At 63.1% G+C, this 56,909-nt stretch carries 52 protein-coding genes and 2 tRNA genes (1 of these 54 running past the window's edge); 21 read left to right on the top strand and 33 right to left on the bottom strand.

Annotated features, from left to right (window positions below; all coding sequences use genetic code 11):
- The 8 genes from bamA to pyrH form a co-directional block, all read right to left on the bottom strand.
- A protein-coding gene (gene bamA / locus P1U48_RS10215; RefSeq protein ID WP_301068876.1) for an outer membrane protein assembly factor BamA crosses the window boundary here: on the bottom strand, positions 1-2,002 show its 5' portion. 269 nt of this gene lie to the left of the window's left edge; the window shows 2,002 of its 2,271 coding nt (coding positions 1-2,002); its start codon is at positions 2,000-2,002; the stop codon falls past the left edge of the window.
- A 237-nt stretch (positions 2,003-2,239) separates the two neighbouring features.
- Positions 2,240-2,374: a hypothetical protein gene (locus P1U48_RS10210; RefSeq protein WP_301068875.1), complete on the bottom strand. Its 135-nt coding sequence runs from the start codon at positions 2,372-2,374 to the stop codon at positions 2,240-2,242.
- Positions 2,375-2,508: 134 nt separating this feature from the next.
- Entirely contained in the window at positions 2,509-3,852 is a 1,344-nt protein-coding gene (gene rseP, locus P1U48_RS10205; protein ID WP_301068874.1) for an RIP metalloprotease RseP, read from the bottom strand.
- Positions 3,853-3,868: 16 nt separating this feature from the next.
- The gene (gene dxr / locus P1U48_RS10200; RefSeq protein WP_301068873.1) at positions 3,869-5,044 is read right to left on the bottom strand and encodes a 1-deoxy-D-xylulose-5-phosphate reductoisomerase; all 1,176 of its coding nucleotides are present in this window, start codon (positions 5,042-5,044) and stop codon (positions 3,869-3,871) included.
- A gap of 6 nt (positions 5,045-5,050) precedes the next feature.
- On the bottom strand, positions 5,051-5,863 hold the full coding sequence (locus P1U48_RS10195; protein WP_301068872.1) for a phosphatidate cytidylyltransferase: 813 nt from the start codon (positions 5,861-5,863) through the stop codon (positions 5,051-5,053).
- A 1-nt stretch (position 5,864) separates the two neighbouring features.
- Complete coding sequence (gene uppS / locus P1U48_RS10190; protein WP_301068871.1) at positions 5,865-6,590, bottom strand: polyprenyl diphosphate synthase; 726 nt, start codon at positions 6,588-6,590, stop codon at positions 5,865-5,867.
- A gap of 23 nt (positions 6,591-6,613) precedes the next feature.
- On the bottom strand, positions 6,614-7,180 hold the full coding sequence (gene frr, locus P1U48_RS10185) for a ribosome recycling factor (RefSeq protein WP_301068870.1): 567 nt from the start codon (positions 7,178-7,180) through the stop codon (positions 6,614-6,616).
- 85 nt (positions 7,181-7,265) lie between these two features.
- Positions 7,266-8,003 carry a UMP kinase gene (pyrH, locus tag P1U48_RS10180; RefSeq protein ID WP_301068869.1) on the bottom strand — a complete coding sequence of 246 codons (738 nt, stop codon included), beginning with the start codon at positions 8,001-8,003 and terminating at the stop codon, positions 7,266-7,268.
- 116 nt (positions 8,004-8,119) lie between these two features.
- Between pyrH and miaA the strand changes: the two genes are divergently transcribed.
- The 5 genes from miaA to P1U48_RS10155 all read left to right on the top strand — a co-directional run bounded on the left by miaA (position 8,120) and on the right by P1U48_RS10155 (position 15,724).
- Entirely contained in the window at positions 8,120-8,998 is an 879-nt protein-coding gene (gene miaA, locus P1U48_RS10175; protein ID WP_301068939.1) for a tRNA (adenosine(37)-N6)-dimethylallyltransferase MiaA, read from the top strand.
- Positions 8,999-9,258: 260 nt separating this feature from the next.
- Positions 9,259-10,902, top strand: coding sequence for an ABC transporter substrate-binding protein (locus P1U48_RS10170; protein ID WP_301068868.1), 1,644 nt, complete (start codon positions 9,259-9,261; stop codon positions 10,900-10,902).
- A 109-nt stretch (positions 10,903-11,011) separates the two neighbouring features.
- Positions 11,012-12,064, top strand: a complete 1,053-nt coding sequence (locus P1U48_RS10165) for an ABC transporter permease (RefSeq protein ID WP_301068867.1) — start codon at positions 11,012-11,014, stop codon at positions 12,062-12,064.
- Between the two features lie 12 nt (positions 12,065-12,076).
- On the top strand, positions 12,077-13,522 hold the full coding sequence (locus tag P1U48_RS10160) for an ABC transporter permease (protein ID WP_301068866.1): 1,446 nt from the start codon (positions 12,077-12,079) through the stop codon (positions 13,520-13,522).
- A gap of 117 nt (positions 13,523-13,639) precedes the next feature.
- Positions 13,640-15,724, top strand: a complete 2,085-nt coding sequence (locus P1U48_RS10155; RefSeq protein ID WP_301068865.1) for an ABC transporter ATP-binding protein — start codon at positions 13,640-13,642, stop codon at positions 15,722-15,724.
- A gap of 52 nt (positions 15,725-15,776) precedes the next feature.
- Here P1U48_RS10155 and P1U48_RS10150 read toward each other — a convergent pair whose 3' ends face one another.
- Positions 15,777-16,382, bottom strand: coding sequence for a lytic transglycosylase domain-containing protein (locus P1U48_RS10150; RefSeq protein WP_301068864.1), 606 nt, complete (start codon positions 16,380-16,382; stop codon positions 15,777-15,779).
- 243 nt (positions 16,383-16,625) lie between these two features.
- On the opposite strand from P1U48_RS10150, the gene ssb reads away from it, so the two are divergent.
- Positions 16,626-17,156, top strand: coding sequence for a single-stranded DNA-binding protein (ssb, locus tag P1U48_RS10145; protein ID WP_301068863.1), 531 nt, complete (start codon positions 16,626-16,628; stop codon positions 17,154-17,156).
- 109 nt (positions 17,157-17,265) lie between these two features.
- On the opposite strand, the gene P1U48_RS10140 is transcribed toward ssb, so the two are convergent.
- Positions 17,266-18,807, bottom strand: a complete 1,542-nt coding sequence (locus P1U48_RS10140; RefSeq protein WP_301068862.1) for a helicase HerA-like domain-containing protein — start codon at positions 18,805-18,807, stop codon at positions 17,266-17,268.
- 532 nt (positions 18,808-19,339) lie between these two features.
- Between P1U48_RS10140 and P1U48_RS10135 the strand changes: the two genes are divergently transcribed.
- Positions 19,340-19,939 carry an invasion associated locus B family protein gene (locus P1U48_RS10135; RefSeq protein ID WP_301068861.1) on the top strand — a complete coding sequence of 200 codons (600 nt, stop codon included), beginning with the start codon at positions 19,340-19,342 and terminating at the stop codon, positions 19,937-19,939.
- Between the two features lie 107 nt (positions 19,940-20,046).
- Here P1U48_RS10135 and P1U48_RS10130 read toward each other — a convergent pair whose 3' ends face one another.
- From P1U48_RS10130 to P1U48_RS10115, 4 genes are read right to left on the bottom strand one after another with little or no spacing between them, the layout of a single operon-like run.
- A complete protein-coding gene (locus P1U48_RS10130; protein WP_301068860.1) occupies positions 20,047-21,255 on the bottom strand; it encodes a beta-ketoacyl-[acyl-carrier-protein] synthase family protein in 1,209 nt (402 codons plus the stop codon).
- The gene (locus P1U48_RS10125; RefSeq protein ID WP_301068859.1) at positions 21,252-21,512 is read right to left on the bottom strand and encodes an acyl carrier protein; all 261 of its coding nucleotides are present in this window, start codon (positions 21,510-21,512) and stop codon (positions 21,252-21,254) included. The genes P1U48_RS10130 and P1U48_RS10125 overlap by 4 nt, the downstream gene beginning before the upstream one ends.
- A gap of 34 nt (positions 21,513-21,546) precedes the next feature.
- Positions 21,547-22,638 (bottom strand): UDP-3-O-(3-hydroxymyristoyl)glucosamine N-acyltransferase, encoded by a 1,092-nt coding sequence (lpxD, locus tag P1U48_RS10120; protein ID WP_301068858.1) that lies wholly within the window; start codon positions 22,636-22,638, stop codon positions 21,547-21,549.
- A 31-nt stretch (positions 22,639-22,669) separates the two neighbouring features.
- Positions 22,670-24,277, bottom strand: a complete 1,608-nt coding sequence (locus P1U48_RS10115) for a L,D-transpeptidase family protein (protein WP_301068857.1) — start codon at positions 24,275-24,277, stop codon at positions 22,670-22,672.
- A 313-nt stretch (positions 24,278-24,590) separates the two neighbouring features.
- On the opposite strand from P1U48_RS10115, the gene P1U48_RS10110 reads away from it, so the two are divergent.
- Positions 24,591-25,160 (top strand): DUF882 domain-containing protein, encoded by a 570-nt coding sequence (locus P1U48_RS10110; protein ID WP_301068856.1) that lies wholly within the window; start codon positions 24,591-24,593, stop codon positions 25,158-25,160.
- Positions 25,161-25,507: 347 nt separating this feature from the next.
- Here the strand turns inward: P1U48_RS10110 and P1U48_RS10105 are convergent.
- Positions 25,508-25,584: transfer RNA gene (locus tag P1U48_RS10105), tRNA-Arg, on the bottom strand.
- A 318-nt stretch (positions 25,585-25,902) separates the two neighbouring features.
- Between P1U48_RS10105 and P1U48_RS10100 the strand changes: the two genes are divergently transcribed.
- Positions 25,903-26,205, top strand: coding sequence for a PaaI family thioesterase (locus P1U48_RS10100; RefSeq protein WP_301068855.1), 303 nt, complete (start codon positions 25,903-25,905; stop codon positions 26,203-26,205).
- The gene (locus P1U48_RS10095; RefSeq protein WP_301068854.1) at positions 26,202-26,759 is read left to right on the top strand and encodes a TetR/AcrR family transcriptional regulator; all 558 of its coding nucleotides are present in this window, start codon (positions 26,202-26,204) and stop codon (positions 26,757-26,759) included. Before P1U48_RS10100 ends, P1U48_RS10095 begins: the two co-directional genes overlap by 4 nt.
- 3 nt (positions 26,760-26,762) lie before the next feature.
- Here P1U48_RS10095 and P1U48_RS10090 read toward each other — a convergent pair whose 3' ends face one another.
- From P1U48_RS10090 to P1U48_RS10045, 10 genes are all read right to left on the bottom strand, one after another.
- Complete coding sequence (locus P1U48_RS10090) at positions 26,763-27,980, bottom strand: cysteine desulfurase (RefSeq protein ID WP_301068853.1); 1,218 nt, start codon at positions 27,978-27,980, stop codon at positions 26,763-26,765.
- Complete coding sequence (locus tag P1U48_RS10085) at positions 27,980-28,579, bottom strand: Yip1 family protein (RefSeq protein WP_301068852.1); 600 nt, start codon at positions 28,577-28,579, stop codon at positions 27,980-27,982. The genes P1U48_RS10090 and P1U48_RS10085 overlap by 1 nt, the downstream gene beginning before the upstream one ends.
- Positions 28,576-29,064: a YIP1 family protein gene (locus P1U48_RS10080; RefSeq protein ID WP_301068851.1), complete on the bottom strand. Its 489-nt coding sequence runs from the start codon at positions 29,062-29,064 to the stop codon at positions 28,576-28,578. Before P1U48_RS10080 ends, P1U48_RS10085 begins: the two co-directional genes overlap by 4 nt.
- Complete coding sequence (locus tag P1U48_RS10075; RefSeq protein WP_301068850.1) at positions 29,064-30,353, bottom strand: SufD family Fe-S cluster assembly protein; 1,290 nt, start codon at positions 30,351-30,353, stop codon at positions 29,064-29,066. Before P1U48_RS10075 ends, P1U48_RS10080 begins: the two co-directional genes overlap by 1 nt.
- Positions 30,353-31,105 (bottom strand): Fe-S cluster assembly ATPase SufC, encoded by a 753-nt coding sequence (gene sufC / locus P1U48_RS10070; protein WP_301068849.1) that lies wholly within the window; start codon positions 31,103-31,105, stop codon positions 30,353-30,355. Before sufC ends, P1U48_RS10075 begins: the two co-directional genes overlap by 1 nt.
- A gap of 38 nt (positions 31,106-31,143) precedes the next feature.
- Complete coding sequence (locus P1U48_RS10065; RefSeq protein ID WP_301068848.1) at positions 31,144-31,752, bottom strand: hypothetical protein; 609 nt, start codon at positions 31,750-31,752, stop codon at positions 31,144-31,146.
- A gap of 2 nt (positions 31,753-31,754) precedes the next feature.
- Entirely contained in the window at positions 31,755-32,069 is a 315-nt protein-coding gene (locus P1U48_RS10060; protein ID WP_301068847.1) for a heavy metal-binding domain-containing protein, read from the bottom strand.
- A 47-nt stretch (positions 32,070-32,116) separates the two neighbouring features.
- Positions 32,117-33,652: a Fe-S cluster assembly protein SufB gene (gene sufB, locus P1U48_RS10055; RefSeq protein ID WP_301068846.1), complete on the bottom strand. Its 1,536-nt coding sequence runs from the start codon at positions 33,650-33,652 to the stop codon at positions 32,117-32,119.
- Positions 33,653-33,668: 16 nt separating this feature from the next.
- Positions 33,669-34,715, bottom strand: coding sequence for an aminotransferase class V-fold PLP-dependent enzyme (locus P1U48_RS10050; RefSeq protein ID WP_301068845.1), 1,047 nt, complete (start codon positions 34,713-34,715; stop codon positions 33,669-33,671).
- A 94-nt stretch (positions 34,716-34,809) separates the two neighbouring features.
- Positions 34,810-35,289: an Rrf2 family transcriptional regulator gene (locus tag P1U48_RS10045; RefSeq protein WP_301068844.1), complete on the bottom strand. Its 480-nt coding sequence runs from the start codon at positions 35,287-35,289 to the stop codon at positions 34,810-34,812.
- Positions 35,290-35,473: 184 nt separating this feature from the next.
- Between P1U48_RS10045 and P1U48_RS10040 the strand changes: the two genes are divergently transcribed.
- From P1U48_RS10040 to P1U48_RS10025, 4 genes are all read left to right on the top strand, one after another.
- The gene (locus P1U48_RS10040; RefSeq protein ID WP_301068843.1) at positions 35,474-36,127 is read left to right on the top strand and encodes an alpha/beta hydrolase; all 654 of its coding nucleotides are present in this window, start codon (positions 35,474-35,476) and stop codon (positions 36,125-36,127) included.
- A gap of 4 nt (positions 36,128-36,131) precedes the next feature.
- Entirely contained in the window at positions 36,132-36,365 is a 234-nt protein-coding gene (locus P1U48_RS10035; protein ID WP_301068842.1) for a hypothetical protein, read from the top strand.
- Complete coding sequence (locus tag P1U48_RS10030) at positions 36,362-36,934, top strand: HD domain-containing protein (RefSeq protein ID WP_301068841.1); 573 nt, start codon at positions 36,362-36,364, stop codon at positions 36,932-36,934. The genes P1U48_RS10035 and P1U48_RS10030 overlap by 4 nt, the downstream gene beginning before the upstream one ends.
- A 61-nt stretch (positions 36,935-36,995) precedes the next feature.
- Complete coding sequence (locus P1U48_RS10025; protein WP_301068840.1) at positions 36,996-38,663, top strand: hypothetical protein; 1,668 nt, start codon at positions 36,996-36,998, stop codon at positions 38,661-38,663.
- Positions 38,664-38,671: 8 nt separating this feature from the next.
- Here the strand turns inward: P1U48_RS10025 and mfd are convergent, their stop codons facing one another.
- Together mfd and P1U48_RS10015 are read right to left on the bottom strand one after the other, a co-directional pair.
- Complete coding sequence (gene mfd / locus P1U48_RS10020; protein WP_301068839.1) at positions 38,672-42,124, bottom strand: transcription-repair coupling factor; 3,453 nt, start codon at positions 42,122-42,124, stop codon at positions 38,672-38,674.
- Between the two features lie 4 nt (positions 42,125-42,128).
- The gene (locus P1U48_RS10015; RefSeq protein ID WP_301068838.1) at positions 42,129-42,653 is read right to left on the bottom strand and encodes a component of SufBCD complex; all 525 of its coding nucleotides are present in this window, start codon (positions 42,651-42,653) and stop codon (positions 42,129-42,131) included.
- Between the two features lie 168 nt (positions 42,654-42,821).
- Between P1U48_RS10015 and hemB the strand changes: the two genes are divergently transcribed.
- The 3 genes from hemB to gyrA all read left to right on the top strand — a co-directional run bounded on the left by hemB (position 42,822) and on the right by gyrA (position 47,601).
- The gene (gene hemB, locus P1U48_RS10010) at positions 42,822-43,826 is read left to right on the top strand and encodes a porphobilinogen synthase (protein ID WP_301068837.1); all 1,005 of its coding nucleotides are present in this window, start codon (positions 42,822-42,824) and stop codon (positions 43,824-43,826) included.
- A gap of 140 nt (positions 43,827-43,966) precedes the next feature.
- On the top strand, positions 43,967-44,527 hold the full coding sequence (locus P1U48_RS10005; protein ID WP_301068836.1) for a YSC84-related protein: 561 nt from the start codon (positions 43,967-43,969) through the stop codon (positions 44,525-44,527).
- A 326-nt stretch (positions 44,528-44,853) separates the two neighbouring features.
- Positions 44,854-47,601 carry a DNA gyrase subunit A gene (gyrA, locus tag P1U48_RS10000; RefSeq protein ID WP_301068835.1) on the top strand — a complete coding sequence of 916 codons (2,748 nt, stop codon included), beginning with the start codon at positions 44,854-44,856 and terminating at the stop codon, positions 47,599-47,601.
- An 87-nt stretch (positions 47,602-47,688) separates the two neighbouring features.
- Here the strand turns inward: gyrA and P1U48_RS09995 are convergent, their stop codons facing one another.
- From P1U48_RS09995 to P1U48_RS09985, 3 genes are read right to left on the bottom strand one after another with little or no spacing between them, the layout of a single operon-like run.
- The gene (locus tag P1U48_RS09995; RefSeq protein ID WP_301068834.1) at positions 47,689-49,170 is read right to left on the bottom strand and encodes a carboxypeptidase M32; all 1,482 of its coding nucleotides are present in this window, start codon (positions 49,168-49,170) and stop codon (positions 47,689-47,691) included.
- Between the two features lies 1 nt (position 49,171).
- On the bottom strand, positions 49,172-50,308 hold the full coding sequence (gene ctaA / locus P1U48_RS09990; protein ID WP_301068833.1) for a heme A synthase: 1,137 nt from the start codon (positions 50,306-50,308) through the stop codon (positions 49,172-49,174).
- Positions 50,309-50,359: 51 nt separating this feature from the next.
- Positions 50,360-51,094 (bottom strand): RNA methyltransferase, encoded by a 735-nt coding sequence (locus tag P1U48_RS09985; protein ID WP_301068832.1) that lies wholly within the window; start codon positions 51,092-51,094, stop codon positions 50,360-50,362.
- A gap of 230 nt (positions 51,095-51,324) precedes the next feature.
- Between P1U48_RS09985 and P1U48_RS09980 the strand changes: the two genes are divergently transcribed.
- Positions 51,325-51,957, top strand: a complete 633-nt coding sequence (locus P1U48_RS09980; protein WP_301068831.1) for a thiamine phosphate synthase — start codon at positions 51,325-51,327, stop codon at positions 51,955-51,957.
- Here P1U48_RS09980 and P1U48_RS09975 read toward each other — a convergent pair.
- From P1U48_RS09975 to P1U48_RS09965, 3 genes are all read right to left on the bottom strand, one after another.
- A complete protein-coding gene (locus P1U48_RS09975; protein WP_301068938.1) occupies positions 51,950-52,771 on the bottom strand; it encodes a 1-acyl-sn-glycerol-3-phosphate acyltransferase in 822 nt (273 codons plus the stop codon). The two genes, P1U48_RS09980 and P1U48_RS09975, sit on opposite strands and share 8 nt — an antisense overlap.
- A gap of 11 nt (positions 52,772-52,782) precedes the next feature.
- Positions 52,783-53,604, bottom strand: a complete 822-nt coding sequence (locus P1U48_RS09970; RefSeq protein WP_301068830.1) for a GNAT family N-acyltransferase — start codon at positions 53,602-53,604, stop codon at positions 52,783-52,785.
- Between the two features lie 102 nt (positions 53,605-53,706).
- Positions 53,707-53,889, bottom strand: coding sequence for a DUF3553 domain-containing protein (locus P1U48_RS09965; RefSeq protein ID WP_301068829.1), 183 nt, complete (start codon positions 53,887-53,889; stop codon positions 53,707-53,709).
- A gap of 38 nt (positions 53,890-53,927) precedes the next feature.
- Between P1U48_RS09965 and P1U48_RS09960 the strand changes: the two genes are divergently transcribed.
- From P1U48_RS09960 to P1U48_RS09950, 3 genes are all read left to right on the top strand, one after another.
- Positions 53,928-54,530: a histidine phosphotransferase family protein gene (locus P1U48_RS09960; protein ID WP_301068828.1), complete on the top strand. Its 603-nt coding sequence runs from the start codon at positions 53,928-53,930 to the stop codon at positions 54,528-54,530.
- A gap of 80 nt (positions 54,531-54,610) precedes the next feature.
- The gene (locus P1U48_RS09955; protein ID WP_301068827.1) at positions 54,611-56,653 is read left to right on the top strand and encodes an ASKHA domain-containing protein; all 2,043 of its coding nucleotides are present in this window, start codon (positions 54,611-54,613) and stop codon (positions 56,651-56,653) included.
- A gap of 36 nt (positions 56,654-56,689) precedes the next feature.
- A tRNA-Gly gene (locus P1U48_RS09950) sits at positions 56,690-56,763 on the top strand.
- Positions 56,764-56,909 lie beyond the last annotated feature (146 nt).

Below are 56,909 nucleotides of genomic sequence, written 5' to 3'. Positions count from 1 at the left end.
CCGCCTCGAACTGCGCCACCGCAAAGAACTTGCCGCCAAGCGCGTCATTGATCGTGCCGCCGTTGGTGGCGGTGTCGATTTCACGCGGGCCAACGCCATCGGGCTGAAAGCCGCGCATCACCGTGCTGCCGATCAGATAGCGGTCGGTGACCCGTGTGCCATAGCCGCCATAGGTGGTGAGGGCGCCGCCTTGCAGCGTTGCACGCAGGGTGATCTCTTCGTGAAAGACCTTGGTCTGCGCAATGGCCTTGGCCGAGGTCTGCACATAGCGCGCGTCGCCACCGGCCCCGGCGAAATCCTGGCCAAAGCTCAGCAGCACACCGGCATTCGGGTTCAACCCGGTGCTGCGGCTGTCAAAGGTAAAGAGATAGCCGAGGCTCGAAGTGATCTCGCCGCCGCGCGCGCCCTCTGCGGCAATGATGCCACCGGTCGTCCCGAGGCCGCGGATTTCGACCCATTTCAGGTTATAGCTGGTCTTGAGGTTTATGCTTTCGCTCAGCGGAAATGTCAGCCCCAGACCAAAGCTGGCGGTGGCGGTGTCATAAGCGGCGTATTCATTGTCGGTCTCGACATAGCCCAATCCGAAATCAAAGGCGACGTCACGGCCCAGAAACGCCGGTTCGGTGAAGTTCAGCGAATATATCCGATTCGATTCCGCACCCGAGAATGACAGAGCCACGCGCTGTCCCCGGCCAAGAAAGTTGTCTTCCTTGAAATTCGCCGCCAGGCCAAAGCCGATGGAGGTGGAATAGGTGCCGCCAAAGGACAGCGAGCCGGTGGGTTTTTCTTCGACATTCACGTCGACCACCACCTGCGATGACGAGGTGCCTTCGCGGGCGTTGACTTCGGCATTGGCGAAATAACCGAGCGCCCGGATACGTGCGGCGCTTTCGCGGATTTCGCGCGGGTTGAACGGATCGCCTTCGGCCACCTTGAACTGGCGCCGCACCACGCTGTCGAGCGTGGTGGTGTTGCCCTCGACGTCGATGCGTTCGACAAACACCCGCGGTCCGCGGGTCAGAACGAATTCGATATCCAGAGTCAGATCACGTTCGTTGCGGGTGATCCGTGGCTCGACACGCAGGAAATCAATGCCCTTGCGGATCGCCAGACGTTCCATCCGGGCGATCGAGTTTTCCACCAGGACCGGCGAATAGACCAGTCCCGGGCGGATCTTCAGCGCATCCTGAAATTCTGGCGCATTGGCATCGGGGATTTCCGAACTGGTGGTGATCTTGCCAAATTTGAACTGCTGGCCTTCGACGATGTTGAAGGTCAGGAAATAGCCGTCACGTTCGCGCGCCAGCTCGGCCTTGACGGCGTTGACGCGGAAATCGACATAGCCGCGCGACAGATAAAAATCGCGCAGGGTTTGCCGGTCGGCGGCCACCCGTTCTTCGGAATAGGTGTCCTTCAGGATCAGCAGCCGGAACGCCCCGGCCTGTTTGGAATCGATGACCCGACGCAGACGGTAATCGGAAAACACCTTGTTGCCGACAAAGCTGACGCGCTCAAGCTCGGTAATCTTGCCCTCGAAAATCTCGAAAACCAGGTTCACCCGGTTGCCGCCCAGCCGGATGATCCGCGGGGTCACCCGTGCCGCCACCCGGCCTGCTTCGGCATAGGCCTCGGCAATCGCCTGGGCATCCGCCTCGACCTGATTGGGGCGCAGCACATAGCGCGACTTTGACCCGATCGCGGCCGAGAGAACCTCGTCCTTGATCCGGCGGTTGCCCTCGAAATTGACCCGGTTGACCGTCGGGAATTCGATCACGCTGATCACCAGCGTGCTGCCACGCGGGGTCAGATCGACCTTTTCGAACAGGCCAGAGTTGACGATCCGCTGGTAGGCGGCGTTCAGATCGGCCGCGGTGACGGTCTTGCCTCTGGGAATCGATGCATATTTGACAATCGTGCCGGTCTCGATCCGTTCATTGCCCGAAACCGACACCTGCGAGAAGCGGTAGCTTTGCGCCTCGGCCCGGTCCAGCAGGCCGGACATCAGCAGCGAAAGACAAAAAACGACAAGAGTTACAAGCGCTTGCATCCGCAATGGCGTCATCACGCCTGCCTTGCTTACGGCACGTTGGTTCGGCAGCATTCTTTTATCCCAGTCAGACTTCCCTGAGGATCGTCGTATCGGGTCTAATGCATGTTGTCAAAACAGCAAAACGCGCAATCGACCAGCGGTTGCGCGTTCTCGGTGTAAGGGGGGCGCCGGTTTGGCGGCGCGGGTGGCTCAGCCCAGCAGGCTAGACAGAAAGGCCCCAAAGGTCAGGGCCAGGCCGATTGCAATCACATAGAGCAAACGATCCCAGTTCAGGGTGAACAGCAGCGACAGGCTGTTATAGCCGCTTTGGATGGCGTGGGCCATGGCGGACCTCCTTGCGTGGTCGATGGACGGATTTTCTCACCCTTCAATTCTGGCAAAGGAATGAGGCAAGAATCCGAACCGAATTATGGCAAGAAAGTGGCAAGCGCCGCGATATGGCACTGGCCGGCCAGAAATCAGGGGCAGAACAGATCGTTGCTGAGCGCAAACAGCATCACCGACAGGATCAGGGTCAGCCCCGCCGCCATCAGAATCCGCAACGCCTTGTCCGAGGGCGGACGACCAGTCACTGCCTCGAAGGCGTAGAAAACCAGATGCCCGCCGTCGAGGACCGGGATCGGAAACAGGTTCAGCATGCCAACCGCCGTGGACAGCGCCGCGACAAACCAGACAAAGCTTTCGACGCCCTGGCTTGCCATTGCACCGGAGGTCTGGGCGATGCCAATCGGGCCGGTCATGTTGCAGGTGCTGATCGCCCCGGTGATCATATGCCACAGGCCCGAGAACGAGCTGGTGACGATCCGCCCGGTCTGGGTGACGCCATTCCAGAGCGCCGTAATCGGCCCGACGGTCACGGTCGCGGGTTCAAACGCCAACCCGCCGACGATGCCGACCCGCCATTCGGTGCGAAAGCCGCCCTCTGGCTTGGGTTCGTCCACCCGGCGCGGGGCCAGCACGAAATCCAGGATTTCGTCAATTCCGGGCCGGAACACCACAAGTTTGATCGCCCGTCCCTGCCCGTCTTCGACATGGGCTTTCAGCTGATCGAAGGTGACAATCGCCTCACCCTCGACCTCGGTGATCACATCGCCAGATTTCAAACCGGCATCATAGGCCGCCGATTGCGGGGCCAGCTGGGTGATCAGCGGCGGGTAAAGGTTCGGGCCGGCCACTTCCATCGTCGCGCCATCGCGGACGACCTTGTAGGTCAGCGCAGCGGTCCCGGGAACGGCACGGGCAAAGGCATCCATCGCAACGCCATCGTCGAAATCGGGCACCGCGACGCCGTTTACCGCCAGCACCTGATCGCCCTCGCGCAGTTCCAGCGCGCCACCGGGCAGCGCCCGCATGTCGCCGACCGTCAAAGGCTCGGCAACCTCGCCGCGGGCCATGAACAGCACCGCAAAAACCGCAATCGACAGGATGAAATTGAACACCGGCCCTGCCGCAACGGTGGCGGTGCGGGCCCAAAGCGGCGCGCCCTGCATGGTGTGACGACGCTCTGCCGCGCTCATCTGGCGCACCACATCGCTGTCCGGGCTGGAGGCCGCATCGGCATCGCCCAAAAACCGCACATAGCCGCCGAAAGGCAGCAGCGCCAATTGCCAGCGGGTGCCGCGCTTGTCGACCCGCGACCAGAGCTTGGGACCAAAGCCCAGCGAAAACACCTCGGCATGGATACCCGACCAGCGCCCGACGATGTAATGGCCATATTCATGAATGGCGACAATGATCGACAGGGCGACGACAAAGGCCAGTAGAGTCATCAGCACGCTGCCGAATTCGGGCAAAAACGCCATTCGGAAAATCCTTTTCCTATCGTTTGTTCAGATTGCCGATATAGTCCGCCGCCCAGGTGCGGGCCAGACCATCAGCCATCACGATGTTATCAAGCGTGAATTCGGCATCAATAAGACCCGGCTCCGCCTCGGCCCGTTCAAGACTCGCGGCGACCGCATCGGCCATTTCGGTGAATTTCATCGCCCCCGCGATAAAGCCATCCAGCGCCTGTTCCTTGGCGGCGTTGAACACCGCCCCCGCCAATCCGCCGCGCGCCATCACCTGCCGGGCCAGGCCAAGGGCCGGAAACCGCTCCGGATCCGGGCGCTGAAAACTCAGCCCGCCGATTTCGGCCAGATCCAGCCGCGCCACCGGCAGCTCCCGGCGCGTTGGCCAATGCAGCGCATAACCGATCGCATGGCGCATATCCGGAGCCCCCAGATGCGCGATCAGGGCACCGTCGGTATGGCCGACCAGCGCATGCACCAGCGATTCGGGATGGATCAGCACCTCGATCCGATCCGGCGCGATGCCAAAGAACTCCTTGGCTTCAATAACTTCCAGTGCCTTGTTGAACATCGAGGCGCTGTCGATGGTGATCCGCTGCCCCATGTCCCAGGTCGGATGGGTGGCAGCCTGCGCCGGGGTGGCACTGGCCAGCTGCGCCAGCGGCCAATCGCGAAAGGCGCCGCCCGAGGCGGTCAGAATCAGCCGCTCGACCTGCGCCGGATCCTCACCGGTCAGGCATTGAAAGGCGGCCGAATGTTCGCTGTCCACCGGCAGGATGCGCGCGCCACTTGCGGCGGCCCGGGCCATCACCAACGGCCCGGCGGTAACCAGGGTTTCCTTATTGGCCAGCGCCAGGGTCGCGCCCTGATCCAACGCCGCGAGGCCCGGTGGCAGACCCGCCGCGCCGACAATCGCCGACATCACCCAATCCGCAGGCCGCGCCGCCGCCTCGCAGAGGGCCACGGCCCCGGCGGCGACCTCAATGCCGCTGCCTTGCAGCGCGACGCGCAGATCGGCCAGGCAGTCGTCATGGGCGGTCACCGCCAGTTGCGCGTTCAACCGGCGCGCGTCCTTGGCCAGCTGCGCGATATTGCGCCCGCCGGTCAGGGCGACGACCTCATACTCATCAGGCGCCCGCGCGATCAGGTCGATCGTGCTCTGCCCCACCGAACCGGTGGCCCCAAGGATGCTGATCCGCCGCATTGCCGCCTACACCAGCCCTGGCGGAAACCCGGCGAAGGGTCCGACCAGCAACAGAAACAGCGACCCGCCGAGCATGCCGTCAAATCGATCCATCAGCCCGCCATGCCCCGGAATCAGCGCCGAGCTGTCCTTGACCCCGGCCCGGCGCTTCACCGCGCTTTCGGCAATATCGCCCAGTTGCGAGGCCATCGAAACCGCAATGCTGACCCCGGCCAGCCCCAGCCCGCTGCCGGTCACCATGCCAAAGATCACCCCGACAATCGCCGCCGCAATCCAGCCCGCCGCGGTGCCCGACCAGGTCTTTTTCGGGCTGATACGCGGCCAGAACTTTGGCCCGCCGATCATCCGCCCGGCGAAATAGCCCGCGACATCGGTGACCACCACAACCGTGACCAGCCACAGCATCCAGGTAAAACCGAAGTCGCCGCGCAGCCGCGCCATGCCAAAGGCGGCGAACAGGATCACCGCGGTAAAGATGAGGAAAACCACCTGCCGCGACGGCAGCAACCGGATCGCCAGCAGCGACGGCACCAGCAACATCGGCAGCGCCAGATAGATCGGCAGGTAGAACGCCAGCAGACTGGCCAGCGCCGCGATCACGGCCATTTGTGGGGCGAGGTTGCCGCGATCCGGCACCGACATCCGGGTCAGTTCCCAGGTCATGCCGCCGGCAATCAACGCCATGGCGATGCGAAACCAGTGGCCGCCGGTCCAGATCAGCACCGCGCCGAGCCCCAGCATCACCACCCCGGAAATCACCCGTGGCGCCAGGTCCGACCAATTGCGGGACACGCCCGGCCTGTCGCCCGAATCCGCCATCTCAGGCCTTGACCCCGCCGAAGCGGCGGTCGCGCCCGGCATAGCTGGCCACCAGATCGGCAAAGATTTCATGGGTGAAATCCGGCCAGAGCGTGTCGATGAATTCATATTCGGCATAGGCCGATTGCCAGAGCAGGAAGTTTGAAATCCGCGCCTCGCCGCTGGTGCGGATCACCAGATCGGGGTCCGGCAGCACCCGCGTGTCGAGGTAGCGCGGCAGGGTTTCGACATCTATGGCCTCTGGATCCAGGCGCCCCTCGGCCACATCACGGGCCAGCCGCTTGGTGGCACGAGCGACCTCGTCACGGCCACCGTAATTGATCGCGATGGTCAGGTTGGTGCCGTCGCATTCGGCTGTCATCTCTTCCAGCTCGTCCATCAGGTTCTGCAGCTTGATGTCCAGCCCCGGCCGGTCGCCGATAAAGCGCACCCGGACATTGTGGTCGCGCAGATCCTTGGCCTCTTTGCGGATATAGCTGCGGAACAGGCTCATCAGCCCGGCCACCTCTTTCTGGGTGCGCTTCCAGTTCTCGGTCGAGAAGGCAAAGATCGTCAGATACTCGACCCCCAGATCGGGGCAGGCCTGCACCACTTCGCGCACCCGCCGGGCCCCGGCATGGTGACCGAACAGCCGCGGACGACCGCGGGATTCCGCCCAGCGTCCATTGCCATCCATGATGATCGCCACATGACGCGGACCACCGAATTGCCTGCCGTCATCGGGCATGACGCCCTCCTCTGTCCGGCGAGTCAAACCTGCATGATCTCGGCTTGCTTGGTTTCCAGCGCCTTGTCCATCAGCCCGATGAACCGATCGGTGATATCCTGCACCTCGGCTTCCCAGATCTTGGCGTCATCCTCGGACATACCGGCCGCCTTGGCCTTTTTGATCTGGTCCATCCCGTCGCGACGCACATTGCGCACGGCGACCCGGCCGTGTTCGGCATATTGCGCCGCCACCCGGGTCAATTCGCGACGCCGTTCCTCGTTCAGCTCGGGGATCGGCAGCATGATGATGGTGCCATTCAGCTGCGGATTGATCCCCAGCCCGCTTTCGCGGATTGCCTTTTCCACCGCCTGGACCATGGATTTGTCCCAGACGTTGATCGTCACCATCCGCGATTCCGGCACGTTCACCGTTCCGACCTGATTAATCGGTGTCGGCTGGCCATAGGCCTGCACCATGATCGGGTCGAGCATCGAGGACGAGGCCCGTCCGGTGCGCAGGGACGCGAATTCACCGCGCAGCGCCGTCAGCGCGCCGTCCATCCGGCGTTCCAGATCATCCGTGTCGATTTCGATTTCTTCGTCAGCCATAAATTTTATCCGCCATTCTTGGCCCCTGCCCGGGCCTGAAACTTAAATATCCGCTCAGTCCGGCGCTGTATAGTCTCGCCAGGCCTCAGCCATGCACCCTGGTATAGGTGCCCTTGCCCGCCAGAATGGTGCGAAAGCCGCCCGGCTCATCCAGCGAGAACACGATGATCGGCATGTTGTTGTCGCGCGCCAGGGCAATCGCGCTGGCATCCATCACCTTGAGGTATTTGGTCAGCACATCGTCATAAGAGATGTCGTCATAGCGCACCGCATCGGCGTGATGCTTGGGGTCCTTGTCATAGACACCGTCCACCTGTTTGCCCATGAAGATCGCCTCGCAAGCCATTTCACTGGCACGCAAAGTTGCCGCCGTGTCGGTGGTGAAATAGGGATTGCCAGTGCCCGCCGCAAAGATCACCACGCGCTTTTTCTCAAGATGGCGCACCGCGCGGCGACGGATATAGGGCTCACAGACCTGATCCATCGGAATTGCGCTGACGACCCTCGTGTGCACGCCAAGCTGTTCCAGCGAGGATTGCATCGCCAGCGCGTTCATCACTGTGCCCAGCATTCCCATGTAATCGGCGGTTGTCCGCTCCATCCCCTGGGCCGAGCCGGACAGACCGCGAAAGATATTGCCGCCGCCGATAACCATACAGACCTCGACCCCGAGATCGGCGACCGATTTCACCTCGCGGGCGATGCGTTCGACCGTCGGTGGATGCAGACCGTATTGCTGGTCGCCCATCAGCGCCTCACCCGAAATTTTCAACAGCACGCGACGAAAGGTTGTCTGCGAGAGATCAGTGATTTCGGCGGCCATGTTGCACTCCGTCGCGGCAGGGGTCTAGGATCGCGCGCAACCTGTCGGAAAACGCCGTCCGGTTCAATGCTCCATCGCCCCCGATCTTGCCCGTTTTATCCGTATCAGGTGTCTGGCTGTTGAAAATACCCCACGATCTTGATCCCGACCGCCCGGTATTGATCGCCGGGCCAACCGCATCGGGCAAATCCGCGCTGGCGCTGGCGATCGCCGAACAGCGCGGCGGGGTGATCGTGAATGCCGATGCCTTTCAGGTGTTTGCCAATTGGCGGCTGCTGACCGCCCGGCCCGACCCGGCCGAGGCAGCCCGCGCCGAACACCGCCTTTATGGTCATGTGCCCGGGACCCAGGGCTATTCGGTCGGCCATTGGCTGCGCGAGGTTGCACCGCTGCTGACCGGGCCACGGGTCATCATTGTCGGCGGCACCGGCCTCTATTTCACCGCCCTGACCGAAGGGCTGGCCGATATTCCGGAAACCCCGGCGGCGATCCGGGCCGAGGCTGACCGGCTCCGCAGGACCGAGGGGCTGGCCGCGATGTTGGCGGGTCTGGACGACGAAACCCTGGCCCGAATCGACCAGCAGAACCCGATGCGGGTGCAGCGCGCCTGGGAGGTGCAGCAAAGCACCGGGCGCGGCATTGCCGCCTGGCAGGCCGACACCCCGCCGCCGCTGCTGCCGCTGGCCGACGCGCAACCGCTGCTGATCGAGGCGCCCCGCGACTGGCTAAACGCCCGTATCACCCGCCGCTTTGATGCGATGCTGGCGGCAGGCGCGCTGGAGGAGGCCCGGGCCAACCTGCCCGGCTGGGATCCGACCCACCCTTCGGCCCGCGCCATCGGCGCGCGGGAATTGGTGGCGCATCTGCAGGGCGAATTGACACTGGACGCGGCCCGCGCGGCGGCCAGCATCGCCACCCGACAATATGCCAAGCGACAGCGCAGCTGGTTTCGTGCGAGAATGTCGAAGTGGCGACGGATTCCGACCTCGGATTGAAAGAAAACCGTCGCCAGAAAATGTCTGCAAGAACAGCTTTCAACACGCCGGGATTGAAAAAATGTCGCTTTTGACTGTGGGCAATGTCGTTTTCGCGCTCTACCCTGCTGATCGGAAACGTTGACGCACCGCAACAAACCATGCGGAGATGGCGTGAAGGGGCTGAGGCCGCGACCCGGATCGCAGGCCTCGACCCGATGACAACGAATAATGGTCCGCAACCGGTCCAATACAAATTTGTGTATCACAGGGAGAATAAGATGACCCAAATGAACAACAAGGATCGGATTCATCCGGCGGCGCAGATGTATGCCAAGGAATTCAAGTCCGGCCAGCTCAGCCGCCGCGAATTCATCACCCGCGCCTCGGCGCTCGGCGTCGCAACCCCGGCTATCTATGCGCTCGGCGGGCTGGATCGCCCGGCCGAGGCGGCCAGCCACATGCAGCCGCAAATGGGAGGCACCCTGCGCGTGCAGATGGAATGCAAGGCGCTGAAAGACCCGCGCAATTACGATTGGTCGCAGATGGCCAACTTCAGCCGCGGCTGGCTGGAATACCTGGTGCAATACAATTCCGACGGCACCTTTGAAGGCCGCCTGCTGGAAAGCTGGGAGGTCAACGAGGACGCCACCGAATACCTGCTCAAGGTGCGCCCGGGCGTGACCTGGAACAACGGCGACCCGTTCACCGCCGCTGACGTGGTGTTCAACTTCAACCGCTGGTGCGAAAGCGGCGTCGAGGGCAATTCGATGGCCTCGCGGATGACCACCCTGATCGACGAAGCCACCGGCAAGGTCCGTGACGGTGCGGTCACGGTGGTCGACGACACGACGGTCAAGCTGACCTGTGCGGCCCCCGACATCACCCTGATCCCCGGCATGGCGGATTACCCCGCCCATGTCATGCATCCGTCCTATAATGGCGAGGATCCGGCGGACAACCCGATCGGCACCGGCCCGTTCCTGCCCGAGGAAAACAGCCCCGGCGTGAAACAGGTTCTGGTCAAGAACACCAAACATGACTGGTGGGGCGGCGAGGCCTATCTCGACCGGATCGAACTCATCGACTTCGGCACCGACATGGCGGCCTGGGTTGCGGCGGCGGATGCGGATGAGGTCGACATGACCTATCAATCCACCGGCGAATTCGTCGAAGTGCTGGACAGCATCGGCTGGACCAAATCCGAAGCGGTGACGGCGGCAACGGTCTGCGTCCGCTTCAACCAGCTGCAAGAGCCCTTTACCGACGTCAGGGTTCGCAAGGCGCTGCAACTGGCGGTGGACAACGCCGTGGTTCTCGAACTGGGCTATTCCAGCCTTGGCCTCGAGGCGGAAAACTTCCACGTCTGCCCGATCCACCCGGAATACGCCAAGATCGACACCCCGGCGACCGACCCGGCGGCGGCGATGGCGCTGCTGACCGAAGCCGGTCACGCCGAGACCGAATTCAAGCTGGTCTCGATCGACGACGAATGGCAATCGGCCACCTGTGACGCAGTGGCCGCCCAGTGCCGCGATGCCGGCATCCAGGTGAAGCGGGAAATCCTGCCTGGCTCGACCTATTGGAACGACTGGCTGGTCTATCCCTGGTCGGCGACCGAGTGGAACATGCGCCCGCTGGGTGTGCAGGTTCTGGCCCTAGCCTATCGCTCCGGCGCCTCCTGGAATGAAAGCGCCTTTGCCAACGAGGAATTCGACGCCAAGCTCGCCACCGCGATGTCGATTGCCGATGCCGGCAAACGCTCGAAAGTGATGGCCGAGATCGAGCAGATCATGCTCGACGAAGGCGTGGTGATCCAGCCCTACTGGCGCTCGCTGTTCCGTCACTACAAGGCCAATGTGCACGGCACCGAGATGCATCCGACCTTTGAGATGCACCACTACAAGTGGTGGATCGAAGCCTGATCCAAACGCGCCGGGGCCGTGTCAACACGGCCCCGCTGCATTTTCAACGGCGGTCAGACAATCAGAGCCGAAACGGCCGATGATCGCCGGAACCTGACAGGGACGCGATATGCTCTTCTTCCTCCTGAAGCGGACCGGGACGATGCTTCTGACGGCGCTGTGCCTCAGTTTTATCGTGTTCGTGCTGACCAACCTGGAACCGAACCTCGAAAAGGTTGCCAAATACGAAGGCAACGCCCGGATGTCGGATCAGGAGGTTTCCAACTGGCTGAAAAACAACGGCTTTAATCAACCCTCGCTGATCCGTTATGGCGAATGGCTGGGGGTCTGGCCAGGCTGGACCCGCACCGACGAGGCCGGACAGGTGGTGGCCGGGCGTTGTATCCCCAAAGGCTCCCGAGATGTGGCGGCGGCAGCCCGTTTCTGCGGCATCCTGCAGGGCGAATGGGGCAGCAGCCGGGTGTTCCGCGAAGATGTCTCGACGATCATCGCCATCCGCCTCGGGCTGACCGGCAAGATGATGTTCTGGGTGATGCTGCTGATGGTGCCCTCGGCGCTGGTGATCGGGGTGCTGGCCGGGATGCGTGAAGGCTCGCGGCTCGACCGGTCGCTCTCGACCTTCTCGATCGCCTCGACGGCAACGCCGGAATATGTCTCCGGGGTGATCCTGATCGCGATCTTTGCCTCATCGGCGGTGGGGCTGAAATGGTTCAAGGGCACCGCCACCTCGGCGATGGACCATGCCACTTTCGAGAATTTCTTTCTGCCGGTGCTGACCATCGCACTCTACGGCATCGGTTATGTCGCCCGGATGACCCGCGCCAGCATGGCCGAGGTGATGACCGCGCAATATGTCCGCACCGCGCGGCTCAAAGGCGTGACCTTTCCCAATATCGTGATGAAACACGCGCTGAGGAATGCGCTGATCGCCCCGTTCACGGTGATCATGCTGCAATTCCCCTGGCTGCTGAACGGCGTGGTGATCGTCGAAACCCTGTTCAACTACAAGGGCTTCGGCTGGAGCCTGGTGCAGGCGGCGGGCAATAACGACATCGACCTGCTGCTGGGGATTTCGGTGGTCTCGGTGATCGTGGTGCTGGTGACGCAGCTGATATCCGACATCGGCTATGTCTACCTCAACCCACGCATTCGGATCACATAAGGAGGCCCGCTGATGGAACCGCTCACCTGGACCGGCGCGCTTGGCCCCGTTCTCAACCCGATCTTCCTGGCCACTGCGGCGGTGCTGATCCTGTCGGCCCTGGCGTCGATGGTGATGTCGCTGTTGCCGACCGGCCATGTGCCGCAGGGCAATGGCACCATGGTCGCGCGCTCGGGCACCGCCGAATGGACCCGCCGGGTCATGCTCTGGGCGCTCTGGGCGCTGATCGCCCTGCTGGTGATCTACCTCGCCACCGGTCTGCTGCCGGGCATCGACAACAAGGGCATCATCGGCGCGGTGTCGGCGCGGTTCCTGCCGGTCTGGATCGCCCTGATCGTCACCTATGCGGTCTCGATCGCCTACAAGCGCAAGCTTGGCCTTTACGGCAAGCTGTTTGACAACCCGATCGGCATGATCGGCTTTGGCCTGGTGATGTTCTGGGTCTTCACCGCCCTGTCGGTGGGCATCTTTGATTGGATCGTCACCCATGACCCGCTCACCGCCGTCTCGGGAATGAAGAACAAGTTTCCCGGCACCGCGCTGCGTGGCGCCGAGCCTGAGGATTATCCCTATTACCTGCTCGGCGGTGACACCCTGGCCCGTGACGTGTTTTCGCGGATGGTGGCGGGCAGTTTCGTGGTGGTGCGGATCGCGCCGCTGGCGACGCTGTTTGCCTTTATGGTCGGGATCACCCTGGGCCTGCCGGCCGGCTATGTCGGCGGCCGCCTCGACATCTTTCTGTCGTTCCTGGCCAACCTGATCCTCGCCTTCCCGGTGATCCTGCTGTTCTACCTGCTGGTCACTCCGGAAATCGTGCAGACCGGCATCCCCTCTTATCTGGCGCTGGTGCTGTTCCTGTTCCCGCTGGTGTTCCTGACGGTGCTGATCAATTCGCGCTATTTCACCACCCCGAACAAGCGCAGCCTGATCCTGGCGCTGGTGTTGCTGCCGCTGGGCTGGCTCTATGTCTCGCTGGTTTCAGACCAGGAGACCCCGGTCAGTTTCCTGCCTGCCGCGCTTGACCTCTTCAACATCCCCGGCGGCATTCTGGTGGTCTTTGTCTCCGTGGTCTTCGTCAATGCGCCGACGGTGTTCCGCATCGTGCGCGGGCTGGTAATGGACATCAAGACCCGCGACTACGTCGCCGCCGCCCAGACCCGGGGCGAGGGCACGTGGTATATCATGCTGTGGGAAATCCTGCCGAATGCCCGCGGACCGCTGATCGTCGATTTCTGCCTGCGCATCGGCTACACCACCATCCTGCTCGGCACCCTCGGCTTCTTCGGCCTCGGTCTGCCGCCGGACAGCCCCGACTGGGGGACCACGATCAACGCCGGGCGCAAATTGTTGTCGATCTACCCGCATGCGGCGATGGTGCCCGCGCTGGCGCTGCTGTCGCTGGTCCTCGGCCTCAACCTGATGGCCGATGGGCTGCGCGAAGAAAGTTTGAAAGATTGACCGGCGCTCTGCAAATCCGCCCCGGCTTCATCTTGCCAGAAATATTCCGGGGGAGTCGCGGCGCCGCCGCGGCGGGGGCAGCGCCCCCAACATCCCGGATCACAGGAGTCTCCGCGAATGGCTGACAAACCCGCCTATGACGGCCCGATCCTGGAAATCGACAAGCTGTCGATCTCCTTCTTCACCCGGTTGCGCGAAATCCCGGCGGTGATGGATTTCTCGGTCACCGTGAACCCCGGCGAAGCGGTCGGGCTGGTTGGCGAATCCGGCTGTGGTAAATCCACCGTGGCGCTGGGAATCATGCAGGATCTGGGCAAGAACGGCCAAATCACCGGCGGAACGATCAAGTTCAAGGGCCGCGACCTGAGCGAGATGTCCGCCGACGAGCTGCGCCATATCCGTGGCAATGAAATCGCGATGATCTATCAGGAACCGATGGCCTCGCTGAACCCGGCGATGAAGATCGGCAAGCAGCTGATGGAAGTGCCGATGATTCACGAGGGCGTCGATGAGGCCGAGGCCCGCGCCCGCGCCTTGCAGGTGGTCACCGACGTCAAGCTCCCCGATCCCAGGCGCATCCTCGATGCCTATCCGCACCAGCTTTCCGGCGGTCAGCAGCAGCGGATTGTCATCGCCATGGCCTTGATGTCGAAACCGTCATTGCTGATCCTGGATGAGCCGACCACCGCGCTCGACGTCACCGTCGAGGCGTCGATTGTCGAACTGGTCAAGGAGCTGGGTGAGAAATACGGCACCTCGATGCTGTTCATCAGCCACAACCTCGGGCTGGTGCTGGACACCTGCGACCGGCTCTGCGTGATGTATTCCGGCGAGGCGGTGGAGCGCGGCTCGATCGAGGATGTGTTCGAACAGATGCGCCACCCCTATACCCAGGCGCTGTTCCGCTCGATCCCGCTGCCCGGCGCCGACAAAACCGCGCGCCCGCTGGTTGCCATTCCCGGCAATTTCCCGCTGCCACATGAGCGCCCCAAGGGCTGCAATTTCGGCCCGCGCTGCGATTATTTCGAGGCCGGTCGCTGCGATTCCGGCCATATCAGCATGGCGCCGATTCCGGGCGATGACGAACATACCTCGCGCTGCGTGAAGTTTCAGGAAATCGACTGGGACGCGCCGCTGGTTGCGGCGGTGACCAATGAAAAATCCAGCCCCGGCAAGGTGGTGCTGCGGGTCGAGAATCTAAAGAAATATTACGAGGTCTCTGCCTCCACCCTGTTCAGTTCCAAGGGTCACAAGGTGGTCAAGGCCAACGAGACCCTGACCTTCGAGGCGCGGGAAAGTGAAACCCTGGCCATCGTCGGCGAATCCGGCTGCGGCAAATCCACCTTTGCCAAGGTGCTGATGGGTTTGGAAACCGCGACCGAGGGCAAGATTCTCCTCGACGGTCGCGAGATCCAGGACGTGCCGATCGAATCCCGCGACACCCAGACCGTCGCCGACATTCAGATGGTGTTCCAGAACCCCTTTGACACGCTGAACCCGTCGATGACCGTGGGCCGTCAGATCATCCGGGCGCTGGAAATCTTCAACTACGGGTCCAGCGACGGCGAACGCCGCGACCGGATGCTGACCCTGCTGGATCTGGTGAAGCTGCCCCGCGCCTTTGCCGACCGGATGCCACGGCAGCTGTCCGGCGGGCAAAAACAGCGGGTCGGCATTGCCCGGGCCTTTGCTGGCGGCGCGCGGATCGTGGTGGCGGATGAGCCGGTCTCGGCTCTGGATGTGTCGGTGCAGGCGGCAGTGACCGATCTGTTGATGGATATCCAGCGCGAGGAAAAGACCACGCTGCTGTTCATCAGCCATGACCTGTCGATCGTGCGCTATCTCTCTGACCGGGTGATGGTGATGTATCTCGGCCATGTGGTCGAGCTCGGCACCACCGACGAGGTGTTCTCACCGCCCTACCACCCCTATACAGAGGCGCTGCTGTCGGCGGTGCCGATTGCCGACACCTCGGTTGAAAAGGAACGGATCGTGCTGGAGGGCGACATCCCCTCGGCGATGAACCCGCCGCCGGGCTGCCCGTTTCAGACTCGGTGCCGCTGGAAATCGAAGGTTCCCGGAAATCTTTGCGACACTGAGGTGCCGCCGATGCGCGATTTCGCCGGCCACCAGATCAAATGCCACCTGGCAGACGACGACCTTGCGCAGATGACACCGGTGATCAAGATCGCGGCGGAGTAATCGGGAACGGCGCGGAACCGGCTGGAAAGCCTGGCGAACTCGGATCGGGGCCTTACTGGCCCCAGATCACCCGCACATAATTCCTGGTTTCTTCATAGGGCGGCACATCGCCATATTTGCGCACCGCATCCGGCCCGGCGTTATAGGCGGCCAGCGCCAGCCGCCAGGAGCCGAAAGCCTTGAACTGGCGCGCCAGATAGCGGGCGCCGCCTTCGAGGTTCTGTTCGGGATCATGCGGATCGACCCCCAGATGCTCGGCCGTTGCCGGCATCAGCTGGGCCAGCCCGATGGCGCCCTTGTGTGATTTCGCAGTGGCACGCCAGCCGCTTTCCTGCTGCACCAGCTTCAGGAACAGATCCTCGGGCACGCCATGCTTGCGCGCCGCGTCCTTGGCCAGGCTCAGATAGGGGCCGGTATACTTGCCCCGAAACGGTGCGCCTTCGTCCCATTTTGACGGGGTCACCACCGAGGGCGGTTTCAGGCGGACCGAGTTGTTGTATTGCGACGCGGCGCGGTTATCGAGGATCTTGGTCTGCGAGCGGAACAGCTTGACCCGCGATTTGGTTGAAAACACGTCAGCCGCAGCCGGGCTGCACAAAGCCAGCCCGAGCGTTATGGAGACCGCCGCTCTGTTCAGAGATTTCCGCAAACAGATCATCCCACCCTTGCTGCACATCGTGGCGACATATTAGCGGGAAAGCGCGCCAGCGACACCCCATATTGCCTGATGAGCCGCTTATTGCCGCTGGCTGTCGCTCGCCAGCCAGGGTCGCCTGCCGCCGCCCCTGACGTGGACACCGATGCCCATCCGATTTTTCCTTGTTTCTCGCAAATCTTTACCTTTCCTTTGCGGTCTGTTGTAACCGTCAGAACCAAACGGAACGGAATCAAAGGGGGCCGCATGGCTGGATCGGTTAACAAAGTCATCCTGGTCGGAAATCTCGGGCGCGATCCCGAGGTGCGGTCGTTTCAGAATGGCGGCAAGGTCTGCAACCTGCGCATCGCCACCTCGGAGAACTGGAAAGATCGCAACACCGGCGAACGGCGCGAACGCACCGAATGGCATTCGGTGGCGATCTTTTCCGAACCGCTGGCCAAGATTGCCGAACAATATCTGCGCAAAGGTTCCAAGGTCTATATCGAGGGCCAGCTGGAAACCCGCAAGTGGCAGGATCAATCCGGCCAGGACCGCTACTCCACCGAGGTGGTGCTGCGCCCCTATCGCGGTGAGCTGACCCTGCTCGACAGTCGCGGCGGTGAAGGCGGCAGTGGCGGTGGTCGGTATGGCGGCGGCTCGAGCGACTCTGGCGGTTACGAAGATCGCGGTGGGCCCTCGGGCGGCTATGATGATCGCGGTGGTGGCCAAGGTGGCGGCGGTCAGGGTGGCGGCGGCGGTGCGTCGCGCGACCTCGACGACGAGATTCCGTTCTGATCGACCCGCAGGGGTGGACGACGCAAACGGCCCGCCAATCTGGCGGGCCGTTCTGCTTTCAGACAGTTTTGGGCTTTCAAACCGTCAGGCTTTCAGCCTTCTGACCGGCTCAGCGTGACTTGAACAACCCGCCCAGAATGCCGCGCACGATGCGCCGCCCGGTGGTGCCCTTCAACTCCTTGATCACTGCGGTGCTGATCGCCGAGCCAAAGCTGTCGTCCTTGCGGGTCTTGCGTGAGGTCGAGCGGCTGACGCGGCTGCCGGAATAGCGCCGCCCGGCCTGAAACTCCCGCTCTGCCGTCGACATTTCCTCTTCGCGCGCCTCTGCCGCCGCGGCGGCCTTTGCGGCGGCATCGGCCCGGGCTTTCAGCGTCTCATAGGCCGAGACCCGGTCGACCAATGTGTCGTATTTCCCGGCCACCGGCGAGGCCAGGCTCACCGCCTTGCGCACCGCAGCATCCACCGGCCCCAGCTTTGACGAAGGCGGGCGGATCAGCGTGCGTTCGACCACGCCGGGCGCGCCCTTATCCTCAAGGAATGAGGTCACCGCCTCGCCTACGCCGACCTCGCGGATCGCGTCTTCGGTCGAAAAGCGCGGGTTGTCGCGGTAGGTCTGCGCTGCCATCCGCAATTCCTTGCGGTCCCTGGCGGTGAAGGCGCGCAGTGCGTGCTGCACCCGGTTGCCCAGCTGGCCCAGCACATCCTCGGGCACATCCGCCGGGTTCTGGGTGCAGAAATAGACCCCGACCCCCTTGGAACGGATCAGCCGCGCCACCTGTTCGACCTTGTCGACCAAGGCCTTGGGCGCGTCGTCGAACAGCAGGTGCGCCTCGTCGAAAAAGAACACCAGCCTCGGCTTGTCGGGGTCGCCCACCTCGGGCAATTCCTCGAACAGTTCCGACAGCAGCCACAGCAGGAAGGTGGCATAGAGCCGGGGCGAGCCCATCAGCTTGTCCGCCGCCAGGATCGAGATCACCCCGCGCCCGTCAGTGTCGGTGCGCATCAGGTCCGACAGATCCAAGGCCGGTTCACCGAACAGATTGATGCCGCCCTGATTTTCCAGCACCAGCAACGCCCGCTGGATCGCCCCGATCGAGGCCACCGAGATATTGCCGTAGCGCAGGCTCAGCTGTTCGCGGTTTTGACCGGTCCACAGCAGCAGCGCCTGCAAATCCTTGAGATCGAGCAGCGGCAGCCCCTCTTCGTCGGCAACCCGAAAGGCGATGTTGATCACCCCTTCCTGGGCATCGCTGAGATCCATCAGCCGCGACAGCAGCAATGGCCCCATTTCACTGACCGTGGTGCGGATCGGGTGGCCCTGTTCGCCGAACAGATCCCAGAAGATCACCGGAAAGGCGGCATAGGCATAATCGTCAAAACCAATGGTGCCGGCGCGTTTGTGAAACGCCTCGTGCAGCTTGAACTCGGCGCTCCCCGCCTGCGCCAGGCCGGACAGGTCGCCCTTGACGTCAGACAGGATCACCGGGACCCCGGCGGCAGACAATTCTTCGGCCATGATCTGAAGCGTCACCGTCTTGCCGGTGCCAGTGGCACCCGCGATCAGACCGTGCCGGTTGGCATATTTCAGCCGCATCTGCTGCTTGACGGCGTAGTCTTCGCCGCCGCCACCGATGAAAATCATTCCGTCCAAGCGCTCTGCCCCCTATTGGCGAACCTCTGTCATAGCCCGTCGCGGCGCGGCGGAACATAGAAACTTAATCATTACATGCCAGAGTGAATTGGTCCGGGGCCTCATGTCCTTTTTGGCCCCGGACTGACTTCCTCCCTGTTAAACTGGCCGTGCTTTCGGGCGCGGTCTTTTTTCGCCGGATTCACCGCAGAGATCCTTGTAAACGCGCTGTAAACCCCCTCGATCTTGCCTGTTGACGCGATCAACCAAACCGCATAGCGTCTGGGTCAATGACTAAGCCGGCCAGTTCGGCAGGGAGAAATGGAAAAGGGGCCGCCTGGCCCCTTTTTCTATTTTCAACCCCGCTCCATTCCCAGCGATTGTCAAAGCCACCGCTCCGGCCCTGCCCGCAACGGCAGCGCCGGTTTCACACGCGCAGGTTATCGCGCGTGTCTATTTGCCCGCGCATCGGGGCCTGACAAGCGGCACCGGGCATGTTAATCCGCCAGTTGACGTCCGTGGCGCTGGCCACTTTGAACCTGACAGGATTTCCATGACCCGTATTCTGACACTCCTCCTCGCTCTGACCCTGGCAGCCCCCGCCGTGGCCCAGGACACAGCCACCAAACCCGCCGAAACCACCGACGCAACCAAACCCGATTCCGGTCTGGCGATGGGCACCCCGGCCGACAGCGACGTCGGCCAGCCCTACACCAAAGAGACCAGCGGCGATTGGGAATTGCAATGCGTCAAGGCCGAAGAAGGCGAAGACCCCTGCCAGCTCTACCAGCTGGTCATGGATGAAGACGGCAATCCCGTCGCTGAATTCAGCCTGTTCCGCCTGCCGCCGGGCGGCCAGGCGGTGGCCGGGGCGACCATCGTGGTGCCGCTGGAAACCGCATTGATCGAAGACCTGCTGCTGGGTGTTGATGGCTCCAAGGGCAAGCGCTATCGCTTTTCCTTCTGCTCGACCATCGGCTGTTTCGCCCGGATCGGCCTGACCGAGAGCGATATCGCCTCGCTCAAGCGCGGCAAGACGGCTTCGCTGACCATCGTGCCCTTTGCGGCGCCGGACGTGAAGGTCAAGCTGAACATGTCGCTGATCGGCTTTACCGACGGCTATGACAAGACGACGGTCGCCCCGGGCCAGTAACCGCGCTCTGCGCGATGACCCGGATGAAACGCAGACGGCCGCCCGGTTTGGGCGGCCGTTTCTGTTTGCACATCGGAACAAGCTGGAAACTCGAACCTGGCCCGCGCTCAGGCCCGCCGCAGCGCGATCACCGCGTTCAGACCACCAAAGGAAAAGGCGTTGGACATCGCGACCTCGACCTGCGCCTCGCGCGCCACATTGGGAACCACGTCCAGCGGGCAATCCGGGTCGGGTTGGTCATAGCCGACGGTCGGGGCCACCACCCCATCCTTCAGCGCCATGATACAGGCCAGCAGTTCAACCGCTCCGGTGCCGCCGATCAGATGCCCATGCATCGACTTGGTCGAAGAGACCATCAGCTTGTCGGCATGAGAGCCAAAGGCATCGGCAATCGCGGCGCATTCGGTCTTGTCATTGACGGCGGTGCCGGTGCCATGGGCGTTGATATAGCCGACATCCTCGGGGTTGATCCGTGCATCGCGCAGGGTGCCGGTCATCGCCCGGACCGCGCCCTGCTGTGACGGCATCACGATATCGCTGGCATCGGATGACATCGCAAAGCCGATCACCTCGGCCAGAATCTCGGCACCGCGCTGTTTGGCGTGTTCCATCTCTTCAAAGACAAAGACCCCGGCGCCCTCGCCCTGGACCATGCCGTTGCGGTTGGCGCTGAACGGGCGGCAGCCGTCCCTGGACATCACCCGCAGCCCTTCCCAGGACTTGACCCCGCCATAGCAGAGCATGCTTTCCGACCCGCCCGTCAGCATCACCGGGGCCATCCCGGAACGCACCATCTGAAACGCTTGGGACATCGCATGATTGGAACTGGCGCAGGCGGTCGAGACGGTAAAGCTCGGCCCCTGAAGGCTATGGGCGATGCTGACGTGGCTGGCGGCGGCACTTGGCATCAACTTGGGGATGACAAAGGGATGCACCCGGTTCTTATCCTGGTGATAGACCTCGTAATAGCTGTCGTCCCAGGTCGTGGCGCCGCCGCCCGCCGTGCCCAGAATTACGCCCGATTTTTCCGCCAACTCGCCATCGAACACCAGGCCGGACTGGGCCACCGCCTCTCTCGCGGCATGGATGGTGAACATGGTAAACCGATCGAACAGCGCGGTATCCTTGCGGCTGAAGTCATCCTCGGCGGGATAATTGGGAACCTGCCCACCGATCCGGATCGACAGCTTTTCGACATCGCGAAACACCAGATCGCGAATGCCGCACCGACCTTCGCGCATCGCCTCAAAGGTCTCGGGCACCGTCAGGCCGAGAGCGTTGACCGTACCGGCTCCGGTAATAACGACCCGTTTCACGCGTTTTGGTCCGCCACCAGCTTTTCAATCCCGGCGATGATCGAACCGACGTTGGAAATGTCGAAATCGCTGTCCGCCGGATCGTTGGCATTGAACGGCACTTGGATGTCGAATTCCTCTTCGATCGAAAAGATGCTTTCCACCAGCCCCAAGGAATCGATCCCGAGATCATCCAGAGTATTCGTCATCAAGACCGCGTCCGGGCTTCGAACAGCCTGCTTGGCAATGATCGCAATCACCGTGCTCTTGACGTCCATGCTCGCTCTTTCTCTGCTGTGTTCAACGCTGGGTCTAGTGGTTCGCGGGATTCTTAAAAACCAAATTCTTAATCTCTGCAAGCTGTTGCGCCAACCGGGGCAGACGCCGCAGCGCCTTGTAGCTTTCGAGATGGGCCGCCATCCGTACCGCCGGATAGCCCATCATCACGCGGCCCGCCGGCACATTCGACAGGATACCGGTGCCGCCCGCCGCCACCACATTGTCGCCGACACTGACATTGTCACTGACCCCGGCTTGCCCCCCCAGCACCACATGGGTCCCGATCACCGCCGATCCGGCAATCCCGACCATCGCCGCGAAGAAGCAATGCTCGCCGATCACCACATTATGGGCGATGTGGCAGAGGTTGTCGATCTTGGTGCCGCTGCCGATCCGGGTCGGGCGCACGCTGCCCGCATCGACGCAAGTGTTGGCGCCGAGTTCGACATCGTCACCGATCACCACGCTGCCCAGGGAATGAATGCGCTGCCAGGCCTGCACCCGCGGCGCGGCGACCTCGCCAAGGCTGGCGCGGGCCTGTTCGGCATTCGAGGCGGTTTCGGTGACGTAAGAGGCGCCGTCAAAACCGATTGTCACGCCGGGTTGGGCGATAAAGCCGCTGCCGATCCGCACATTGCGACCGATCCGCACCTGAGCGTGCAGCAGCGCCCTGGCGCCAATTTCGACATCCGGTCCGATGTAACAACCGGGGCCGATCACCGCGCCGTCGCCGATCACCGTGGCCGCCCCGATCACCGCAAAGGCACCGATCTGCACATCGCGCCCCAGCCGGGCGGATCCGGCAATTGCAGCGCTCGGATGTCGGCCCGGGCCATAGCCCTGACCGGGATCGAGCATGCGGGTCACCCCGGCCATCGCCAACCGCCCGCGCGGCGCGATGATCGCGGCGGCCAGCCCCAGCGCCTGCCAGTCCATCCCCGCAGCGATCAGCGCCGCCTGGGCATTGGAGTGCAGCAACCCGGCGGCAAATTCCGGTTTCAGTGCCAGCGCCAGGTCTTGTGGCCCGGCCAGCGCGGGCTCTGCCGCGCGGCTGATCCGCAGCGCGGTATCACCAACAGCTTCGGCCCCCAGGGCGGCGGCGATCTCGGCGATTGAATGGCTCATGCCAGCCAGCACCCCATATCGGCGGCGGAGGTCAGCCCTGAACCGAGTTCAGCGAAACCCCGGCCCGCGCCAGAGCCTCCCAGATCGCCGCGTCGCGACCATAGACATCGCGGCGGAAATTGATCCGTCCCTTGGCCTGGGTCACGGCGGTGCGATAGATCAGATGCACCTGGATCGGCTGTTCCAGCGGCACCAGAGTTTCACGCCTGGTGCGCAGGATCGACTGAAAGAACGGCTCCGGGTCCGCCTCCTGCACCGCCAGCAGCGCATAGGCAAAGTCGAACGGATCGGCCAACCGGATACAGCCATGGCTGAAGGCGCGGCTTTCCCGGGCGAACAGGCTCTTGCTCGGGGTGTCGTGCAGGTAGATGTTGTATTTGTTCGGGAACATGAACTTGACCAGCCCCAGCGCATTGCTGTTCGAGGGCGGCTGTTTCAGATCGAAGGGAAAGTTCTTTTCGGAGTAATTCGAAAAGTCGACCGAGCCACGATCGACAACCTGACCGCGCGAATTGATCACCCTGAGATGGCTGTTGGAAAACGGATTGCGCTTCAACGCCGGCAGATATTCCTTGGTGGCGATCGAGCGCGGCACGTTCCAGGTCGGGTTGATGATCATATGTTCCATGACATCGGAGAATTCCGGGCTGCGGCGGCCATTGGTGTTCTGGCCGATCACCGAACGGGTCTGGAACGTCACCTGGTCGAAATCGACGATCCGGGCGTGGAAATCGGCCAGGTTGACCAGCACATGCCGATCCCCGCGCGGCCGGTTCAACCAGCGTTCCCGCTCCATCGCGACGATCACCGACTTCAGCCGATCCTCCATCGGAACGTTGATTTCGTCCATCGTCCCGGCGCCAGCGACGCCGTCCTGTTCCAGCCCGTGGTCGGCCTGGAATTCCATCACCGCCGCCTGCATTGCGCCGTCATAGGTCATCCGCGGATTGGCGGCGAGATAGCCCATCGCGATCAACCGGTTCCGCAGCGCCACAACCGCGCGCCCTTCAGCCCCCGGTTTCAGCGATTTTGCCGGAACCGCCGGGCCCCAGCCGCCATGCGCCAGCTGCCCTTGCAGATCGAGCTTGGTTTTCAGCAGCCGTGTGTATTCCCCGGTTGCCGGCACCAGCGCGCGAACAAAGGCACGCGGATCCGGCGAGGTGATGCCGTCGAGGTAGAACGAGGCATCGCGCAGCGGCACCACGCGATGAATATCCTTGACCACCTCTGACGGGGTCAGGATGCCGGTTTGCAGATCACGGCCGAATTCCAGGAACAGCCGGGTCAGCGCCACATCCAGCTTGCCCATGTCGCGGGGCGTCTTTGCCGCCGCCATCCGGGCGCGCAGATCGGCGCTGTCGAATTTGCTGGTCGGCAGATTGTGCAGCCCGGCCAGCGAAAACGCCTCGAACAGGGCGCTGCGCCGGGCCCGTCCGGCGTCATCGGCGCCGGTCCAGATCGGCGCGAAATCGCGCTGGCGGTAATAGCGTGCCACGGCGCCGGATCCGGCAATGCTTTCGGCGACCGCCTGTTTGAAGGCGGTGACCTGGGCCTGGGCGGGAGCGCCGAGGCTGAGCATGGCGGTGGCGCAGAGCGCGGCAACGGTAAAGCGGAGGGTGTGGAGCGGGCGCGCGGGCATGAATTCCCCTGTTCAATCTCGATAAAAGGCTGCAGCGCCTTATTGCCGCAGGCCCCCGAACAGGCCAAGACCTGCCGAGAGGCGCGGAAAAACTTTCCGCTAGCTGATGTATATCAACGACTCTGCCGCCCCAAATGGGGGAATTCCAGACCCAATCAGCAAAAAGTCGCCGAGATCACAGGTTGGTGACAATGCAGGGGAACTTAGCCTTGGTCATGCCCGGCAAATATGCCATCTTTTAGTGACTTGTGGGGATGACAAGGCAGAGCCGTGTAACATCGCGGCAACAGGTAAGCTACGGGACAGGCATCTTATGACTGAAATCATGACGACGGGCATGTCGCGGCGGGCACTATTAGGCGCCTTCGCAGCGACGGCACTTGTGGCAGCCCCCACATATTCCAAAGCGGCGGGTTTCCTGCGCGGCGGCGGCGACATTCGACGGATCAAGATGTATTCGGTTCGAACCGGTGAAAAGATCGACATGATCTACTGGGTCGAGGGCAAATATATCGCAGAGGCGCTCAACGAAGTCACCTATTTCATGCGCGACTGGCGCACCAACACCACCAAGACCATCGACACCAGAACCATCGACATCATGGCGGCGTCGCACAACCTGATGGATGTGACCGAACCCTATATGTTGATATCCGGCTATCGCTCACCCGAAACCAACGCGATGCTGCGCCGCAGATCCTCGGGCGTGGCCAAGAATTCGCGGCATCTGCGCGGCGAGGCCGCCGATCTGCGCCTGCAAAGCCGATCCGTGCCGCAGATAGCCCATGCCGCCGCCGCCTGCCATGCCGGCGGTGTCGGTCGCTACTCGCGCTCGGATTTCGTGCATATGGATTGCGGCCCGGTGCGCAGCTGGGGCAGCTGAGGCAGGCCCTTGTGGCCGCTCCAGCTCCGGTAGCCGACCCAAGTCGCATGGCCGGATAAGAAGACGTTCCCAGGTCTGACGGCCCGGTGAGTCAGCAAAACTCCGATCGCTCAATGAAACGCTTTGGAGGACATTCGAACGTCGAATGTTCTCGCGGTTTCTTCGACTCCGCTGCCGCCCACTCCTCTGATCCTGACATCGACATATCGACCACTTTTCTTGTGAAAAGTGTCTGGCACGGCCGGGCAGACAATGTTCGAACATTGCAGGCTCTCGTCGTTTCTTTGAAACGCCTGCCGCTCTCCACCATTTGGGAAACAAGGGCGACATTCCTTGCGGAAAGTCGATGGTGCACCCGATAGGATTCGAACCTATGGCCTCTGCCTTCGGAGGGCAGCGCTCTATCCAGCTGAGCTACGGGTGCATTTCGGCGTGATATAGCGATCCCCCCCCGGCCCCGCAATCGGAAAAGTGACGCTTGCCCTGCCCGCTCGGCAGGCAAGCGGTGGCCAAGCGCCCCCTGGCCGCTTGACCGCCGCACAGCGACATCACAGAATCAGACCAAACGGTCCAGTTCTGCGAAGGCGAATACACGCCTACAATGCCCCGCGACCCTGGCACATGTGAACGGCAAGCCCGGCGCACAGAGAGTCAGCACGGGGGGGCAATCGCTGGCCCGGGCTCGAAGGGCTGGCCGCGGGCAGTAGGTCAGGTCGAGATTTTGTTGCCATCGCCGGACGACATGCGTCAGCATCACGGCTATGTTCATGATGGCTGCATCGGCGCGCCAGTGCATACGGCCTGTGCTTGGGCAGGATCGGCGAATGGAGGGCAAGACGTCGTGACTTCGAATTTCACCGTGCATTCTCTGCGCCTGGCTATGGGCGACGGGCTGCGCGCCAAGGCACAGACCATTCGGTCCGGCAAGACCATGACGAAGGTCTCGACCGAGATCTGGCTGGAATCCGACCGCGCCGCGCCCAGGCCCTGCACCACCGCCCTTGCCTCGATCGCCATACGACCAGAACCACGGCCAAGAATTTGACGACAGAGCGCCCCAAAACCTCCAATCGCCTGGTCAAGGCGGCGCTGGAATTGTTCCAGATGCGCGGCTATCACGCCGTCGGCGTCGCCGAGATACTGGAGCGGTCGGGTTGCCCCAAGGGCTCGCTCTATCATCATTTCCCCGGCGGCAAGGCAGCGCTGGCAGTCGCAGCCATCGACTGGCTGGCCGCCGATATCGTCCGTCATTTCGACGAGTCCGCGGACAAATCGAGCCCGGCCGCGACCATGGTGGGGGTGCTGTTTCGCCAGAGCGCCGATTGGGTCACCGGCACGGGCTATGCCTCGGGCGCCCTGTTCTCGGTGATGGCGCAAGAAGTGGTGCCACAGGAGGCAGAGCTGACGGCCAGGCTGGGTCAGGCCTATGTCGATGTGACACGGGCCTGCGCCCGGGCGCTGGCGGCGGGCGGCGGCGATCCGGACATGGCCGGGCCGGTTCTGGCGCTGCTTGACGGGGCGGTGGCGCAAGCGCGGGCGCAGATGTCACCGGTGCCGTTCCAGGCCGCAGAAGCGGCGGCTATACGATTGGTCGGCTGAGCCCTACCCGAGCAGATCCTGCGCCAGCTCCAGCGCGTCGACCAGCACATCGACCTCTTCGCGGGTGTTGTAGAGCCCGAAACTGGCCCGGCAGGTCGCGGTCACCCGCAGATGCTCCATCAAGGGTTGCGCGCAATGGTGCCCGGCCCGCACCGCCACCCCGCGTTTGTCGAGGATGGTCGAAACATCATGTGCATGCGCCGCGCCGTTCAGGGTGAACGAGAATATTGCGGCCTTTCCAAGGGCATGGCCCTGAATATTCAACCAATTCAGCCCGGACAGACGACTCGTCGCATAGGCCGCCAGATCCCGCTCATGCGCGGCAATCTGATCCATGCCGAGACCGGTCATGTAATCCAGCGCAACGCCGAGACCGATCATCTGCACGATCCCCGGCGTGCCGGCCTCGAATTTCATCGGCGGGTCATTATAGCTAACCGCGTCCTTGCTGACCTCGCGGATCATGTCGCCGCCGCCCATGAACGGGCGCATCTCGGCCAGACGTTCGCGGCGGGCATAGATCGCCCCTGAGCCGGACGGACCATAGAGCTTGTGACCCGTGATCGCGTAGAAATCACAGCCGATGTCCTTGACGTCCACCGCCATGTGAACCGCGCCCTGCGAACCGTCAACCAGCACCGGCACGCCACGCGCCTGGGCGGCGGCACAAATTGATTTCACATCAACAACTGTTCCCAAGACATTGGAAAGATGGGTGATCGCCACAAGCTTGGTGCGCGGCCCGATGGCGTCGATCAGCTTTTGCGGATCAAGACTGCCGTCCGCTTCGGTGTCGACCCATTTCAGCACCACGCCCTGACGTTCGCGCAGGAAATGCCAGGGCACGATATTGGCATGGTGCTCCATCACGCTCAGCAGGATCTCGTCACCCGGCTGCAGGCGTGGCGCGGCCCAGCCATAGGCGACCATATTGATGCCCTCGGTGGTGCCGGAATTCATCACCACTTCGCTCTCGTCGGCGTTGAGGAATCGGGCGATCTTGCCACGCACCGCCTCATAATTCTCGGTCGCCAGATTGGACAGGTGATGCAGCCCGCGATGGACGTTGGAATATTCCATCCCATAGGCGTGGGTGATCGCATCGATCACCACCTGCGGCTTCTGAGCCGAGGCACCATTATCAAGATAAACCAACGGCTTACCATTCACCTCTCGCGATAGGATCGGGAAATCGGCACGGATTTTGCTCAGATCATACATCAGATCGTCTCCGTCGGCGCGAGGCCAAGCAGGGCCAACAGGAACGTCATCGCAAAGGCCACGCCCAGCACCCCGATGATCAGGGTGGCCACCGCCTTGATCGGGGTGGTGAAGCGATGCGCCTCGGCGATGAAATTGGCTAGGATATAGACCCCCCAGAAGCCGCCGATCACCGCCAGCAGCCCGCTGAGCCCGATCGACAGCATCGAGACCAGGCTGATCACCACCTGAAACAGCACCCGCAAGGTCTGCAGCCAGCAGGTCAGTTGCAGCATCCGGCGGAAGTCCGAACTGCCGCCGAGAAGGCGGCCGGCCCAGACGAAGAACTGGGTCATCCCCACCATCAACACGCCCATCACCAGGCTCAGCAGGATCGGGCTTTGCAGCAGGCCGGGCATCGGAAATGCCACCTGAACCTGCGGCGGCACCGTCAGGCTGTAAACCAGGCCGTTCAGAACCGAGGCCAGCCCCAGCCAGGTCCACAGCGCCTGGTCCGGCAGGCGGATCTCCAGCAACTCGCGCGCCGCGCGCCGCGGCTCGCCGATGGTGGCCAACAGCATATCGCGAAACCACGCCTGGCTGAATGTCTCCACGCTCATGTCTTGCCCTCTCGTTCGGCTGCGAGCATCCCGCCGCCCCAGAACCACGCGAACACCCCGCACCAGATTGCACCGACCAGGGTCAATTGCGGTCCCGGCCCGATGAACCCGGCCACCAGCCCGTGCAGCAGGATCACCGGCGTGCTGGCCAGCAGCGCCCAGAACAGCGCCAGCCTCGCGCCATAGAAACTGCCCTGCCCACCGAGAATCCGCGCCAGACCATGCGCCAGCGCCGCCAGCGCGTAAAGCACCAGCGGCATGATCACCAGCCAGGCCAGCAGGCTGGCGCCAAGCAGCGGGTTCAGATCCTCGCCACTGGCATAGGCCTGGCGCGCCAGACGCGGCCATTGCGCCACGAAAACCAGCGCGCAGCCGATCATCACCATCGCCAACAGCCGATCCTCGCGCTGGCCACGCGCCAGAACCACGCGCAGACGCCGCCCCGGACCACGATAGGTGGCTGCAATATCGGCAAGAAACGACATCAGCCGCGCCGACGCTCCAGCCAGGCGGCCAACCGTGCAACGATTTCGTCGCGCAGATCCGGCGCCTCGATCTCCTCCACCGCTTCGGCCAAAAACGCCTGGGTCAACAGATCCGTCGCCGCACCCAGGGGCACCCCGCGCGAGCGCAGGTAAAACAGCGCCGTCTCGTCAATCGCACCCGAGGTCGAGCCATGCGAACAGGCCACGTCATCGGCATAGATCTCCAACTCAGGCTTGGCCAGAAACTGGCTGTCGCCGTCCAGCAAAAGCGCCTGGCTCAGCTGGTAGCCGTCGGTCTTTTGCGCCCCGTCCTTGACCAGGATCTTGCCCTGAAACACCCCGGTGGCACCGTTGCGCAGCACCTTCTTGAACACTTGGCGACTCTCGCAATTCACCGCGTCATGGGTGATGAACACGGTGTCGTCATGGTGAAAATCGCCGTCCCCCAGCGCTGCGCCCGCGACATGCGCCACCGCGTCGTCGCCGGTGAATTCGATCACACATTCATTGCGGGTCAGCACGCCATTGGCGGTCAGGGTAAAGCTCTTGAAAGTGCTTTCGCGCCCCAGCCGGGCAAAGATATGGGTCGCCGCACGCCGGTCATGGTCGCGCCCCTGCGCCCGCACATGCTGGAATCGCCCGCCATCGGCAATCTCGACCTCCATCACCTTGTTCAACCGCGCCGCCGCCGGGCCGCTTTCCAGCAGGGTCAGTTCGGCGCCCGCATCGACCTTGATGCAATGATGTAGGATTGCATCCGAACGCTCTGATTTATGGACATAAACAAGGTGGATCGGCTTTGCGGCCTTGGCACTGACATGGATCAACACCCCGTCGCTGGCACCGGCGGTGTTCAGCGCCGCCAATGGCCGTGCAACCGGCGATTGCCCGCGTGCCTCAAGCACACCATAGAGCCCGCGCGCCCAATGCAGATCGCTGCCCTGCGCCGCGCTCAGCATTTCGACACTGACGCCGGCCAGCTCCGGCGCGTCCGAGGCCTCGGCGTCGAACACCCCGTCGACAAACACCAGGCGCAGCGCCTCGGTGGCGGCAAAGATCGGTGCCTCGTCATCGTGGGCCAGCGCCGTGGCCGGGGTGACCTCGGCGGCGGTCAGGCTGTCGGGGCGGGTGTATTTCCAATATTCATCGCGCCGGATCGGCAGGCCCATTGCCCGCAGCCGGGTCAGCGCCGCATCACGGGCGGCCGCGGTCCAGCCGGGATTTTCTGGCGCGGACAGCGCCGCAAGCCGGGCTTCGGTCGCGTCCGGTTTCGGGTGTACCAACGCCATCACGCCTCCTCCAGAAACTCGGCATAGCCATTGGTCTCGACCTCAAGCGCCAGTTCCGGCCCACCGGATTTCACGATCCGGCCCGCCGACATGATATGCACGACATCGGGTTTGATATGGTCGAGAAGCCGTTGATAATGCGTAATAACCAAAAATGCCCGCCCTTCCGAGCGCAGCGCGTTCACGCCTTCGGCCACCAGCTTCATCGCATCCACATCAAGACCAGAATCGGTCTCATCCAGAATGCACATCTTGGGTTCCAGCATCGCCATCTGCAGGATCTCGTTGCGCTTCTTCTCACCGCCAGAGAACCCGACATTGACCGGGCGTTTCAGCATATCGGCGTCGATCTGCAGCGCCTTGGCCTTTTCGCGCACCAGTTTCAGGAAATCCGCCGCGCTCAGCTCTTCCTCGCCGCGCGCCTTGCGCTGCGCGTTCACCGCGGTGCGCAGAAAGGTCATATTGCCAACGCCCGGAATTTCGACCGGGTATTGAAAGGCCAGGAACAGCCCGGCAGCGGCGCGCTCTTCCGGGTCCAGATCCAGCAGATCGACGCCGTCCAGCGTCGCGCTGCCCTCGGTCACCACATAGCCTTCGCGCCCGGCCAGCACATAGGAGGTGGTGGATTTGCCAGACCCGTTCGGGCCCATGATGGCATGCACTTCACCGGCCTGAATGCTCAGATTCACGCCCTTGAGGATTGCCTTGTCCTCTTCTTCAAGTTTGACATGCAGGTTCTTGATTTCCAGCATTTTTCCTACCTTTTCTTGCCGCGCCAGCGGCGTATCCATCAGGGTCTCGACAGCAATTGTGTGACCCGCAACAACCGATCCACCGGCACCGCCATCGGTGCAACGGAAAACCGGGCAAGCCGTCCAGTGAGCTCTGGCTTGCCGATAAAATCCTCAACCTCGTGATATTGTGGCCGCCCGGCGTAATCATCGAACAGGATCACCAGCGGCCTGGCACTGCGAAAGGCGCAGGCCAGCGCGCAGCCGACCCGAAACCGACCATCGACCAGCACCAGGTCCGGCGGCTGAAACGCCGGGCGATCCCAGACCTTGAGCGGATAGCCAGGATAGCGTTTCCAGCCCTGATCGCTCTCCGGGTGCCCCCATTCCCGGGTCGGGCCGATATCGTGGTGCACGATATCCACCGGACTCAACGGCGGATTGGCGGCAAACCAGCTGCGCATCATCTGTGCCCAGGCCTTGTCGCTTTCGACGCTGGTCACCTGCTTGCCCGGCAGTTCCCCGGCCAGCACCGTCGACCCGCCAGACCCATATTCAAGGATCACCGCGGCACGTTCGTATTCGGCACGCAGCAACGCCGCCTCGGCCTCGGGAAAGGTCAGCTCGGGCCGCGCAACCGGGGCCTTGGTGTCTGCCGAATCCCGCATCGCTAGTCGATCACCACCGCAGTGCCAGAGACCGAGACCATCAACATGGAATCGCCGACAACCTCGTAATCCAGATCGACCCCGACCACCGCATTGGCGCCGAGCGTCGCGGCGCGATCCTCAAGTTCAGCCATCGCGGTGTCGCGAGCATCCTGCAGCTTGGCCTCATAGGCGCCCGCGCGGCCACCGACGATATCGGTGATATTGGCAAAGAAATCCCGAACGATATTGGCACCCATGATCGCCTCACCGACGACAACACCGCGATAGGCGGTGATCTTGTGGCCCTCGATCGACGGGGTGGTTGTGATGATCATTTCTCAAACCTCATTCAGTTCCGGGCCTCGGTCCCCATCGGAAACCGCTATCCGACCGATCCTTCCAGGGAAATCGCCACCAGTTGCTGCGCCTCCATGGCGAATTCCATCGGCAGCGCCTGCAACACCTCCTTGCAGAAACCGTTGACCACCAGCGCCACCGCCGCCTCTTCGCCAATCCCGCGCGAGCGGCAATAGAACAGCTGATCGTCATCCACCTTGGAGGTCGTCGCCTCATGTTCGACCCGGGCGGAATTGTTGCGCACTTCGATATAGGGCACCGTATGCGCCCCGCATTGGCTACCGATCAACAGGCTGTCGCACTGGGTATAATTGCGCCCGTCCTGCGCCTTGGGATGCATCGAGACCAAGCCGCGATAGGTGTTCTGCGCATGGCCTGCGGAAATCCCCTTGGACACGATGCGCGACTTGGTGCGCTGGCCCAGATGGATCATCTTGGTGCCGGTGTCGGCCTGTTGGTAATTGTTGGCGATGGCGATCGAATAGAACTCGCCCTGTGAATCATCGCCGCGCAGGATGCAGGAGGGGTATTTCCAGGTGACCGCAGAACCGGTTTCCACCTGGGTCCACATCACCTTGGCCCGGTCGCCCCGGCAATCGGCGCGCTTGGTGACAAAGTTGTAGATCCCGCCCTTGCCGTTCTCATCGCCCGGATACCAGTTCTGGACGGTGGAATATTTCACCTCGGCATCTTCTTCGATGATGATCTCAACCACCGCCGCATGCAGCTGCGCAACATCGCGTTTCGGCGCGGTGCAGCCCTCCAGATAAGAGACATAGCTGCCCTTGTCGGCGATGATCAGCGTGCGTTCGAACTGACCGGTGTTTTCGGCATTGATGCGGAAATAGGTCGACAGCTCCATCGGGCAGCGCACCCCGGGCGGGATGTAGACAAAGGAGCCATCGGAAAACACGGCCGAATTCAGCGTGGCATAGAAATTATCGCTGACCGGCACCACGGAACCGAGGTATTTCTTGACCAGTTCGGGATGCTCGCGGATCGCCTCGGAGATCGAGCAGAAGATCACCCCGGCCTTCTTCAGTTCATCCTGAAAGGTGGTGCCGAGCGACACGGAATCAAACACCGCATCCACCGCCACCTTGCGGCCCTCGGCCGGGACCGCCTCGGCGCCCTCGACCCCGGCCAGGATCATCTGTTCCTTCAGCGGGATACCCAGCTTGGCATAGGTGGCCAGCAGCTTCGGATCGACGTCATCCAACGATTTCGGCTTCACCGCCATGCTCGATGGCCGGGCATAATAATACTGGCTCTGAAAATCGATCTCGGGATAGTCGACCATCGCCCAATCCGGCTCTTTCTTGGTCAACCAGCGGGCATAGGCCTCCAGCCGCCACTCGGTCATCCAGGCCGGTTCCTTGTTCTTGCTGCTGATCAGGCGAACGATATCCTCGTTCAGCCCCATCGGCGCGTAATCGGTATCGATCTCGGTGTTCCAGCCGTATTTATAGGTGCCGGCCAGGGCGACGGCATCCACCGTCTCCTGATCGACGCCATCCTTGACACCGGTGTCACTGCCACTTGGGCGGTCCATAGTGGTCATTGCAAACCTCTCATCCTCACGCCGCGCGGGCGCGATGCTTCCTGCGTTGGGCCAGCCAGCTATCGGCAAAGCGCATGATCTCGTCTTCGGTCGTGTTCAGCCCCAGGCTGACCCGGATGGCGCTGGCGGCGGCGGTCTCGTCATAGCCCATGGCGCGCAGCACTTTGCTTGCCCGCACCTTGCCGCTGGAACAGGCCGAGCCGGCGCTGATCGCAAAGCCTTGCAAATCCATCTGCATCACCTGGGTTTCACCCTTCCAGCCCGGATCGACCAGGCAAGAGGTGTTCGGCAAGCGCGGGCTGTCCTTGCCCGCAAACATAAGTCCCTCAGCCTCCGCCGCAAGCCGCGCCTCCAGCCCATCGCGTCGCGCGGCCACCGCGTCCCAGAGCCCATCGGCCAGATCCCGCGCCGCCGCGGCGGCGGCCGCGCCAAACCCGGCGATGCCGATCACATTCTCGGTGCCCGCCCGTCGGCCCATTTCCTGACCGCCGCCGCGAATTCGCGCCGCCAGCTCGGTACCGCGTTTCAGCACCAGCGCGCCAATGCCCTTTGGCCCGCCCAGCTTATGCGCCGACACCAGCGCCATGTCGCATCCCAGCCAATTGAAGGCCAGCGGCAGCTTGCCAAAACCCTGCGTCAGATCGCTGAGCATCAAACCGTCCGGCAGATCCTGCAGCACCCCGGTTTCCGAATTGGCCAATTGCAGCGCAGCCCGCGCCGAATCGCCCACCGCAACCTGTCCGGCCCCATCGACCGGCAGGTCATCCACGCACCAGGCCAGCACCGCATCATGTTCGACCGCACCACAATGCAGATCACGCCCGGCCAGAGCCAGCGCCGCCGCCTCGGTGGCGCTTGAGGTAAAGACGATATCGGCCCCCTCGGCCCCGAGTGCCGCCGCCAGCTGCGCCCGCGCCCGCTCGATCAGCGCCTTCGCCGCCCGCCCCTCGGCATGCACGCTGGACGGATTGCCACTGACATCCATCGCCGCGATCATCGCCGCCCGCGCCTCGGCGCGCAGCGGCGTGGTCGCGTTGTGATCAAGATAGACCCGCCCGCTCATGCGCCACCCCGGGCTTCATCTTGCCCAAAATATTCCCCCCGGAGGGTCGATACCGGCACAGGCCCGATGCCGGGAAAGATGTGCCGGCCCCGGTTCACGGTGCCACCTCATCCGCCACGTCATCGACGACGGTGAACAGCGCCGGCACCGCCGCGCAGGGAGTCAGCCCATTGCCGACCACATCGGCCAGGCTGGTCTGATGCAGAAACACATAGACATGGGCGCTGAGCGATTCCCACAGCCGGTTGGTCACCGATTGCGCCCGCGATCCAGATAGCCCGCCACTGGCCCCGGCCCCCTTGTGCAGCGCCGAGACGGTCTCATCGACAGCCGCCAGAACATCGGCCACCTTGATCTCGGCGGTGGGCCGGGCCAGGCGATAGCCGCCGCCGGGGCCGCGCACCGAGTCCACCAGCCCGGCGCGGCGCAGCTTGACAAAAAGCTGCTCCAGATAGGGCAGCGACACCGCCTGACGCTGGGCGATCTCGGCCAGGGTCACCAGGCTGTTTGCCGGTTGCAATGCGATATCGGCCAACGCCACCATCGCATATCGCCCCTTGGTGCTCAGCTTCATTCGCACGACCCTCCAGCCGACCCGTTGGGCCAGCTTCTGTTCAGACTTTGTTGACGTTCCGGGCACCAACGCTTATCTCGCAGGTTAGCCCGATCCGGACCAACCCGGACTTAGAACTGTTCTAATGTGCCCGAGCGAATTCGTCAAGAATTCCCGCGACGCCCGCAGGAGCCTGCGCCAAACCATGCCTGAAGTCATTTTCGCCGGCCCCGAAGGCCGCCTCGAAGGCCGTTATCACCCGCAAAAAGAGCGCGACGCGCCGATTGCGATCATCCTGCACCCGCATCCACAATTCGGCGGCACGATGAACAACAAGGTTGTCTACAACCTGCATTATTCGTTCCACAAAATGGGCTTCACCGTGTTGCGGTTCAATTTCCGCGGCGTCGGACGCAGCCAGGGCGAATATGATCAGGGAATCGGCGAATTGTCCGATGCCGCCTCGGCGCTCGACTACCTGCAATCGATGAATAACAATTCCAAACATTGCTGGGTTGCAGGATTTTCCTTCGGCGCCTGGATCGGCATGCAATTGCTGATGCGGCGGCCGGAAATCACCGGTTTCATCTCGGTCAGCCCGCCCGCGAATATGTATGATTTCTCGTTCCTGGCGCCCTGCCCGTCCTCGGGGCTGATCATCAACGGCACCGCCGACCGGGTGGCACCGCCTGCCGACACCGCAACCCTTGTCGGCAAGCTGCAAGAGCAAAAGGGCATCACCGTCACCCATGAACAGATCGAGGGCGCCGGGCATTTCTTTGAAGAACCGCATATGGACACGATGATCGGCACGGTCAGCGATTATGTGAAACGGCGGCTCACAGAAACCTCACGGTAAACGCATGTCAACACTGGAAAAACTCGCCTCAAAACTGGGCGAAGACGTGATGAAGGCAATGGACGAAACCGGCGACCACCGGCTGTTCATGGAGGTGTCGAAAATCATCGGCGCCGCTTCCCAGACCCTGGAAGAGGCCTTTCTAACCGATATCCGGGTGCGCCTGGCCGAACGCAAGGGCCGCGAACTCTTGGCGCGGCGGTTGCAGCAGCACCGCAGCACGACCACGCCGCGATGACTGCCCGCCTCGACGCGCAGATGGCGTTTCTGATCGAGGCCGACCGGCTGAAATCGATTCTGCGCGCCACCCCGATCGCCGATGATTCCCGGCGCGAAAACTCCGCCGAACATTCCTGGCACCTGGCATTGTTTGCGCTGATTCTGGGCGAACACGGCAAGGATGTCGCCATCGACCGGGTGATCCGGATGTTGCTGATCCATGATCTGGTGGAAATCGACGCCGGTGACGCGCCGATCTATGGCGAGGTTGATTCCGCCGCTGTTGCCGTCGCCGAATCCGCCGCCGCCGACCGGATATTCGGGCTGCTGCCAGCGGATCAGGGCGCCGAGCTGCGCGCCCTCTGGGAAGAATTCGAAGCCAATGACTCCCCCGACGCCCGGTTTGCCAAATCCGTCGACCGGTTTCAGCCGCCGAACCTGAACCTCGCCTCTGGCGGCGGCTCCTGGCGCGACTATTCGGTCAGCTATGAGATGTTCGAGGCCCGGGTCGGCGCCAAGATCGCCCATGGCGCGCCAAATCTCTGGACCTGGATCGCACCGAAAGTGCGCGCATTTCTGTCGCGCTAGGGTGCGCCCCCTTGGCAAGTGTCGCGCTCTAAGCAAGGCTGGGCCGTCAGCGGAGGCGCATATGCCGGATTATTACGACCTTGGCCCCTATTCCTATCCCGTCACCACCCGATCAGCGGCGGCGCAGCTCTGGTTTGACCGCGGGTTGAACTGGACCTTTGGCTATAATCACGAAGCGGCGGTCGGCTGTTTTCAGGAGGCGCTGAACCAGGATCCCGATTGTGCCATGGCGCATTGGGGCATCGCCTATGCCACCGGGCCGAATTACAATTACCCTTGGCTGCTGATGGATCAGCCGACCCGCGCCAACATCCTGAAAACCGCGCATGAGGCGAGCCAGACGGCGCTGGCCCTGGCCGACAATGTCAGCCCGGAAGAGGCGGCGCTGATCCGCGCCCTGCCTGTCCGCTATCCACAGACAGACCCGATCCAGGATCAGCGGCCCTGGGACGATGCCTTTGCCCAAGCGATGCGGTCAGCGCATCAGGAACACCCTGCAAGCCTGACCATCAGAACGATTTTTGCCGAATCGATGCTGAATAGAACGCCGTGGAAAATGTGGGATCTGACCACTGGCGCCCCGGCCGCCGGGGCCGATACGCTGGAATGTCAGACACTGCTTGAGGCGGCGCTGAACGCTGATCCGCTGGCGATGCAACATCCCGGGATCCTGCATCTCTACATCCATCTGATGGAAATGTCGCCGACCCCGGAACGGGCGCTGAAAGCCGCCGATGCACTGCGCGATCTGGTGCCCGACGCCGGGCATCTGGTGCATATGCCGACCCATATCGACGTGCAGGTCGGTGCCTATCGCGACACGCTCCACTGGAACGAAATGGCGATCAAGGCCGATCTGAAATTCTATACCCGCGAAGGCGGGATGAATTTCTACACCGGTTACCGGCAGCACAATTACCATTTTGCCATCTATGGCGCGCTGTTCCTCGGCCAGATGCAACCGGCGCTGGCGGCGGCGCGCGGCATGCGCGACACCACGCCCGAAGAGATGCTGCGGATCGAAAGCCCGCCAATGGCGGATTATTTCGAAGCCTATCTGGCGATGGAGCCGCATATCCTGATCCGCTTCGGCAAATGGCGTGAGCTGATTGCGATGGATCTGCCCGAGGATACAACGCTTTACGCGACGATGAATGCCACCCTGCTCTATGCCAAGGCGCTGGCCCATGCCGCCCTGGGCGAGCTGCGCGAGGCGCTGGAATTTGAACGGCGCTTTCACGCCGCGGCCGATCTGGTGCCAGAGGGGCGCTATCTGCATATCAACCGGGTCAGCGACCTGCTGGCGATTGCCCGTGAGATGCTGCGCGGTGAGATCCTCTATCGGCAGGGCGATTTCGACGCCGCTTTCGCCGCGCTGCGCCGCTCTGCCGCGCTTGACGACGCGCTGCCCTATGATGAGCCCTGGGGCTGGATGCAACCGGCCCGTCATGCGCTGGGGGCGTTGCTGTTTGAACAGGGGTTTGTTGCCGAGGCCGAACAGGAATACCGGCTGGATCTGGGATTGACCCCCGGCCTGCCCCGGGCCTGCATCCATCCTGATAATGTCTGGTCTTTGAAGGGCTTGCACGATTGTCTTGAGGCGCGCGGCGAACAGGTCGAGATCATCGCGCTGCGGCAGAAACTGGATTTCGCCCTGGCGCGGGCAGATGTCGAGGTCGCTGCGTCCTGCTTCTGCGCCCAGGCGGCGATGCAGGGGTGCTGCGGGTAAGCCATCCGCTATTTCTTTGCCGCGATGACCTTTTCCGCCAGGTCCCGGGCGATGCCATAGGCGCCCTTGATCTTGTCGCTGTCCTTGCTCCAGTCGCGGCGCACCACGATCTTGTTGTCCTTGACCTTGGCCAGCCCGCGCTGATCCTTGATGAAATCCACCAGCCCTTCGGGATTGGCGAATTTGTCGTTGTGGAACTGGACCGTCGCGCCCTTGGGCCCGCCGTCGAGCTTGGAAATCCCGGCGCGTTTGCACATCCCCTTGATCCGCACCACCAGCAGCAAGGTGTTCACCTCTTTCGGCAACTTGCCGAAGCGGTCGATCAGCTCGGCGGCAAAGCCTTCCAGATCGACCTTGCTCGACAGGTTCGACAAGCGCCGATAAAGGCCAAGACGCAGGTCGAGGTCCGGAACGTAATCTTCTGGAATCATGACAGAAACACCGAGGTTGATCTGTGGCGACCAGGAATCTTCCAAATCGCTCAACCCGTCCAGCTCGCCGGTCTTGATCTTGGCAATCGCCTCTTCCAGCATCTGTTGATAGAGCTCGTATCCGACATCGCGCATATTGCCCGATTGCTCTTCGCCCAGCAGGTTGCCGGCACCGCGAATGTCCAGATCCTGCGATGCCAGGGTAAAGCCGGCACCCAGCGTGTCGAGCGTGCCCAGCACCCGCAGCCGTTTCTGCGCCTGATCGGTCAGCTTGGCCCGCGGCGTGGTGGTCAGATAGGCATAGGCGCGGGTTTTCGAGCGCCCGACCCGGCCCCGGATCTGATAGAGCTGCGCCAGCCCGAACATATCGGCGCGATAGACCACCATGGTGTTGGCGCTGGGAATATCGAGGCCGGATTCGACGATGGTGGTGGCCAACAGCACGTCGAACTTGCCGTCGTAGAACGCGTTCATCCGGCGGTCGAGGTCGCCCGCCGCCATCTGGCCATGGGCGGTGACGACGCTGACCTCGGGCACTTGGGTTTTCAGGAACTCCTCGACCTCAGGCAGGTCGGAAACCCTTGGCACCACAAAGAAACTTTGCCCGCCACGGAAATGTTCACGCAGCAATGCCTCGCGGATGGTGATCGCGTCGAATTCGCTGACATAGGTGCGGATCGCCAGGCGGTCGATTGGCGGGGTGCCAATGATCGACAGATCGCGCACGCCCGACAGCGACAATTGCAGGGTGCGCGGAATCGGCGTCGCGGTCAGGGTCAGCACATGCACGTCGGAGCGCAACTGCTTCAACCGTTCCTTGTGGCCGACGCCAAACCGCTGTTCTTCATCCACGATCAACAGGCCGAGATTCTTGAACGACACGCTCTTGGCCAGCAACGCATGAGTGCCGATGGCGATGTCCACCGTGCCGTCAGCGACGCCTGCCCGAATCCGGGCTGAATCCGACGCATTAACGAACCGAGACAATGGGCTGACCTGCAAAGGAAAACCCCGAAATCGTTCAGCAAAACCCTTGTAGTGCTGGCGCGCCAGCAGCGTGGTCGGTGCGATGATTGCCACCTGCACCCCGGCCATCGCGGCGACAAAGGCGGCACGCAGCGCCACCTCGGTCTTGCCAAAGCCGACATCGCCGCAGATCAACCGGTCCATCGGGCGGCCCGAGGCCAGATCGGCGAGCACATCCTCGATCGCGGCCAGCTGATCGTCGGTTTCCTGATAGGGAAAGCGCGCCTGGAACGACTCCCAGGCGCCTTCGGGCGGTTCCAGAACCGGGGCATGGCGCAGCGCGCGCTCGGCCGCGACCCGGATCAACCGGTCGGCCATTTCCCGGATCCGCTGCTTCAGCCGGGCCTTCTTGGCCTGCCAGGCGCCGCCGCCGAGTCGGTCGAGCAGCCCCGCCTCATGGCCGTATTTCGACAACAGTTCGATATTCTCGACCGGCAGGTAAAGCTTTGCGTTTTCCGCATATTCCAGCACCAGGCATTCATGCGCCGCGCCGATGGCGGTGATCACCTCAAGGCCCAGGTAGCGCCCCAGCCCATGATCGACATGCACGACCAGATCACCGGCCGAGAGGCTGTGCGCCTCGGTCAGGAAATTCTCGGCCCGGCGTCTGCGGCGCGGCGAGCGGATCAGCCGGTCACCCAGAACGTCCTGTTCCGAAATGACGGTGATGTCGCGCCCCTGCCAGGGCCCGGAGAAGCCGTGCTCCAGGGGCCAGACCGCCAGATGCACCCCATGCTTGCCGATCCGACCGGCATTGGCGACCGGCACCGACCCCAGCAGCCCTTCGTCTTGCAAGAGCCCGTCCAGCCGTTCGCGTGCGCCTTCGGAATAGGACGCAACAACCACCGGACCCAGATCCAGCTTTGCGCGAATATGATCCGCCAAAACGCTGAAAAGGTGTACGTTTTCCATTTGCCTCTCGGGTGAGAAGCTGCGCCCGATACGGCCGCCCGCATCAACCACGCCGGGGCCAGAATGTTGTGGCAAGGGTGAAAACTGCACCACCCGATGATCGGCAATCGCCGCCTCCCAGGCGGGTTCGTCGAGATAGAGCAATCCCGGCGGCGCCGGTTTATAGACGCTGTCCATCCGCTTGCGATCATCCAGCGCGATCCGGCGGGTGTCGTATTGATCCTTGACGCTGTCCCAGCGATGGCGCCGGGCCGAGGTGATCTGATCGTCGAGCATCACGCTGGCGTCGGGCAGGTAATCGAACAAGGTCTCCAGCCGCTCGTGAAAGAAGGGCAGCCAGTGTTCCATGCCGTGGTGCTTGCGCCCGGCGCTGACCGCCTCATAGAGCGGGTCATCGGTGCCTGCGGCGCCGAATTCGACGCGGTAATTCTGCCGGAATCGGGTGATGGCCGCCTCGTCGAGGATAACCTCTGACACCGGCGCCAGTTCGACCACGTCAAGCTTGGCGATGGTGCGCTGGTTGCCTGCATCAAAGCGGCGAGCGCCGTCCAGCACATCGCCGAACAGGTCGAGTCGCACCGGCCCGCCCTCGCCCGGCGGAAAGATGTCGATGATGCCGCCGCGCACCGCGAAATCGCCCGGCTCGGTCACCGAATGCGCATGGGAAAACCCCATCCGGGTCAGGAAGTTGCGCAGCGCTTTTTCGTCGATCCGATTGCCGACCGTGGCGGTGAACGCCGCCTCTTTCAGCACCGCGCGGGCGGGCACCCGCTGGGTTGCGGCGCTGAGCGTGGTCAGCAGCACAAAGCGTTTGGGCATGCCATGCACCAGCCCGGCCAGGGTCGCCATCCGCGCCGCCGAGATGTCGGCGTTCGGCGATACCCGGTCATAGGGGGTGCAATCCCAGCCGGGAAAACGGATCACCGGCAGGGCGGGATCGAAAAAGGCCAACCCATCGGCCATCGACGCCATCCGCCGGTCGTCGCGGGCGATATGGATGACGGCGCCATGCGTCTCGACCTCACGCAGCAGCAATGCAGCGTCAAACCCCTCGGGCGCACCGCCAAGGGTGATATGCACGCCTTTCGCCATCAGCCTAGCCCAATGCGCCGATCGACAGGTTCTGCAACATGCCCCAGCTGGCGGTAACAAAGATCGAAACCACGCCGATCCCCTGCACCGCCAGCCGGTGGCGATGCAGCTGTGAATAGAGCTGTTGGCCGGTCATCTCGGCGCCACGCACCTTGCGGGCGGTGCGCAGAGACAACAATCCGACCAGCGACATCGGAAAGGCCAGCAGAAACACCGCCTGGGCAAATTCGAGGTGATAGTAAAATCCCATCACCGCCAGGGTGGTCAGCACGAAGCTGGCGAAGGAGGTCAGCATCAGGGCAGAGACTTCAGCGATATAGAGCAGACGCGAGACATTGACCTGCACCAGGGTTTCGAAATCCGCCGCCGCCTGCCCGCCGTTGCGCCGGGCGCGCAGGGCCATGTCCCAGGGCACACCCAGCACCCAATGGCTGGCCGAGGACCAGACCACCGCCAGCGCGATCCAGAACCAAAGGTTCGAAAACGACCGCATGTCGATCAATTCGAAAATCGTGTTGGACAGATCCACCAGACATACCCCAGCTTTGGTCCCGGCGCGGGGCCTGCGTGCCGCACCCCGGTTTGGGTTTTCGGCCGCGCCGACCCTCTTATCGCCAGGCAGCGGCAATTCCTACCCTTGAGATGCGGGGTGGTCCATGCCACTCAATACGGGCCTTTGCAACAGGAGCTGCCCCAGATGACCCCGCTTCACGCGCCGTTTCCGATGACCCGCTTTCGCCGGTCCCGTCAAACCCCGGGAATCCGCGCTCTGGCGCAGGAAAATACCCTCACCGCCGGCGATCTGATCTGGCCGGTGTTCGTGCGCGAGGGCGATGGCGTGGCGCGCGAGGATATCCCTTCGATGCCCGGCGTGCAGCGCCAGACCGTCGATGCGGTGGTCGAATCCGCGCGCGAGGCGGCGGATCTGGGCATCCCGGCGATCTGCCTGTTTCCCTATACGCCGATGGACAAACGCACCAAGGATTGCGCCGAGGCCTGGAACCCCGACAACCTGTCAAACCGGGCAACCCGCGCGATCAAGGCAGCGGTGCCGGGGCTGGCGGTGATGACCGATGTGGCGCTTGATCCCTATAACATCGACGGCCACGACGGCTTTGTTGTGGATGGCGAGATCCTGAACGATGAGACCGTCGAGGCGCTGGTCAAACAGACCCTGAGCCAGGCCGAGGCCGGGGCGGATATCATCGGCCCGTCGGACATGATGGACGGCCGGATCGGCGCGATGCGCCGGGCGCTTGAGGGCGCGGGCCATAAAAACGTGATGATCCTCAGCTATGCTGCCAAATATGCCAGCGCCTTTTACGGCCCGTTCCGCGATGCGGTCGGCGCCACCGGGGCGCTGAAGGGCGACAAGGCCACCTATCAGACCAATCCCGGCAATTCGGACGAGGCGCTGCGGCTGGTCGCCCGCGACCTCTCTGAGGGCGCCGATTGGGTGATGGTGAAACCCGGCATGCCCTATCTCGACATCTGCCGCCGGGTGAAAGACAATTTTGGCGTGCCGACCTTCGCCTATCAGGTGTCCGGCGAATACGCGATGATCAAGGGCGCAGGGCTGAACGGCTGGATCGACGGCGACAAGGCGATGGCGGAAAGCCTGCTCAGCTTCAAACGCGCCGGATGTGACGGGATCCTCACCTATTTTGCCCCCGACATGGCAAGGGCGCTGGCGGCGGGCTGAGGTTTCGCAGGGATTCGGCGGGTTCCGGCCTGCCTCACACAAGTCATAGTGACAGATCAGCCGACTGGGCCTATAGTTTGCGGCAATGCCGGAAAACCGGTGGCCCAAACCGGGCCTTGTTCGAGCATGTGAGGCACAAAATGAACAGATTTACCCGACGCGGATTCACATTGGCAGGGCTGGCCGCGCTGCCAGCGCTTGCGGCCTGCAGCAACGCGGTGGGCTCGCGCGGCGGCGAAACCCTGGACGCGCGGGTCGATGCCACCATCGAACATATGTACCGGACCATCCCCTCGTCACGGGAATTGGCCGACAAATCTATGGGCATGCTGGTGATGCCGCTGCAGACCGAGGTCGGGGTCATTATCGGCGGCGGCTACGGCAAGGGCGCGCTGCGGGTCAACGGTGCCACCATTGACTATTATTCCTCGACCCATGCCAATTTCGGCCTGCAATTCGGGGCGCAGCAATACGCGCATGTGCTGTTTTTCATGACCCAGGATGCGCTGGATTCGTTCCGCCATTCGCGCGGCTGGGCGTTGGGCGCCGATGTGGAATATGTATTCAACGACGCGGGCGAAAATCTGCGCGCGGAATCGACCACCGGGCTGGCCCCGATTGTCGCGGTGGTCTTTGGCCAGGCCGGGCTCAAGATCGGCGCCTCGCTGGAAGGCGTGAAATACAACCGCATCATCCCCTGAGCCGGATAAAGCGACGGGCCATCTGCCCGGCCTCGGTCCAGCCTTTTGCGTTTCGATGCCGCCTGAATGGTCAGGCCTGGTCCCACCAACAGCCTGCCAGCAGGTTTGCTGGCGGCGAAGGGCGCGGTGCAGGCGACGGCCGGGCGATTTCAACGCCGCCAAAAAACCTGCCGCGGCGGCGTTTTACTTTGCCATGGAAACAAGGCTTTAGCAGCTTACTGCGGTGACGATCAATTGCGGTGGCAAGGCGACGTTGCACCCCGGATATGGCAGGTGTTATAGTCCGCCCAACAAGATATAGACCTGCGCGGAACAAGGCTGATAACGTGAACGACACGCCGGAAACCCCTGATAACGAAGAAGAAACGCCCCGATCGGCCTATACGGGCCCGACCGTTTCGATCACTGAGGAAATGAAGACCTCCTACCTCGATTACGCGATGAGCGTGATCGTCAGCCGAGCGATCCCGGATCTGCGCGACGGTCTGAAACCGGTGCACCGGCGGATCCTGTTCGCGATGAACGAGGTCAACAACACCTTTGACAAACCCTATCGCAAATCCTCGCGCCCGGTGGCCGATGCGATGGGCAAGTATCACCCGCATGGCGATTCTGCGATTTACGACGCGCTGGTGCGGATGGCGCAGGACTTCTCGATGTCGCTGCCGCTGCTCGACGGTCAGGGCAATTTCGGCTCGATGGACGGCGATAAGGCGGCGGCGTTTCGCTATACCGAAGTGCGGATGGCCAAGGCGGCGAATTTCCTGCTGGCCGATATCGACAAGGACACCGTCAACTTTCAGGACAACTACGATGGCAAGGACCGCGAACCGACGGTTCTGCCGGCGCGGTTCCCGAACATGCTGGTCAATGGCGCAGGTGGCATTGCCGTCGGCATGGCCACCAACATTCCGCCGCACAATCTGGGCGAGGTCATCGACGCCACCCTGGCGCTGATCGACGATCCGGATCTGTCCACCGAACAGTTGATCGAACACGTGCCGGCCCCGGATTTTCCAACCGGCGGGCTGATCCTCGGCCGCTCAGGCGCGCGCAAAGCCTATCTCGAAGGGCGCGGCAGCGTCGTCGTCCGCGCCAAGACCCATATCGAAGAATTGCGCAAAGATCGCTACGCCATCATCGTGGACGAGATCCCCTATCAGGTGAACAAGGCGTCGATGATCGAAAAGATCGCCGAACTTGTCCGCGACAAGCGCATCGAAGGCGTTTCTCATGTGCAGGACGAAAGCGACCGGCACGGTGTCCGCGTGGTGATCGAACTGAAGCGTGACGCCACTGCCGAGGTGGTGCTGAACCAGCTGTTCCGCTTTACCCCGATGCAGGTCTATTTCGGTTGCAACATGCTGGCGCTGAACGGTGGCAAGCCGGAAACCCTGACGCTGCACGGCTTTCTTGCCGCCTTCATCACCTTCCGCGAAGAGGTGGTTGCCCGCCGCACCGCCTATGAATTGCGCCGGGCCCGCGAACGCAGCCACCTGCTCTGCGGTCTGGCGGTCGCGGTGTCGAATGTCGATGAGGTGGTCGCCACCATCCGCGCCTCGGCCGATGCCGCCGAAGCCCGCGAAAGACTGATGACACGGGCCTGGCCAGCCCGGGAGATTGCCGATTACATCCGGCTGATCGACGACCCGACCCATCGGATCAACGAAGACGGAACCTATAACCTGTCCGAAGCACAGGCCCGTGCCATCCTGGAATTGCGCCTGCAACGGCTGACCCAGATCGGGGTCAAGGAAGTCACCGACGAGCTGGAAGAACTGGCTGGCAAGATCAAGGAATACCTTGAGATTCTCGGATCACGCGACCGGATCATGGGGATCATCAGCAACGAGCTGCGCGAGGTGAAAGATCTGTTCGCGGTGCCGCGTCGCACCGAGATCGTCGATTGGTCCGGCGACATGGAAGACGAGGACCTGATCGAACGAGAAGACATGGTCGTCACCGTGACCCAGGGCGGCTATATCAAGCGCACCCCGCTGGCCGATTACCGCGCCCAGAAACGCGGCGGCAAGGGTCTGTCGGGCACCGGGTTGAAAGATGACGACGTGGTGACCTCGCTGTTCGTCGCCAACACCCACACCCAGCTGTTGTTCTTCACCACCGATGGCATGGTCTACAAGCTCAAGACCTGGCGCCTGCCCCAGGGCGGACGCACCTCGCGCGGCAAGGCGATCGTCAATATCCTGCCGATCCCCGGCGGCGTCTCGATCGCTGCCATCATGCCGGTGGACCGGGATGAGGAGGAATGGGCCGATCTGCAGATCGTATTCGCCACCTCGGCGGGCGATGTGCGTCGCAACGCGCTGTCGGACTTCACCAATGTGATGCGCAACGGCAAGATCGCGATGAAACTGCCCGAGGGCGTCGAACTGGTGAATGCCGGGATCGCCTCCGAAGAGGATGACGTGATGCTGGTCACCGATTCCGGCCGCGCGATCCGCTTTCCCAGCACCGCTGTCCGGGTCTTCAAGGGCCGCGATTCCACCGGGGTGCGCGGCATCCGCCTGCAAGACGGTGCCCGCGTCGTGTCGATGTCGGTGATCCGCCATTTCGAGGCCACACCAGAGGAACGCGCCGCCTATCTGCGGATGCGCCGGGCGATGGCTGGGCTGGCAGATGACGCGGAAACCAATGACGAGGATGACGCCGTCGCCGCCGATCCGAATTTCAGCCAGGACCGCTATGTCGAAATGTCGGCGGTGGAAAACCTGATCCTGACCATCACCGAAGGCGGCGCGGGCAAACTCAGCTCGTCGCATGATTATCCGGTGCGGGGGCGTGGCGGCCAGGGTGTCACGGCGATGGACAAGGCGATGCGCGGCGGTGCGCTGGTCGCCTCCTTCCCGGTCGAAATGGACGATCAGATCATGCTGGCGACCTCAAAAGGTCAATCCATCCGGGTGCCGGTCGAAGGCATTTCCTTCCGCTCGCGTTCGGCCGGTGGCGTCAAGGTGCTGGACACCGGTCGTGGCGAATTGGTGGTCTCGGTGGCACGTATTGCCGAGCAGTCCGACGACGAGGAACTGGAAGCGGGCGACACGGACGAGGCCTGATACCCGCGCAACATCGCCGCGTAATTCACTGTTATAAATGACTAGTATGAAAATCATCCGGCCCCGAATCGGGGCCGGATGATTTGCTTACAGATCGTACAGCGCGCTGAACTTGTCTTCGATATAGTCCAGCAAGGGCGCCGCTGTCGGGGCCGTGCCGCAGGCCTGGGTGATCACCTCGCGCGGGGTCATCAGCGCACCATGGCGCTGCACCGCACCGCGCAGCCAATCCGTCGCGGCGCTTGTGTCGGCCACCGCCAGCTGCGCATCCAGTTCCGGCACTTCGGCGCGCAGTTTTTCATGCAGGCATCCGGCATAGACATTGCCCAGGCTGTAGGTCGGGAAATAGCCGAACAGCCCGACCGACCAATGCACATCCTGCAAACACCCCAGCGCGGCGCGCGGCACCGCATAGCCGAAATCGGCCTTGAAGCGGTCGTTCCATGCGGCCTCCAGATCCGGCACCGCCAGATCGCCGGACACCAGCGCCCGCTCAAGGTCAAAGCGCAGCATGATATGCAGGTTGTATTGCAGCTCATCCGCTTCGGTGCGGATGAAATCCTTTTGCACCCGGTTCACCGCCGCGTAGAAGGCGCGCGCTGACTCGACGCCGATATCGCCAAACACGGTTTGCATTTCGCTGTAGAGCCAGCCGGTAAAGGCCTCGGAACGGCCGAGCTGGTTCTCGTAAATCCGGCTCTGGCTTTCATGCACCCCCATCGACACCCCGCGCCCCAGTGGCGTCAGCGCATAATCCGGCGCGATCCCCTGCTCATAGCAGGCATGGCCGACCTCGTGGATGGTTGAGTAAAAGCAGTTGAACGGATCATCTTCGCTGGTCCGGGTGGTGATCCGCACATCGCTGCCGGACCCTGACGAAAACGGATGCACCGCCTTGTCGATCCGCCCGCGACTGAAATCATAGCCAAAGACCTCGGCCAGTTTCCGGGTCAGCGCCATCTGCGCCGCCTCGGGAAAGGTCCCGCTCAACGCGGCGGGCGCCGGTTTCTCCAGCACTGCGGCGCGCAACGCGACAAGCCTCGGGCGCATCTCGGCGAACATCGCCTCAAGCTCGGCCGCTTTCATTCCGGGTTCGTAATCGTCAAGCATCGCGTCATAGACATCGCCGCCCGCCGCCAGCGCCGCGCCCTCCTCGCGCTTCAGCCGCAGCACCTCGCTCAGCACCGGCACGAAGGCGGCGAAATCATCCGCCGCCCGCGCCGCCGCCCATTTGCCCTGCGCCATCGAGGTGACCCGGGCGATCTCTGCCGCCAGCCGGGCCGGCACCTTGCTGGCCCGCGCATACTCGCGCCGGATCAGCCGCAGCTTGGAAGCCGCCACCGGCTCCAGATCGGCGCCCTCCAGCGCGCTCAGCCAGTCGCCCAGACGCGAATCGGTGCGGCGGGCGTGCAGCACCCCCTCGATCGCCGCCATCTCGTCGCCGCGCTGACCGGCGGCGCCTGACGGCATCACGGTTTCCTGATCCCAGCCCAGCCGCCCGGCAATCTGCGCCAGTGCTTCGGTGTCGCGCTGGAAGTCAAACAGCTCTGCCAGAATGTCGTTTCGCATCTCAGGTCCCTCGAATCGAAGTGACGACCGGATAGGCCGCGTAAAACCGGGCGCGCAGGATCAGCACCCAGGTCAGCACCGCCAGCAGCTGATGCACGATGGCAACCTGCCAGGGCGCGCCGGTGACAACCGTATAGATGCCCAGAACCACCTGCGCGCTCAGCCCGATAAAGGCCAGGGTGAACGCCGCCCTGGTGCTGCGATGCACCGAGCGGCGGGACCGCAGCAGCGCAAAGATTGCATAGAGGAACAGCGCATAGCCCGACATCCGGTGGATGAATTGCACCAGGCCGGGGTTTTCCAGCAGGTTCCGCCAGGCCGGTTCCAGCAGCCAGGGATCGGGCGGCAGCCAGCCGCCACCGATCGTCGGCCAATCGCTGAAGGACCGGCCCGCATCGATCCCCGCCACCAGCGCCCCGAGCAGAATTTGCAGAAAGGCAAAGTGCATCCAGCCGGTGGCGACCCCAAACACCCGCGTCTCGCGCAGGCGGCGGGCCTGCATCAGGTCACGCTCCTCACGGCCCAGCTGCAGCACGAACCAGGTGATGAACCCAAGGATTATGAAAGCCAGCCCCAGATGCACCGCCAACCGGTAGGAGGCGACGTCGAGCATCGAGCCATCCAGCCCCGAGGACACCATCCACCAGCCGACCGCGCCCTGCAGCCCGCCAAGCCCGCCGATCAACAGCAGCCGCGAATGCCACCCGGTCGGGATTCGCCTGGCGGCCCAGAGGCCAAAGAACCCCAGCGCCCAGACCAGGCCTATCACCCGGCCCAATTGCCGGTGCCCCCATTCCCACCAATAGATCGCCTTGAAATCGGCCAGGGTCATCCAGGCGTTTTGCAGCTGGAATTCCGGGATCTGGCGGTATTTCTCGAATTCCGCCTGCCACGCCGCCTCCGACAGCGGCGGCATCGCCCCGGTGAGCGGGCGCCATTCGGTGATCGACAGCCCGCTGTCGGTCAGCCGGGTCAGCCCGCCGACGGCGATCATCGCCACCACCAGCGCAAACAGCAGGATCAGCCAGCCGCGCAGCAGCCCGCGCGATCCACGCCGGGCGCGGTCGATGACCCCGGTCTGGGCCTGCGGTTTGCGGACCTCCCCGACCTCTTCGAAAATCGAACGCTTGTCACTCATCTCGGCCTCCTGTTGCCGGGAACCTAAGGCGGCGGCAGCGGGGCGGCAAGGTCACTTGCCGCGCTCTTTCCAGCGCACCATCTGCCGCATGATGCCATGCAATATCTGCACATCCGACCGGGTCAGCGGCATCCGGGACCAGAGGTTGCGCAGGGTCAGCTTCATGGTCTCGGCCTTGGTCTCGGGGAAAAAGAACCCCGCCGTCGTCAGCCGGTCCTCGTAATGCGTCGCCAGCACCTCGACCTCATGGGCGCTGGCCCACTCGGCGCCAGCCAGCTCAAACCGCTGGCCCGGCACGTCAACCCCCTGACGGCGCCATTCATAGGCGGTCAGCAACACGCATTGCGCCAGGTTGAGCGAGGCAAACTCCGGGTTCACCGGCACATTGATGATGGCGCTGGCCCGGGCAATGTCGTCATTCTCCAGCCCGGCCCGCTCCGGTCCGAACAGCACCGCCACCTTTTCCCCGGCGCTGATCCGCGCCCGCGTCTCTGCCATCGCCGCCTCGGGCGTCAGCACCGGCTTGCTCAGCCCGCGCGCCCGCGCCGTGGTCGCCAGCACATAGGAACAATCGGCAATCGCCGCCTCGGTGGTGGCGCTCAACCCGGCCTCATCCAGCAACCGCCCGGCGCCCGAGGCCATGGCGATCGCCTTCTGGTTCGGCCAGCCGTCGCGCGGATCGACGATCCGCATCCGGTCGAGGCCAAAATTCCACATCGCCCGCGCCGCACCGCCGATGTTTTCCCCCATCTGCGGACGCACCAGAACGAACACCGGCTGAGCCATGACACCCCTTTCGCAAAATCCTCCCGCCTCATATCACGCGCGGCCCCGGGGGCAAGACGCCGGCGGCCCGGGCTTCCTCTGGTCAAAAGTATCCTCGGGGGCGGCGCGGCCTGCCGCGCCGGTGGGGGCAGACAGCCCCCGGGGCTGACGCCAGCCAAGGCCCAGGCCTTTGGCCTTTTCCGCCCGCCACTTCCACGCTAAGACGTCGCAATCCCAAGGAAACAGTCGCCATGTCCGATGCAAATACCGATGCCGAGACCCCGCAACTCTATCTGATCACCCCGGCCGAATTCGATCTCTCGGCCTTTCCCGATCAGCTTGCCGCGATTCTCGATTCTACGGAAATCGCCTGCGTCCGCCTGGCCCTGGCCAGTCATGACGAAGACCGGATCAACCGCGCCGCGGATGCCTTGCGCGAAATCACCCATGCCCGTGACGTGGCACTGGTGATCAACAACCACTTCGTGCTGGCCGAACGGCTGGGGCTCGACGGGGTGCATCTGTGCGATGGCACCCGCAATGTGCGCAAGGCGCGCAAGGCGCTGGGGCCGGATGCCATCGTCGGAAGTTTCTGCTCCACCTCGCGCCATGATGGCATGTCAGCCGGCGAAGCCGGTGCCGATTACATCGCCTTTGGCCCGGTCACGGCGGGGGCATTGGGCAACGCCGAGGCGGCTGAGGACGAGTTGTTTTCCTGGTGGTCCGAGATGATCGAACTGCCGGTGGTCGCCGAAGGCGGGCTCGACCTGGCGGCGATTGCCCGGCTGGCGCCGCTCACCGATTTCTTTGGCATCGGCGACGAAATCTGGACCGCCGAAGACCCGCAGAGCGCCCTCAAGACGCTGCTGGCACCACTCAGCTGATCTGACGTTCCGGCGGCATCGCGCCGCGCACCGCCGCCTCGGCCGCGGCGGCCATCTGCTTGCGATCTGCCAGGTCGGCAGCGGCCAGCGCCGGATGCCAGATCACCTCGACCGAGCCGCCACGCCGGGCGCTCAGAATCTGGATGACATGGCCGCCAAACCCCATTTCCCCGAACCAGCCATAGAATCGCGGATCGGCGCCGTAAGGCGCATGATAGATCACGGTGATCGGCTGAATATGCAGTTTCGGGCGCAGTTCCGGGTCAAAGAACGCATCAAAAAGCGTTGATTTAAAAGGCAGAACCCGCATGTTGTCGGTCGAGGTGCCTTCGGGAAAAAACAGCAATTTGTGACCCAGCCCCATCCGGTCGCGAAACAGCTTGGTTTGCGCGCGCGCCTCGCGGCGGTCACGGCGGATGAACACGGTGCCGGTCGACCGCGCCAGCCAGCCGATTCCAGCCCAGCTCGCGACCTCGGATTTGGCGACAAAATAGACCCGCTGGGCGGCGTTCAGCACATAGATGTCCAGCCATGAGGAATGATTGGCCACAACCGCCCCGCCCTCGCGCATCGGCCGCCCCCTGGTCGACAGCCGCAGCCCGAGGATCCGCAGGCTGAGGAGACACACGAGTTGCACCTGGCGCCCGGTCACCGGCCGGTGCTGACCGCAGAGCGGCCGTTCCAGCAGCCGCAGCAGCAGCAGCACGATCAGCCCGCCAAAGTTCAACACCAGAAGCGGGATCAGCCGCAGCACCAGCCGCAGCCACCCGGCCAGACCGGGCGGCGCCGGATCCGGGAATTCCTGCTCCGGCATCCAGACCTGACTCACCGCGACCTCTCGCGGGTGTAGACGGTGCTTTGGCGCTGATTCATCTGCGCGGTGTCGAGGATCAGGCAGACATCGACGGTGTTGAAGGCGTAATCGACAAAGGCGCCCTCGCCGACGAAACCGCCCATCCGCAGGTAGGCCTTGATCAGTGACGGCACCAGCCGCATCGCCCGGCGCCGATCGATCTGGTCGTCGGGCATCAGATTCATCGACTGGAAATGTTCGGGTTGGGCCCGGGCGCGCAGGTCCTCCGGCGCCAGATGGCGATGATGCAACAGCGCCAGCGGCTCGGCCAGCGCCTGAACATCGGTGCCATGGAACGAGGCCACGCCGAACAGCACCTCGATATCATTGTCCGAAACATAGGTCGCCAGCGCGTTCCACAGATGCCACATGGCGATGCCGCCACGATAATCCGGCAGCAGGCAAGAGCGTCCGAGCTCCAGCAGCTTGCGCCCGGTGTTGCGCAGGGCCGTGAGGTCATATTCGGCTTCCGAATAGAACCGCCCGATCCGATCGGCCCGGTCCGAGGGCAGCACCCGATAGACGCCGACCACCCGGTCGCGCGGATCGGGATCGTCGCGGGCGTCGTCATAGAGCAGGAGGTGGTCGAAATAGGCGTCGAATTCGTCACGTTCCAACCGCGCCTGGTGATCGACCAACGGGCCGTCACTGCCCAGTTCCTCGACAAAGACCCGATAGCGCACCCGCTGCGCGGCCTCGACCTCCTCGGCGGTTTGCGCAATGCGCACGGAATACGCGGGCGCCCTTGGCGCCGGTTTCTGTGCAGGGGGCGAGGGTTCTTGGCCTTGGGACATTACCGCGCTTTTAGGCAAGCCGCAGGGGTGGTGCAATCCCCGCTGCAATGTTGGACGGAAGCACCGGAGCGCCGGTGCCAATTAACCCCTTGGAAACCATGTTCATGGTTCAAATACCGGGAGAAGCGCGATGCGGGTGCTGTCGATCACGACCTTGCCCGCCTCGGGAAAGTTGACAGTGATCTTGGTCCCGATGTTTGATTGCACCTGCCCAGTCCCCCAATCTGGCTGACCAGGATGGATAACCCGCATGCCAGGTTCAAGTAACGCGTTGAGGTCATTCATGTCGGCGACGGTCCAGGACAGGATGCGAAAGGGTTTTCATGTGGCAGTCTAATCATAATCTCGCCGCGCTCATAGGGTCACGTATCTGTCACGATCTGATTTCGCCGATCGGCGCCATTTGCAACGGGCTTGAACTGCTGTCGCTGGCGGGCAAACCGATCTCGCCCGAGATGGCGTTGATCTCGGAATCGGTGGAAAATGCCAATGCGCGCATCCGATTCCTGCGCGTCGCCTTTGGCCTGGCCAGCCCCGAGCAAAGCATCGGCCCTTCTGAAGTGCACAGCATCCTCAGCGATATCAGCGTCGGCAACCGGGTGCAGTTTCACTGGGCGCCAGAGGGTGAGTGCCCGCGCTGCCAGGTACGAGAAGTGTTTCTGGCCCTGCAATGTTTTGAAAGCGCAATGCCTCAGGGCGGCACCGTCACTGTCACCAGCGCGGGTGATTCTTGCTGGGAAATCTCCGGCCCCGCCGATCCGAACCGCCCGGATCCGCAGCTTTGGCAGGCGCTCTGTGATCCGGTCCTGCAGGCGCAGATCGCCCCGGCGCAGGTGCAATTCGCGCTACTGCCGACGCTGCTGACCGAGCGTGGCCGCCGGATCGCTATCGAAACCGGCGACAGCGGCATGGTAATGCGGTTCTGATCCGCCGCCCTGGCCAATCATGGCTTTTGTCCGCGCAGCCGGCGGACTAAGGTCTGCGCAAACCGGCAGGCAAGGCGCATATGACACAGGATCCTCTCGTCATCTTTACCCCGTCTGGCAAACGCGGCCGGGTCGCGGCTGGCACCAATGTGCTGGCGGCGGCGCGGGCGCTGGGCGTCGATCTGGACTCTGTCTGTGGCGGGCGCGGCATCTGCTCGAAATGTCAGGTGTCCCCGTCCTTTGGCGAATTTGCCAAGCACGGGGTCACCGTGCTGCCCGGCGCGCTCAGCGACTGGAACGCAGTCGAGGCGCGCTACCACGAAAAACGCGGGCTGAAACCGGGCCGCCGCCTGGGCTGTCAGGCGCAGATCCTGGGCGACATGGTGATCGACGTGCCTGCCGAAAGTCAGGTGCACCGGCAGGTGGTGCGCAAGGACGCGGCGGTCAGGGCGATGACCATGGATCCGGCCACGAGGCTCTATTATGTCGAGGTGGCCGAGCCGGATATGCACGAACCCTCCGGCGATTTCGAACGGCTTTGCACCGCGCTGAGCGCGCAATGGGAGATTGGCGCGGTCAGCGCGAGGCCCAGCCTGCTGCGCCGGTTGCAACCGGTCCTGCGCAAAGGCGGCTGGGCCGTCACCGTGGCGCTGTTTGCCGATCACAACGGCGGGCCTGCGGAAATCCTGGAGATCTGGCCGGGGCTGCATGAGGCCGGCCTCTACGGCCTGGCGATCGACCTCGGCTCCACCACCATCGCCGCGCATCTGTGCGATCTTGACACCGGCGAGGTCAAGGGATCCGCCGGGATCATGAACCCGCAGATCCGCTTTGGCGAGGATCTGATGAGCCGGGTTTCCTATGTGATGATGAACCCCGGCGGCGATGTCGAAATGACCCACGCGGTGCGCGATGCGCTGAATGACCTGGCGATCGAGATTGCCCGCGACGCGGCGATTGACCCCGGGCTGATCGTCGAAACCGTGGTGGTCTGCAATCCGGTGATGCACCATCTGCTACTCGGCTTTGACCCGGTCGAACTGGGCCAGGCGCCGTTTGCACTGGTCACCTCATCGGCGCTCACCCTGCCTGCGGCCGAACTTGATCTTTCAGCGATCAACCCCCGGGCCAAAACCTATATCCTGCCCTGCATCGCCGGTCATGTCGGCGCGGATGCCGCCGCGGTGTCGCTGTCGGAAGAGCCAGAGAAATCCGAGGATCTGGTGCTGATCGTCGATGTCGGCACCAATGCCGAATTGCTGCTCGGCAACACCACCCAGGTGCTGGCCTGCTCCTCGCCCACCGGCCCGGCCTTTGAGGGCGCACAGATTTCCAGCGGTCAGCGTGCCGCCCCCGGCGCCATCGAACGGGTGGAGATCGACCCGGTGACGAAAGTGCCGCGGTTTCGGGTGATCGGATCGGATCTGTGGTCCGACGATCCCGGCTTTGCTGCCGCCACCGCCGCCAGCGGCATCACTGGCATCTGTGGATCGGGCATCATCGAGGCGGTCGCCGAAATGCGCATTGCCGGCCTGCTCGATGCCTCCGGGCTGATCGGCTCGGCGGACCAGACCGGCACCTTGTTGAGCGAACCCGAGGGGCGCACCCATTCCTACCTGCTCTATGACGCCAGCGCCGAGGGCGGGCCGCGCATATCGGTGACCCAGGGTGACATTCGCGCCATTCAACTGGCAAAATCGGCACTTTATGCCGGGGCGCGGCTGTTGATGGATGAAATCGGCGTGGATCACGTCGACCGGGTGGTGCTGGCCGGGGCCTTTGGCGCCCATATCTCGCCCAAACATGCGATGGTGCTGGGGATGATCCCTGATGTGGCGCTGGACCGGGTCACCTCGGCGGGCAATGCCGCCGGAACCGGCGCCCGGATCGCGCTCTGCAGCCGCGCCGCGCGGGCCAGGGTCGAGGCCGGGGTGCGCCAGATCACCAAGGTCGAAACCGCCATCGCGCCGCGTTTCCAGGAACATTTCGTCGCCGCCAACGCGATCCCGCATGCCAGCGACCCGTTTGCGCATCTGCGCGCAGTGGTGCCCCTGCCCGAGGTCAGCTTCAACACCGGTGGTGATGGCGGCCGCGGTGGGCGGCGGCGGCGCAGAAAGGCTTGACCCGCTGACCACCTTGGCATAACTCACGCGGCACTGGCGGGTGTAGCTCAATGGTAGAGCAGCAGCTTCCCAAGCTGAATACGAGGGTTCGATTCCCTTCACCCGCTCCAGCTTCATTATAGCCAAAAGAACAAAACGAAAAAATCTCGATTAGGGCCTTGTAAACTCTTCGTGAGCCCCCAAGTCATGTAGGCCCCGGGGGGGGTAATCCCCCCCGAAAGTAGGGGGCTGCATAAGTAGAATTTTCTCGCCAAGG

The sequence above is a fragment of the Pseudooceanicola sp. genome, from assembly GCF_029213205.1.
Classification (GTDB): Bacteria; Pseudomonadota; Alphaproteobacteria; order Rhodobacterales; family Rhodobacteraceae; genus Pseudooceanicola.
The sequence above is the reverse complement of the archived record's forward strand: the minus strand, read 5'-3'. Positions and strand labels throughout refer to the sequence as shown.

Bases quoted from the DNA above. Each gene is read 5' to 3' on its own strand.
- P1U48_RS09985 (WP_301068832.1), bottom strand. From the start codon at position 51,094: ATGGCTCAGCCGGTGTTCGTTCTGGTGCGTCCGCAGATGGGGGAAAAC.
- uppS (WP_301068871.1), bottom strand. From the start codon at position 6,590: ATGCCCGATGACGGCAGGCAATTCGGTGGTCCGCGTCATGTGGCGATC.
- P1U48_RS09965 (WP_301068829.1), bottom strand. From the start codon at position 53,889: ATGAATGACCTCAACGCGTTACTTGAACCTGGCATGCGGGTTATCCAT.
- P1U48_RS10080 (WP_301068851.1), bottom strand. From the start codon at position 29,064: ATGTCGTTTCTTGCCGATATTGCAGCCACCTATCGTGGTCCGGGGCGG.
- P1U48_RS10210 (WP_301068875.1), bottom strand. From the start codon at position 2,374: ATGGCCCACGCCATCCAAAGCGGCTATAACAGCCTGTCGCTGCTGTTC.
- P1U48_RS10040 (WP_301068843.1), top strand. From the start codon at position 35,474: ATGCCTGAAGTCATTTTCGCCGGCCCCGAAGGCCGCCTCGAAGGCCGT.
- P1U48_RS09980 (WP_301068831.1), top strand. From the start codon at position 51,325: ATGTCCGATGCAAATACCGATGCCGAGACCCCGCAACTCTATCTGATC.
- P1U48_RS10060 (WP_301068847.1), bottom strand. From the start codon at position 32,069: ATGATCATCACAACCACCCCGTCGATCGAGGGCCACAAGATCACCGCC.
- P1U48_RS10150 (WP_301068864.1), bottom strand. From the start codon at position 16,382: ATGATCTGTTTGCGGAAATCTCTGAACAGAGCGGCGGTCTCCATAACG.
- hemB (WP_301068837.1), top strand. From the start codon at position 42,822: ATGACCCCGCTTCACGCGCCGTTTCCGATGACCCGCTTTCGCCGGTCC.
- P1U48_RS10050 (WP_301068845.1), bottom strand. From the start codon at position 34,715: ATGAGCGGGCGGGTCTATCTTGATCACAACGCGACCACGCCGCTGCGC.
- sufB (WP_301068846.1), bottom strand. From the start codon at position 33,652: ATGACCACTATGGACCGCCCAAGTGGCAGTGACACCGGTGTCAAGGAT.
- P1U48_RS09960 (WP_301068828.1), top strand. From the start codon at position 53,928: ATGTGGCAGTCTAATCATAATCTCGCCGCGCTCATAGGGTCACGTATC.
- P1U48_RS10195 (WP_301068872.1), bottom strand. From the start codon at position 5,863: ATGGCGGATTCGGGCGACAGGCCGGGCGTGTCCCGCAATTGGTCGGAC.
- P1U48_RS10100 (WP_301068855.1), top strand. From the start codon at position 25,903: ATGCGTCAGCATCACGGCTATGTTCATGATGGCTGCATCGGCGCGCCA.
- P1U48_RS10170 (WP_301068868.1), top strand. From the start codon at position 9,259: ATGACCCAAATGAACAACAAGGATCGGATTCATCCGGCGGCGCAGATG.
- P1U48_RS10035 (WP_301068842.1), top strand. From the start codon at position 36,132: ATGTCAACACTGGAAAAACTCGCCTCAAAACTGGGCGAAGACGTGATG.
- lpxD (WP_301068858.1), bottom strand. From the start codon at position 22,638: ATGAGCCATTCAATCGCCGAGATCGCCGCCGCCCTGGGGGCCGAAGCT.
- P1U48_RS10110 (WP_301068856.1), top strand. From the start codon at position 24,591: ATGACTGAAATCATGACGACGGGCATGTCGCGGCGGGCACTATTAGGC.
- P1U48_RS10075 (WP_301068850.1), bottom strand. From the start codon at position 30,353: ATGGCGTTGGTACACCCGAAACCGGACGCGACCGAAGCCCGGCTTGCG.
- frr (WP_301068870.1), bottom strand. From the start codon at position 7,180: ATGGCTGACGAAGAAATCGAAATCGACACGGATGATCTGGAACGCCGG.
- P1U48_RS10065 (WP_301068848.1), bottom strand. From the start codon at position 31,752: ATGCGGGATTCGGCAGACACCAAGGCCCCGGTTGCGCGGCCCGAGCTG.
- ctaA (WP_301068833.1), bottom strand. From the start codon at position 50,308: ATGAGTGACAAGCGTTCGATTTTCGAAGAGGTCGGGGAGGTCCGCAAA.
- pyrH (WP_301068869.1), bottom strand. From the start codon at position 8,003: ATGGCCGCCGAAATCACTGATCTCTCGCAGACAACCTTTCGTCGCGTG.
- P1U48_RS09975 (WP_301068938.1), bottom strand. From the start codon at position 52,771: ATGCCGGAGCAGGAATTCCCGGATCCGGCGCCGCCCGGTCTGGCCGGG.
- P1U48_RS10155 (WP_301068865.1), top strand. From the start codon at position 13,640: ATGGCTGACAAACCCGCCTATGACGGCCCGATCCTGGAAATCGACAAG.
- P1U48_RS10135 (WP_301068861.1), top strand. From the start codon at position 19,340: ATGACCCGTATTCTGACACTCCTCCTCGCTCTGACCCTGGCAGCCCCC.
- P1U48_RS10005 (WP_301068836.1), top strand. From the start codon at position 43,967: ATGAACAGATTTACCCGACGCGGATTCACATTGGCAGGGCTGGCCGCG.
- P1U48_RS10165 (WP_301068867.1), top strand. From the start codon at position 11,012: ATGCTCTTCTTCCTCCTGAAGCGGACCGGGACGATGCTTCTGACGGCG.
- P1U48_RS10025 (WP_301068840.1), top strand. From the start codon at position 36,996: ATGCCGGATTATTACGACCTTGGCCCCTATTCCTATCCCGTCACCACC.
- P1U48_RS10160 (WP_301068866.1), top strand. From the start codon at position 12,077: ATGGAACCGCTCACCTGGACCGGCGCGCTTGGCCCCGTTCTCAACCCG.
- P1U48_RS10045 (WP_301068844.1), bottom strand. From the start codon at position 35,289: ATGAAGCTGAGCACCAAGGGGCGATATGCGATGGTGGCGTTGGCCGAT.
- mfd (WP_301068839.1), bottom strand. From the start codon at position 42,124: ATGGCGAAAGGCGTGCATATCACCCTTGGCGGTGCGCCCGAGGGGTTT.
- P1U48_RS10125 (WP_301068859.1), bottom strand. From the start codon at position 21,512: ATGGACGTCAAGAGCACGGTGATTGCGATCATTGCCAAGCAGGCTGTT.
- P1U48_RS09970 (WP_301068830.1), bottom strand. From the start codon at position 53,604: ATGTCCCAAGGCCAAGAACCCTCGCCCCCTGCACAGAAACCGGCGCCA.
- P1U48_RS10090 (WP_301068853.1), bottom strand. From the start codon at position 27,980: ATGTATGATCTGAGCAAAATCCGTGCCGATTTCCCGATCCTATCGCGA.
- dxr (WP_301068873.1), bottom strand. From the start codon at position 5,044: ATGCGGCGGATCAGCATCCTTGGGGCCACCGGTTCGGTGGGGCAGAGC.
- rseP (WP_301068874.1), bottom strand. From the start codon at position 3,852: ATGGCGTTTTTGCCCGAATTCGGCAGCGTGCTGATGACTCTACTGGCC.
- ssb (WP_301068863.1), top strand. From the start codon at position 16,626: ATGGCTGGATCGGTTAACAAAGTCATCCTGGTCGGAAATCTCGGGCGC.
- sufC (WP_301068849.1), bottom strand. From the start codon at position 31,105: ATGCTGGAAATCAAGAACCTGCATGTCAAACTTGAAGAAGAGGACAAG.
- P1U48_RS09995 (WP_301068834.1), bottom strand. From the start codon at position 49,170: ATGCGAAACGACATTCTGGCAGAGCTGTTTGACTTCCAGCGCGACACC.
- P1U48_RS10115 (WP_301068857.1), bottom strand. From the start codon at position 24,277: ATGCCCGCGCGCCCGCTCCACACCCTCCGCTTTACCGTTGCCGCGCTC.
- P1U48_RS09955 (WP_301068827.1), top strand. From the start codon at position 54,611: ATGACACAGGATCCTCTCGTCATCTTTACCCCGTCTGGCAAACGCGGC.
- P1U48_RS10085 (WP_301068852.1), bottom strand. From the start codon at position 28,579: ATGAGCGTGGAGACATTCAGCCAGGCGTGGTTTCGCGATATGCTGTTG.
- P1U48_RS10030 (WP_301068841.1), top strand. From the start codon at position 36,362: ATGACTGCCCGCCTCGACGCGCAGATGGCGTTTCTGATCGAGGCCGAC.